General features: G+C 49.1%; 54 protein-coding genes and 1 pseudogene. 22 read left to right on the forward strand and 33 right to left on the reverse strand.

The features are described from left to right. Positions 1–50: 50 nt before the first annotated feature. From F0L74_RS01160 to F0L74_RS01170, 3 genes are all read right to left on the reverse strand, one after another. Positions 51–1067 (reverse strand): DUF3078 domain-containing protein, encoded by a 1017-nt coding sequence (locus tag F0L74_RS01160; RefSeq protein WP_246197590.1) that lies wholly within the window; start codon positions 1065–1067, stop codon positions 51–53. 88 nt (positions 1068–1155) lie between these two features. Further along, positions 1156–1584 carry a large conductance mechanosensitive channel protein MscL gene (mscL, locus tag F0L74_RS01165; protein ID WP_149836010.1) on the reverse strand — a complete coding sequence of 143 codons (429 nt, stop codon included), beginning with the start codon at positions 1582–1584 and terminating at the stop codon, positions 1156–1158. Positions 1585–1659: 75 nt separating this feature from the next. Continuing rightward, on the reverse strand, positions 1660–2409 hold the full coding sequence (locus tag F0L74_RS01170) for a PPK2 family polyphosphate kinase (protein ID WP_149836011.1): 750 nt from the start codon (positions 2407–2409) through the stop codon (positions 1660–1662). 124 nt (positions 2410–2533) lie between these two features. Here F0L74_RS01170 and F0L74_RS01175 point away from each other — a divergent pair, with 124 nt between their 5' ends. Then, complete coding sequence (locus F0L74_RS01175) at positions 2534–3397, forward strand: DMT family transporter (protein WP_149836012.1); 864 nt, start codon at positions 2534–2536, stop codon at positions 3395–3397. Positions 3398–3462: 65 nt separating this feature from the next. On the opposite strand, the gene frr is transcribed toward F0L74_RS01175, so the two are convergent. Together frr and F0L74_RS01185 are read right to left on the reverse strand one after the other, a co-directional pair. After that, complete coding sequence (gene frr, locus F0L74_RS01180) at positions 3463–4026, reverse strand: ribosome recycling factor (protein ID WP_149836013.1); 564 nt, start codon at positions 4024–4026, stop codon at positions 3463–3465. 129 nt (positions 4027–4155) lie between these two features. Continuing rightward, the gene (locus F0L74_RS01185; RefSeq protein WP_246197591.1) at positions 4156–5244 is read right to left on the reverse strand and encodes an MraY family glycosyltransferase; all 1089 of its coding nucleotides are present in this window, start codon (positions 5242–5244) and stop codon (positions 4156–4158) included. 241 nt (positions 5245–5485) lie between these two features. Here F0L74_RS01185 and F0L74_RS01190 point away from each other — a divergent pair, with 241 nt between their 5' ends. Then, a complete protein-coding gene (locus F0L74_RS01190) occupies positions 5486–6328 on the forward strand; it encodes a transketolase (protein ID WP_149836015.1) in 843 nt (280 codons plus the stop codon). 218 nt (positions 6329–6546) lie between these two features. Here the strand turns inward: F0L74_RS01190 and F0L74_RS01195 are convergent, their stop codons facing one another. Further along, positions 6547–7770: an FtsX-like permease family protein gene (locus F0L74_RS01195; protein WP_149836016.1), complete on the reverse strand. Its 1224-nt coding sequence runs from the start codon at positions 7768–7770 to the stop codon at positions 6547–6549. Positions 7771–7794: 24 nt separating this feature from the next. Then, complete coding sequence (gene rbfA / locus F0L74_RS01200; protein ID WP_149836017.1) at positions 7795–8169, reverse strand: 30S ribosome-binding factor RbfA; 375 nt, start codon at positions 8167–8169, stop codon at positions 7795–7797. Positions 8170–8293: 124 nt separating this feature from the next. Here rbfA and F0L74_RS01205 point away from each other — a divergent pair, with 124 nt between their 5' ends. Both F0L74_RS01205 and F0L74_RS01210 read left to right on the forward strand, forming a co-directional pair. After that, positions 8294–10120, forward strand: coding sequence for an ABC transporter ATP-binding protein (locus tag F0L74_RS01205; RefSeq protein WP_149836018.1), 1827 nt, complete (start codon positions 8294–8296; stop codon positions 10118–10120). 152 nt (positions 10121–10272) lie between these two features. Next, positions 10273–11829 carry a glycosyltransferase gene (locus tag F0L74_RS01210; RefSeq protein ID WP_149836019.1) on the forward strand — a complete coding sequence of 519 codons (1557 nt, stop codon included), beginning with the start codon at positions 10273–10275 and terminating at the stop codon, positions 11827–11829. Positions 11830–11922: 93 nt separating this feature from the next. On the opposite strand, the gene F0L74_RS33805 is transcribed toward F0L74_RS01210, so the two are convergent. Beyond that, positions 11923–12534, reverse strand: a complete 612-nt coding sequence (locus F0L74_RS33805) for a TraR/DksA family transcriptional regulator (RefSeq protein ID WP_246197592.1) — start codon at positions 12532–12534, stop codon at positions 11923–11925. A 64-nt stretch (positions 12535–12598) separates the two neighbouring features. Between F0L74_RS33805 and F0L74_RS33810 the strand changes: the two genes are divergently transcribed. After that, positions 12599–13003 (forward strand): hypothetical protein, encoded by a 405-nt coding sequence (locus F0L74_RS33810; RefSeq protein WP_246197593.1) that lies wholly within the window; start codon positions 12599–12601, stop codon positions 13001–13003. Here F0L74_RS33810 and ileS read toward each other — a convergent pair. Then, complete coding sequence (ileS, locus tag F0L74_RS01220; RefSeq protein ID WP_149836021.1) at positions 12987–16307, reverse strand: isoleucine--tRNA ligase; 3321 nt, start codon at positions 16305–16307, stop codon at positions 12987–12989. The genes F0L74_RS33810 and ileS overlap by 17 nt on opposite strands. A 264-nt stretch (positions 16308–16571) precedes the next feature. Here ileS and F0L74_RS01225 point away from each other — a divergent pair, with 264 nt between their 5' ends. Beyond that, the gene (locus F0L74_RS01225; RefSeq protein ID WP_149836022.1) at positions 16572–17036 is read left to right on the forward strand and encodes a PepSY-like domain-containing protein; all 465 of its coding nucleotides are present in this window, start codon (positions 16572–16574) and stop codon (positions 17034–17036) included. A gap of 946 nt (positions 17037–17982) precedes the next feature. Here F0L74_RS01225 and F0L74_RS01230 read toward each other — a convergent pair. After that, positions 17983–18909, reverse strand: a complete 927-nt coding sequence (locus F0L74_RS01230) for a helix-turn-helix domain-containing protein (RefSeq protein WP_149836023.1) — start codon at positions 18907–18909, stop codon at positions 17983–17985. A gap of 182 nt (positions 18910–19091) precedes the next feature. On the opposite strand from F0L74_RS01230, the gene F0L74_RS01235 reads away from it, so the two are divergent. From F0L74_RS01235 to F0L74_RS01245, 3 genes are all read left to right on the forward strand, one after another. Next, a complete protein-coding gene (locus F0L74_RS01235; RefSeq protein ID WP_149836024.1) occupies positions 19092–20774 on the forward strand; it encodes an AsmA family protein in 1683 nt (560 codons plus the stop codon). A 259-nt stretch (positions 20775–21033) separates the two neighbouring features. Next, positions 21034–23016 (forward strand): DNA topoisomerase (ATP-hydrolyzing) subunit B, encoded by a 1983-nt coding sequence (gene gyrB / locus F0L74_RS01240; RefSeq protein WP_149836025.1) that lies wholly within the window; start codon positions 21034–21036, stop codon positions 23014–23016. A 370-nt stretch (positions 23017–23386) separates the two neighbouring features. Further along, on the forward strand, positions 23387–23851 hold the full coding sequence (locus F0L74_RS01245; protein WP_149836026.1) for a hypothetical protein: 465 nt from the start codon (positions 23387–23389) through the stop codon (positions 23849–23851). An 87-nt stretch (positions 23852–23938) separates the two neighbouring features. Here the strand turns inward: F0L74_RS01245 and F0L74_RS01250 are convergent, their stop codons facing one another. The 3 genes from F0L74_RS01250 to mfd all read right to left on the reverse strand — a co-directional run bounded on the left by F0L74_RS01250 (position 23939) and on the right by mfd (position 28473). Next, positions 23939–24142 carry a hypothetical protein gene (locus F0L74_RS01250; RefSeq protein WP_149836027.1) on the reverse strand — a complete coding sequence of 68 codons (204 nt, stop codon included), beginning with the start codon at positions 24140–24142 and terminating at the stop codon, positions 23939–23941. A 79-nt stretch (positions 24143–24221) separates the two neighbouring features. After that, complete coding sequence (locus tag F0L74_RS01255) at positions 24222–24941, reverse strand: SIMPL domain-containing protein (RefSeq protein ID WP_149836028.1); 720 nt, start codon at positions 24939–24941, stop codon at positions 24222–24224. Positions 24942–25098: 157 nt separating this feature from the next. After that, complete coding sequence (gene mfd / locus F0L74_RS01260; RefSeq protein WP_149836029.1) at positions 25099–28473, reverse strand: transcription-repair coupling factor; 3375 nt, start codon at positions 28471–28473, stop codon at positions 25099–25101. 287 nt (positions 28474–28760) lie between these two features. Between mfd and F0L74_RS01265 the strand changes: the two genes are divergently transcribed. Then, the gene (locus tag F0L74_RS01265; protein WP_149836030.1) at positions 28761–29489 is read left to right on the forward strand and encodes a ferredoxin--NADP reductase; all 729 of its coding nucleotides are present in this window, start codon (positions 28761–28763) and stop codon (positions 29487–29489) included. A 72-nt stretch (positions 29490–29561) separates the two neighbouring features. On the opposite strand, the gene F0L74_RS01270 is transcribed toward F0L74_RS01265, so the two are convergent. From F0L74_RS01270 to F0L74_RS01280, 3 genes are all read right to left on the reverse strand, one after another. Next, complete coding sequence (locus tag F0L74_RS01270) at positions 29562–30989, reverse strand: glycine--tRNA ligase (RefSeq protein WP_149837200.1); 1428 nt, start codon at positions 30987–30989, stop codon at positions 29562–29564. 330 nt (positions 30990–31319) lie between these two features. Continuing rightward, positions 31320–32240, reverse strand: a complete 921-nt coding sequence (locus tag F0L74_RS01275) for a YihY/virulence factor BrkB family protein (RefSeq protein WP_149836031.1) — start codon at positions 32238–32240, stop codon at positions 31320–31322. A gap of 141 nt (positions 32241–32381) precedes the next feature. Next, on the reverse strand, positions 32382–32708 hold the full coding sequence (locus F0L74_RS01280) for a nucleotide pyrophosphohydrolase (RefSeq protein WP_149836032.1): 327 nt from the start codon (positions 32706–32708) through the stop codon (positions 32382–32384). 75 nt (positions 32709–32783) lie between these two features. Here F0L74_RS01280 and F0L74_RS01285 point away from each other — a divergent pair, with 75 nt between their 5' ends. Then, a complete protein-coding gene (locus F0L74_RS01285; protein ID WP_149836033.1) occupies positions 32784–33269 on the forward strand; it encodes a hypothetical protein in 486 nt (161 codons plus the stop codon). Between the two features lie 25 nt (positions 33270–33294). On the opposite strand, the gene dtd is transcribed toward F0L74_RS01285, so the two are convergent. Continuing rightward, positions 33295–33747, reverse strand: coding sequence for a D-aminoacyl-tRNA deacylase (gene dtd, locus F0L74_RS01290; protein WP_149836034.1), 453 nt, complete (start codon positions 33745–33747; stop codon positions 33295–33297). A gap of 58 nt (positions 33748–33805) precedes the next feature. On the opposite strand from dtd, the pseudogene arfB reads away from it, so the two are divergent. Further along, positions 33806–34186 (forward strand): annotated as a pseudogene (gene arfB, locus F0L74_RS01295) (alternative ribosome rescue aminoacyl-tRNA hydrolase ArfB); the annotation flags it as partial. Between the two features lie 168 nt (positions 34187–34354). Next, positions 34355–35908, forward strand: a complete 1554-nt coding sequence (locus tag F0L74_RS01300; protein WP_149836036.1) for an MATE family efflux transporter — start codon at positions 34355–34357, stop codon at positions 35906–35908. Between the two features lie 171 nt (positions 35909–36079). Here the strand turns inward: F0L74_RS01300 and F0L74_RS01305 are convergent, their stop codons facing one another. Further along, positions 36080–36721 carry an MBL fold metallo-hydrolase gene (locus F0L74_RS01305; protein ID WP_149836037.1) on the reverse strand — a complete coding sequence of 214 codons (642 nt, stop codon included), beginning with the start codon at positions 36719–36721 and terminating at the stop codon, positions 36080–36082. Positions 36722–36778: 57 nt separating this feature from the next. On the opposite strand from F0L74_RS01305, the gene F0L74_RS01310 reads away from it, so the two are divergent. Beyond that, a complete protein-coding gene (locus tag F0L74_RS01310) occupies positions 36779–40150 on the forward strand; it encodes a TolB-like translocation protein (protein ID WP_149836038.1) in 3372 nt (1123 codons plus the stop codon). Between the two features lie 88 nt (positions 40151–40238). On the opposite strand, the gene F0L74_RS01315 is transcribed toward F0L74_RS01310, so the two are convergent. From F0L74_RS01315 to F0L74_RS01345, 7 genes are all read right to left on the reverse strand, one after another. Continuing rightward, positions 40239–40889 (reverse strand): DUF1361 domain-containing protein, encoded by a 651-nt coding sequence (locus F0L74_RS01315; protein WP_149836039.1) that lies wholly within the window; start codon positions 40887–40889, stop codon positions 40239–40241. Between the two features lie 56 nt (positions 40890–40945). Next, positions 40946–41320, reverse strand: coding sequence for a diacylglycerol kinase family protein (locus F0L74_RS01320; protein ID WP_149836040.1), 375 nt, complete (start codon positions 41318–41320; stop codon positions 40946–40948). Beyond that, positions 41317–41550: a hypothetical protein gene (locus F0L74_RS01325; protein ID WP_149836041.1), complete on the reverse strand. Its 234-nt coding sequence runs from the start codon at positions 41548–41550 to the stop codon at positions 41317–41319. Before F0L74_RS01325 ends, F0L74_RS01320 begins: the two co-directional genes overlap by 4 nt. A gap of 5 nt (positions 41551–41555) precedes the next feature. Next, on the reverse strand, positions 41556–42896 hold the full coding sequence (gene creD, locus F0L74_RS01330) for a cell envelope integrity protein CreD (protein WP_246197594.1): 1341 nt from the start codon (positions 42894–42896) through the stop codon (positions 41556–41558). A 51-nt stretch (positions 42897–42947) separates the two neighbouring features. Next, on the reverse strand, positions 42948–43244 hold the full coding sequence (locus F0L74_RS01335; protein WP_149836043.1) for a winged helix-turn-helix domain-containing protein: 297 nt from the start codon (positions 43242–43244) through the stop codon (positions 42948–42950). Positions 43245–43274: 30 nt separating this feature from the next. Beyond that, the gene (locus F0L74_RS01340; protein WP_149836044.1) at positions 43275–43916 is read right to left on the reverse strand and encodes a hypothetical protein; all 642 of its coding nucleotides are present in this window, start codon (positions 43914–43916) and stop codon (positions 43275–43277) included. Positions 43917–44327: 411 nt separating this feature from the next. Beyond that, the gene (locus F0L74_RS01345; protein WP_246197596.1) at positions 44328–45521 is read right to left on the reverse strand and encodes an aspartate aminotransferase family protein; all 1194 of its coding nucleotides are present in this window, start codon (positions 45519–45521) and stop codon (positions 44328–44330) included. Positions 45522–45626: 105 nt separating this feature from the next. Between F0L74_RS01345 and F0L74_RS01350 the strand changes: the two genes are divergently transcribed. From F0L74_RS01350 to F0L74_RS33185, 3 genes are all read left to right on the forward strand, one after another. After that, entirely contained in the window at positions 45627–46139 is a 513-nt protein-coding gene (locus F0L74_RS01350; RefSeq protein WP_149836045.1) for a gamma carbonic anhydrase family protein, read from the forward strand. Between the two features lie 36 nt (positions 46140–46175). Continuing rightward, complete coding sequence (locus tag F0L74_RS33180) at positions 46176–46325, forward strand: hypothetical protein (protein ID WP_188315817.1); 150 nt, start codon at positions 46176–46178, stop codon at positions 46323–46325. A gap of 65 nt (positions 46326–46390) precedes the next feature. Beyond that, positions 46391–46543: a hypothetical protein gene (locus tag F0L74_RS33185; protein ID WP_188315818.1), complete on the forward strand. Its 153-nt coding sequence runs from the start codon at positions 46391–46393 to the stop codon at positions 46541–46543. Here F0L74_RS33185 and rsgA read toward each other — a convergent pair. The 5 genes from rsgA to F0L74_RS01375 form a co-directional block, all read right to left on the reverse strand. After that, the gene (gene rsgA / locus F0L74_RS01355; RefSeq protein ID WP_149836046.1) at positions 46540–47469 is read right to left on the reverse strand and encodes a ribosome small subunit-dependent GTPase A; all 930 of its coding nucleotides are present in this window, start codon (positions 47467–47469) and stop codon (positions 46540–46542) included. The two genes, F0L74_RS33185 and rsgA, sit on opposite strands and share 4 nt — an antisense overlap. Before the next feature lie 171 nt (positions 47470–47640). Then, positions 47641–48651 (reverse strand): vWA domain-containing protein, encoded by a 1011-nt coding sequence (locus tag F0L74_RS01360; RefSeq protein ID WP_149836047.1) that lies wholly within the window; start codon positions 48649–48651, stop codon positions 47641–47643. Between the two features lie 118 nt (positions 48652–48769). Then, positions 48770–49795 (reverse strand): flagellar basal body-associated FliL family protein, encoded by a 1026-nt coding sequence (locus F0L74_RS01365; protein WP_149836048.1) that lies wholly within the window; start codon positions 49793–49795, stop codon positions 48770–48772. A 26-nt stretch (positions 49796–49821) separates the two neighbouring features. Then, positions 49822–50688 carry a DUF58 domain-containing protein gene (locus F0L74_RS01370; RefSeq protein WP_149836049.1) on the reverse strand — a complete coding sequence of 289 codons (867 nt, stop codon included), beginning with the start codon at positions 50686–50688 and terminating at the stop codon, positions 49822–49824. A 107-nt stretch (positions 50689–50795) separates the two neighbouring features. Further along, the gene (locus tag F0L74_RS01375) at positions 50796–51797 is read right to left on the reverse strand and encodes an AAA family ATPase (protein ID WP_149836050.1); all 1002 of its coding nucleotides are present in this window, start codon (positions 51795–51797) and stop codon (positions 50796–50798) included. Between the two features lie 325 nt (positions 51798–52122). Here F0L74_RS01375 and F0L74_RS01380 point away from each other — a divergent pair, with 325 nt between their 5' ends. From F0L74_RS01380 to F0L74_RS01400, 5 genes are all read left to right on the forward strand, one after another. Beyond that, positions 52123–52458 (forward strand): hypothetical protein, encoded by a 336-nt coding sequence (locus tag F0L74_RS01380; protein WP_149836051.1) that lies wholly within the window; start codon positions 52123–52125, stop codon positions 52456–52458. A gap of 12 nt (positions 52459–52470) precedes the next feature. After that, positions 52471–53004, forward strand: coding sequence for a GNAT family N-acetyltransferase (locus tag F0L74_RS01385; protein ID WP_149836052.1), 534 nt, complete (start codon positions 52471–52473; stop codon positions 53002–53004). Between the two features lie 18 nt (positions 53005–53022). Next, the gene (locus F0L74_RS01390; RefSeq protein ID WP_149836053.1) at positions 53023–53682 is read left to right on the forward strand and encodes a peptidylprolyl isomerase; all 660 of its coding nucleotides are present in this window, start codon (positions 53023–53025) and stop codon (positions 53680–53682) included. Between the two features lie 82 nt (positions 53683–53764). Beyond that, positions 53765–54145, forward strand: a complete 381-nt coding sequence (gcvH, locus tag F0L74_RS01395) for a glycine cleavage system protein GcvH (protein WP_149836054.1) — start codon at positions 53765–53767, stop codon at positions 54143–54145. Positions 54146–54326: 181 nt separating this feature from the next. Next, positions 54327–54683, forward strand: a complete 357-nt coding sequence (locus F0L74_RS01400; RefSeq protein WP_188315819.1) for a VanZ family protein — start codon at positions 54327–54329, stop codon at positions 54681–54683. Between the two features lie 104 nt (positions 54684–54787). Here F0L74_RS01400 and F0L74_RS01405 read toward each other — a convergent pair whose 3' ends face one another. The 3 genes from F0L74_RS01405 to prfA all read right to left on the reverse strand — a co-directional run bounded on the left by F0L74_RS01405 (position 54788) and on the right by prfA (position 57636). After that, positions 54788–55465 carry a YiaD family glycine zipper/OmpA-like lipoprotein gene (locus F0L74_RS01405; protein WP_149836056.1) on the reverse strand — a complete coding sequence of 226 codons (678 nt, stop codon included), beginning with the start codon at positions 55463–55465 and terminating at the stop codon, positions 54788–54790. Between the two features lie 287 nt (positions 55466–55752). Continuing rightward, on the reverse strand, positions 55753–56346 hold the full coding sequence (locus F0L74_RS01410; protein ID WP_149836057.1) for a hypothetical protein: 594 nt from the start codon (positions 56344–56346) through the stop codon (positions 55753–55755). 225 nt (positions 56347–56571) lie between these two features. Next, on the reverse strand, positions 56572–57636 hold the full coding sequence (prfA, locus tag F0L74_RS01415; protein WP_149836058.1) for a peptide chain release factor 1: 1065 nt from the start codon (positions 57634–57636) through the stop codon (positions 56572–56574). Positions 57637–57671: the final 35 nt, after the last annotated feature.

Raw genomic sequence — 57671 nt, forward strand, 5'->3', positions numbered from 1 at the left:
CATTTATGCCTGTAGTACAAACGGTCATTATCAAAAATAGTAAAAATCCCTTAGAACCGGGCGGAGAAACCCACCCCTATCACCTGTTTGACCTGTAATCGCGGGCCTTTGACGCCGGTTTTCTCGTTTACAAACTCCCGCACGTCATCATCATAGATCAGGTCCACGTTCAGGTTGGCGGAGATGTATTTGTTCACTTTAAGCATCAGGGCATTTGTCCAGAAGATATCTATGTTCTGGGGATTATGCCGGTAGTCCGTAAACAGGTCCAGGCGGCCCTTATAGGTAACATTCTTCATGATCTCTTTTGCCCAGTTAACGGATATATAGGCGCCTACCTGTGTAAGCACGTGTTTACCGGTATCCACTCCATAAGCTCCGCGCGAGGCCAGCGTATCATCCATTACCACCACAAAACGGGCAGAAACGGGGGTCAGGAACACGGACAGCTCATCGTTGGGCTTATAGTCAAAACCGGGCGCAAACAGTATGTAGGCCGGGGAGAAGAAGCGGGAGGTAAGCCGTGGCGGCACACTATCATACAAATAACCATTGGTGAACTGGGTGCGCATATTCAGCAAGGCGCTGGCGAACCATTTGTTGCCAATATCATAGCCGTATTTACTGGTCAGGTCGATACGGTCATCACTTTTACGGCCACCCAGACTGGTGGTGTTCACATAACCATAGGCCAGGTCAATACCATTATCCCAGCTGTGCCGGCCCTGCCGGTAGGCGATATAACCAGTAAAGGAAGATGCAATAGAGAATGAGAATTTATCACCACCCGCAGCCCAATTGCTTAAGCTACCCTGGTTCACATTCACATTAAAAAGGCCGCCTTTGCGCCAACGCGCTTTCAGCGTATCATCCTGGGCCATCTTGAGCTTCTTTTCCATATCCTCACGCTCTTGTCTCCAATCCTGTGCCTGTAAAGTATATGCGCCCAGTAAGCAGCAAAAAAACAGTAGTACAATTCTTTTCATCCCTAAATAAATAATGCTGGCCGGCAGCTTGCCATGTAGTTGAGTACGTATAACAGCTACCTGCCTGAATAGTTGTTTCATGGTAAAATAATTTTCACACGTAAAGCAATAGGTTTCCTTTTATCTCTAAGCCTGCCAAGAGATTCACAATATATTATACTGATGGAGCTTATTTTGATTTGATCGCATCCCGGATTTCCATCAGGAGTTTTTCCTGTGCAGGTGGTTCCGGTGGGGCTGCCGGGGCTTCTTCTTTCTTGCGCATAATGCGGTTCATGAATTTCACCAGCAGGAAAACACAGAATGCGATGATCAGAAAATCGATCACATTCTGGATAAAGGCGCCATAGGCAAACACGGCTATGCCTTTGGCCTTGGCGTCTGCCAGTGAAGCGGGGTCTCCTTTACTTCTGTCCAGCACCAAAAAGGCATCGTTGAAGCTGGCGCCCTTCATGAATAAACCGATGACCGGCATGATAATGTTGTCTACCAATGATGTTACGATCTTGCCAAAAGCAGCGCCAATGATCACACCTACTGCCAGATCCATTACATTGCCTTTCATGGCAAATTCCTTGAATTCTTTTAAGAACGACATAAGGAAAGGTTTTATGGTTACGACTTACAAAGCGCGAAAATAATAATTCCGGGGAAACCCTTTCAGATAAGTATATTATTTATCCTTTATCTCAGGGTATTTCATTTTCAGGTCTTTTAGTGTATCCCTTACCGTTTTAGCGATAATGTGCTCTTTATACCAGTTATGATCAGCCGGCACAATATGCCAGGGAACGTAATCGCAGTGCTCGAATACATCTTCATAGGCCTTACGGTATTCTTTCCATAGCTTCGCCTCTTTTATATCATTTGCATTGTACTTCCACATCTTCCTGGGGTCCTGTGTGCGCTCTTCCAGCCGTTTCGTCTGCTCATCTTCCGACACATGCAGGTAGAATTTAAGTATATGGGTATCGTTGTGTTCCGTTAAAAGCTTTTCAAAATCATTGATGGCGTCCATCCGTTTGTATACAGTCTTTTCATCGATCCATTTATGCACCCGTTGTACCAGCACATCTTCATAATGAGAGCGGTTAAATACCTGTATCATGCCTTTACGCGGGGTATGCTGATGGATACGCCATAAAAAATCATGGTCCAGTTCCTCTTCAGTAGGCGCTTTAAAAGGCTGCACCTTTACGCCCAGGGGATTCATCTGGCCCAGCACGTTACGTACAACACCATCCTTACCACTGGCGTCCATGCCCTGTAATACTACCAGCAGAGACCATTTATGCTGTGCATACAACAGGTTCTGCAATTCATCCAGCTCTTCCAGCAGCCGCTTCGTTTCTGCCTTTGTGGTGTCTTTATCCAGCTTTTTGGGTGCATTGGTGTCAATATCTGATAGTTTGATCTTTGCCATGTCAGCGAGGTGATTTGCTTTGATTAAAATTAACAAATAACCCGTATAACTGTTGCATAGGTTTCTAAAACACTTGCCGGAGTGGCAGCTTATACGGAACTTTACCTACGCAAAACACACCGTCTTGGATAAACGTATTACGCACTGGAGCATCTTTTTACTACTATCACTTACCTGGGGCAGCTCATTTATACTCATGAAAATAGGGATGGAAGGCCTGGCCTCTTACCAGGTGGCCAGCCTCAGGCTGGTAGCCGCCGGACTGTCCCTGCTACCGTTTTTTTTCAAATACATACGGCAAACGCCACGTGGCAAGCTGCCTTTCATTATCCTGTCCGGTATACTGGGCAATGGTATACCAGCCTATTTATTCTGCCTGGCAGAAACCCGTATAGACAGCGCGCTGGCTGGTATACTGAACGCGCTTACCCCTTTTATGGCGCTGCTGGCGGGTTTTGTTATCTTTAAAAGCCCGTTTGAGAAGCGGCAGCTTACCGGTGTAAGCGTAGGTTTGCTGGGAGTAATAGGCCTGTTTGCCGGCAACGGCATGGATACCAGCTACTGGTATTATGGCTTTTTTGTGCTGCTGGCCACCGTTTGCTATGGGGTCAATATCAGCCTGGTGCATCATTTTCTGAAGGGCTTCAGCTCTCTACAGCTTAGCTCCATTGCCCTTTTCTTTTGTGCCGTATTTGCCTTTCCCGTATTATGGTACAGCCATTTCTTCCCATTATTTGCCGGACCACAGGCGCCATGGACCTCCCTGGCAGCCGGCGCTACTTTAGGGGTACTGGGCAGCGGTATTGCCACGGTATTGTTCTATATACTCATACAACATGCGGGAGCGGTATTTGCTTCCATGGTCACCTATGCGCTACCAGTGGTGGCCATAGGCTGGGGCTTACTGGCCGGCGAAGATATCAATTGGGTACAGCTGGTATGTTTGGGCGTGATATTAATGGGGGTATACCTGGTAAATAAGAAATAAAAAAACAGGTGTGCAAATAACAATATCGGTTATTTGCACACCTGCATATCCATTAACCTGGCACATTAGATGGCCATGATCTCTTTTTCTTTAGTAGCGCAATGTTTATCTATCAGCGCAATATACTTGTCAGTAAGACCCTGAATGGAGGCTTCTGCATCCTTTGCGACATCTTCGCTCAATCCGTCTTTCTGTAATTTCTTGATACTTTCGATAGCGTCCCTACGGATATTGCGGATGGCTACTTTGCCATGTTCTCCCTCACCGGCGGCGCGTTTTACAAATTCCCTACGGCGTTCTTCTGTTAAAGGAGGCAGGAACAGGCGGATCATCTGTCCGTCATTCTGGGGGTTGATCCCGATATTTGCAGCGATGATGGCCCTTTCAATAGGCTGGATCATATTTTTCTCCCAGGGCTGGATGGTGAGGGTACGGGCATCCGCCACGCTCACATTAGCCACCTGGGCCAGCGGGGTGCTGGAACCATAATAATCTACAGTGATACCGTCCAGTATCTGGGGATTGGCTTTACCGGCCCTGATCTTCGTCAGCTCTACTTCCAGGTGCTTAATGGCCTTTTCCATCGAATCCGAAGCATCCTCCATAATTAGCGTGAGATCGTCTTGCATAACAAAAAATAGTTAAGTGCCTGCAAACCTACAGGATTTCTTTTAATCGTCAAAGAAACTAACACCGCTACCAATACAAAAGCCGCTCCATATGAGTTGAAGCGGCTTTGCTGTTCTATAATAAAGATCTTATTTGTCCTGTAACATACCTTCCGGGTTTACCCGCAGTATTTTGGGCTTGGGAACCGGTGTATCCTCTGCCGGCTGTGTAATGGTCTGTAACACAGGTTTGGGCCTGAGTATATTCTTCTGATTCTTTGCCATATACAGCGCAAAGGTTAAGACAGCAGCGGATCCCATCACCAACAGCATCAGGTAATTAGTACCCATACCCTGCAGAGCAAAAGCGCCGGCTATATAAATGGTATTAGTAGCCACCGCTACCAGGGTGGTTTGCTTATGGTTCAGTTTAAGCTCCAGCAGGTAGTGGTGAATGTGGTTACGGTCTGCTGAAAATGGAGAGCGGCCCTTGAGCATGCGGATAGAGAATACCCGCAGCGTATCGAACAGGGGTACTATCAGGATGGCAAAGGCTACTGCAGGCACCGCATTTACGGGCATCCTGGCAGCCGGGTTACCACCTACTTCTATAAACTTCACGATCAGGATGGCGTTAATAAGCCCCACCAGGAGGGACCCCGTATCACCCATAAAAATACGGGCAGGGGATATATTATAGATAAGGAACGCTGCCAGGCCGCTTGCCAGGGCAAAGCCCAACACCGCATACAGGGTTTCGCCTGCATACAGGAAATAAGTGCCTAACACACAGGAAACCAGCATGCCTATGCTACCGGCCAGCCCGTCTACCCCATCAATAAGATTAAATGCATTAATAATAACCAGGAAGGTGAAGTAAGTGAGTAAGAGCCCAAAATGAGGGGGAATGGCATTTATACCCAGGAACCCATACATGCTGCTTATCTGGATATTACCCAGGTATATAACAGCAAAAGAGGCCATCAGCTGGCCTACGAGTTTCTTTAACGGGGACAGACCTATGATATCATCTTTCAGTCCCACCATAAAGATGACGAAGAAAGCCGCTATCATATACTGAAGCGGCGAGTTTCCCAGTGTTGGTGCGCATACTGCGGCAGCCATCACAAAACCCGCAAAGAAGCCAATACCCCCTAATGTAGGAATATTTGCCTTATGCGCTTTTCTTTCATCCGGTTCGTCGTACAAATGCTTCAATTCCGCAACTCTGATCAACACTGGAATTGCAAAGTAGGTTACAACAAAACTCAGGACGCTTGCAATTAATACATTCTCCATCAGTAGGGGGTTATAATACAAGATTAGACAAAGATATTAAATTCAATTAAATGAATATCAATAAAAATTAAAAACCAAAAAACTTTGCTTACCCGGCACGAATTTCGTAAAAGTTTGTGGCACTCTCTCTGAATCTTGGTAAATATCTCTTAGTTTTGCGACTTGTAAAATTGCAACTATCATGCCACAGCTGAATGAAATCGCTACACAGATCAGACGGGATATCGTACGCATGGTACATGCCGTACAAAGCGGCCACCCTGGCGGCTCCCTGGGTTGTACGGATTATTTTACTGCGCTCTTTTTCAAAGTGATGCAGCATAATCCGCAACCTTTTGACATGGACGCCCGTAACGAGGACGTATTTGTGCTGTCCAATGGGCACATTTCCCCCGTATACTACAGTGCGCTGGCCAGATCAGGCTACTTCCCCACTTCCGAACTGAGCACGTTCCGGAGGATCAATTCCCGCCTGCAGGGACACCCCACCACCCATGAACACCTGCCAGGTATCAGGATCGCTACCGGATCCCTTGGTCAGGGTATGAGTGTTGCGATTGGCGCGGCATTGACCAAAAAGCTGAATAACGACAAACATCTGGTATTCTCCCTTCATGGAGATGGTGAGCTGGAAGAAGGACAGGTATGGGAAGCCGTGATGTTTGCCCCCCATCATAAAGTAGATAACCTTATCATCACGGTTGACTGGAACGGTCAGCAGATAGACGGTCCTACTGAACAGATAGGTGGCCTGGGCGACCTGCCGGCTAAGTTCACCGCATTTGGCTGGAAAGTGCTGATACTGGAAAACGGTAACGACCTGGATGCAGTAGTAGCCATGCTGGAAAAGGCGAAGAGCCTTACTGGACAGGGCCAACCTATTGCAATACTGATGAGGACCGTTATGGGTAAAGGCGTTGACTTTATGGAAGGTCATCATGAATGGCATGGTATTGCCCCTAATGATGAACAGCTTGCCAAAGCGCTGGAGCAATTGCCAGCAACTTCTTTAGGAGACTTCTAATCAATTACAAATTACTAATTACGAATTACGGGTGTGACCTTGGTGGTTATCATCCGTAATTCGTATTTTTTTATAGGGAAGGTCGTAGTTGGTTGTTGTGATTATTTCAGGGGCAGGGACCGGTTTAGTTGGCTGATTAGCTGCATGATGATCCCTTTTAAACAGCGCTTAGCAATGCGTTCTATAGTTGACAATCCGTATTGATAATTGGTAATTACTTAGGTGGCCTTTAACTCTACCCCTTCTGCGGCCGCTTTTTTAGCAGGATACCAGCTAGCCGCCAGGCCGATCACTATAATAGTGATGCTCACGAGGCCAAAATCCCCCGGGTGCATGCTTACCGGGTAGGCATCCACGAGGAAGGAAGCCCCCTCCAGCTTAATGATGCCAAAGCGCTGCTGTATAAAACAAACCAATGCGCCCAATCCAAACCCAAATGCGGCGCCTATCCCTGCGATGATCAACCCTTCTGCCAGGAAGATGCGCATGATCAGCTGCTGCCGGGCGCCCATGGCTTTGAGGATGGTAATATCTTTCCGTTTTTCTATCACCAGCATAGACAGGGAGCCGATCATATTGAAAGCGGCAATGACCAGGATAAAACTGAGGATAACATATACCGCCCATTTTTCTGTATGCATAATAGCGTATAACGCCTGGTTCTGCTCATAACGGGTCTGGATCCTGAACCGGTTGCCCAGCAGATCCTGCAGGCGGCCTTTTAGCGCGTTGGCGTCTGTACCGGCGGTGCTGGATATTTCCAGGGCCGAGATCTCGTCCGGCGAAAACTCCAGCAGCTTGCGCATGAAGTCTATATGGGTGATGACGTATTTACTGTTAAACTCCTGCTGTATGGCAAAAGCCCCGGTGGGGACCAGGTATCCATTATTCAGGGCCTCATTGGGCACCATAAAGCTACCGGCGGTGCGGCGGGGTACGTAGACATCCACCGGCGCAGAGCTATGCTCAATGTCTATGCCCAGGGCAGCCTCCAGCTCAATGCCCAGCACTGCCCGGTAAGCGTCTTCATTACCGGTATCGAAACGGCCTGTGACCACTTTATCCTTTACGCTGGTAACCTCATTATACTGGCTGTCCACGCCTTTGAGCACGGCAATGGTCTTATCTTCCCCATAGCTTAATACGGCTCTTTCCTCTATGATCCGGGATATATGCGCTACTCCTGGCACGGCTTTGATCTGTTGCAGCTGGGCCGGAGTAAGCAGGATGGTTTTGCCTGTAACGGGGCTCACTTTTACGCTGGGGTAAAAAGAGGAGTACAGGGATCTCACTAGGCCTTCAAACCCGTTGAATACGCTAAGGATAACGATCAGCGCACCGGCCCCTACGGCAATGGCGACCACGCTGACCCATGCGATGATATTGATCGCGTTGGTTGATTTCTTAGCCCTGAAGTAACGGGAAGCAAATTGCCAGATCATTGAATGGATTTACACTTTAGCGCCTTATTGGTTTTCTTTACCGGCATCGTCTTCCCGGATCTTTTTGAACAGCTCTTCCATCCGGAACACATAATCCAGGGTATCATCCAGGAAGAAGGAAAGCTCAGGAATGCGGCGCAGCTGTTTGGCCACCCTGGTTCCCAAGTCTTTTCTGATCTCCCAGCCCCTTTCTTTTATTTGCTCCAGCATGGCGGCGGGGTCTTTTATCTGGAACATACTCAGGTATACGCGGGCTTCCAGCAGATCAGGCGTCATACGTACGGCGGAAATGGATATAATACCGCCGTCGGTTACATTATAACCCATACGCTGAAAGATATCGCTCAGCTCTTTCTGTACCAGCTGCCCTACTTGTTTTTGCCTCTTAGTTTCCTGCATTGATGTAGTGTTTGTTGATGACGGGGCGCCCCACTTGTCTAATTTATAGTAACTTGCGCCCTGTTCCAATATAGCAAAGATACATGAAACCTCCGGGGTTCCATGGGGAGATAAAAACTGACAAATGAAAACGTTTCTACGGTTGCTGCAATTGTCCCGGCCCTATCACCATTATGTGCCGGAATATATAACATATATACTGCTTTATACGATCTTCAGCCTGTTCAGCTTCACCCTGGTGATGCCGTTGATGGACGCGCTATTTGTAACCGGCCATCAAAAGGTAGTCACCCATTTACCCGGCTTTTCCCTTTCTGTGGAGTATTTTAAGGATGTTTTCTACTATTACCTCACTTACTATGTTAATACCACTGGCAAGTTTGGTATGCTGGTATATGTGTGTATGGTGATACTGGCCACCGTGCTGCTCAAAAACCTGTTTGGCTGGATGAGCCAGAAAGTGCTGACCCGCATGCGTGTAAATATGGTGATGCGGATGCGCGAGAAACTGTACCATCAGTTCAGCGATCAGTCCCTGCGTTTCTTTCATCATGAGCAAAAAGGCGATCTGCTCTCCACTATCAGTGGCGATGTAGTAGAAGTAGAGAACTCTGTGGTCACTTCATTACAGACCATCTTCCGGGATCCTTTGCAGGTAATTGCCACGTTTATCACTTTATTCATCCTTTCCCATCAGCTTACGCTGTTTACCTTGCTGGTATTTCCTATATCTGGTTATCTTATCTCCACCATCACACAACGGCTTAAGAAAAAAGCAGTGGTAAGCCAGAGTTTACTGGGCAGGATCCTGAATATTGCAGAGGAAACATTGTCAGGTATACGGATCATTAAAGCATTTAACGGGGAGGGCTTTATGCGCAGGAAATTTGAGAAAGAGAACAGCGGTTTTGCGCATACGGTTAAATCCATTCAGAACCAGCGGGAGCTGGCCTCTCCGTTATCAGAGACCATGGGCGTACTGGTGATCATTATCATCATGATCTATGCCGGTAACCTTATATTGATGGGGCGGAGCGAGTTAAACGCTTCTGCTTTCATCGCATACATCGCTTTGTATTTTCAGATCATTGCGCCGGCTAAGAATATTGCCAATGCCTTTGCCATCATGCCGCGCGGTCTGGCTGCCGGCGAGCGGGTGCTGCGTATACTGGATGTACCTGTGACCATACAGGATAAACCAGATGCTAAAGCCCTGCCAGCCTTTGAAAAGGAGATCACTTACCAGGATGTTGTTTTCAGGTATGAGCAACAGGACGTGCTGAAAAACATCAACCTCACGATCCAGAAAGGTAAAATGGTAGCGCTGGTTGGTAAGAGCGGCGCCGGCAAATCCACCATGGCGGACCTGTTGCCCCGTTTCTATGATGTTACATCCGGCAGGATCACTATTGACGGACAAGATATCCGCGACCTGCGTATGTATGATGTACGCGCATTAATGGGCATGGTATCGCAGGAAGCCATCCTGTTCAATGATACGGTGTTCAATAATATTGCTTTTGGCCAGCCTAATGCAGACAAAGAGGCAGTGATACAGGCCGCTAAAATTGCCAATGCGCATGAATTTATTGTACAGCTGGAAAATGGTTATGATACCAGCATTGGTGACAGAGGCATGAAACTAAGTGGCGGCCAGCGCCAGCGCCTGACCATTGCACGCGCTATCTTTAAGAATCCTCCCATATTGATATTGGATGAGGCGACCTCCGCCCTTGATACAGAATCCGAAAAACTCGTGCAGGACGCATTGGATAAACTAATGGAAAACCGTACTACTGTTGTAATAGCACACCGTCTTTCCACCATACAGCATGCGCATGAAATAGTAGTGCTGGACAAAGGCGAGATCAAAGAAAGAGGTACACATGACGAATTAATAGCATTGAAGGGCATCTATAAACGCCTGGTAGAAATGCAGGAATTTAAGTAACTTACTGTAACGCGCGGATACAGCCCCATCACCTGAGCCCCTGAACGAATGCCAACTTCGGTACCATTTTTGAGCATCAAAAGGGCATGCTGTGCCAACTTTTGTAAGAGCGAGGTACCTATTTTTTCACCATTAACAACAAGCGTTCGCCTATGATTTCAATTGTCATTCCGGTTTTGAACGAGGGAGCCACTATACGGCAGGTCATCAGAACGGTTAAGAAAACCAGTCGCAAAACAGAGATCATCGTAGTAGATGATAACAGTACTGATACTACGGTAGAAGAAGCCATGAAAGAAGGCGTACGTGTCATTACCAGCAGCCAGCGCGGCAAAGGGATATCCATGCGCGAGGGCATGATGGCGGCAAAATATGATATTGTAGTGTATGTGGATGGGGACATTCTCACCTATCCGGACAATATTGTGGAATTACTCACCGATCCTATTGTAAACGATCAGGCAGATTTTGTAAAATCCTATTTCACCAGGCAGGCGGGCCGTGTTACACAGCTCGTGGCCAAGCCTTTGTTAAGTATACTATTCCCGGAGCTGGCGCATTTTCAGCAGCCGTTAAGCGGTATGATAGCCGGACGTAAATCACTGCTTTCCCGTGTACAGTTCGAGAACGACTATGGCGTGGATATAGGCCTGCTGATAGATATGCATGTGCTGGGCGCACGTATAACGGAAGCGAATATAGGAAGAATAGAAAATGCGATGCAAACATGGGAGCAACTGAGTAAGATGTCGCGCGAGGTATCCCGGACCATCCTGCACAAGGCAGAGCACATGAATTTGCCACAGGAGAACCTGGAAACGCTGGGTAATATCAACATCATACGGGAACAAATGGAGTACTCCATATTGGAGTCCATTGACAAGCTGCACAAGATGGTGATCTTTAACCTGGATGAGGTAGTGTTTACAGAGAACTACCTGCACCTGGCAGCCGCCGCTTTTGATGTAGACCTGTCACTACAGCAGATCATGGAGCACCATACAGACCCGGTGACCATCCTGGAGCACACTGCCACCTTATTCCGTGACAGGAACCTGGCAGAATTGCTGGAAGTAGCAGATGCTATTCCCATTGTGCCGGATATTAAAGCAGTAGTACGGGAACTAAAGAAAAGGGGATATGCATGCGGTATTATTACGGATGGGTTTGAATGTGTGGCGCGGCATATAAAAAACAAACTGGGGATGGACTTTGTATTTGCCAACCGCCTGCATCTTTATGACAGTGTGGCTACCGGCGAGATAACTATCCCGGAGTATTTCCTGCAGCAGGATGATGATGGCCTGGACGCCTTGCCCCGCTATAACAAGAACAATATTCTGCAGTACATAGCGCATAAATATCATGTTACGCCGCAGAATGTGATCTATGTAGGCAGCGGTTCGGACGGTTCCAACCTGTTAAAGGAAGCCGGTATAGGGGTAGCATTTGATTCCCGGGTGCCCTTTATAGAAAAAGTAGCCGATAAGATCATTCCCGGTCCGTACATGGCGCCGCTGCTGAGTATAGCACAGGCCAGTCCGGAAAAGTTCCGCATAAAGCTGCCGCCCATCAGCAAAAAGCAGGCGCGGCGCATCGGCATAGGCAGTCTGGTGGCGTTGGCCAGCGCGGGCCTGGTATACCTGGCCGCCCGGCAGATCAGGAAGAACGGGCAGGAGCGTGAAAAAAGCCTGGCGCTGAATTGCTAAGCGTAATATTGCACCGTTTATAACGATAATAACAAAGGGGAAGTGTCTTGACAACACTTCCCCTTTTTCTATATATGATTATAATATTATATATTATTTGCTCTTGGCAAGTTTGGCCTCAATGCTCAAAGTGGCATGGGGCACCGCCCTTAGGCGGGCTTTATCTATGAGCTTACCGGTAACGCGGCAGATACCGTATGTCTTGTTTTCGATACGTACCAATGCTTTTTCCAGGTGATCGATGAACTGGATCTGGCGGCTGGCCATCTGGTTCAGCTGCTCCCTTTCCTGGGAACCGCTACCATCTTCCATGCTCATGTATTTGTTCTCCGTATCATCTGTACCGGCTTCGTCCTTACGGGTGATCAGACCCTGGAGGTATACCAGCTCTTTCTTGGCAACTTCCAGTTTCTTCATGATCAGCTCTCTGAACTCCTGCAGGTCGCTATCGCTGTAACGATAAACGGGCCCTGTGGGCGCGTCTGGCTGGTCCAGTACTGATTTAGTAAACTCCGGTTGGTAGGATACTACAGTAGTAGCCGATTTGGCATTGCCTTTACCGGTTGCTTTTTCAGGTTTCTCGGCTTTAGCGGGCGCCGGAGCTTTTTCAGCCTTTTCTACTTTTTCAACCTTCACGGTCTTTTCGGCTTTATCCGCTACTTTTTTACCGGATTCCTTTTCCTTATCTGATTTCTTTACTGGCATTATAACTTCTTTTTCTTCTGGCTTTGAAATCAATGGTTTCGATGCTTTCTCAGCGGGAACGCTTTTGGTTACCACTTTCTGCTTTTCAGCAGGAACTTTCTTCGCCGGCGCCTTTACAGGGGCGGCTACTTTTTTGACAATCTGTTTGGCCGGGGGTGCGGCAGTTGTTTTTGCTACGGTTGTTTTGGTTACTGTTGCTTTTTTAGAAGTGGCCGCTTTAGGAACTGTTGCTTTTTTGACCACGGCTTTTGTGACAGCCGGTTTTGCTACCTTAGGCGCTGCCTTTTTTGCAGTTGCTTTTTTAGGAGCCGGCGCTGCCTTTTTCGCAGCGGCTGGCCTGACAGCAGCTTTCTTGGCGGAAGTAGCCTTTTTAGCCACCGCCGCAACTTTTTTAGCCGGAGCTGCCCTTTGGGTCTTTTTGCTAGCAACCTTCTTCTTTGTTGCCATGGGGATTAGCTTTTTTTGTTAACTAATACATTGAATTTAAGGTCATTAACCTCTATTTCAGTACCATCTTGTAATTGCGGCACTAATTCCAAGCTATCTGCCAAAATTTCCGTGCAAATATAGTCATTATAGTGAATAATAGCCGACTTCAACGTTTCCGCCGCTGCCACTTTTACCATAATCCTGTCCGTCAATTCAAAACCACTATCCTTCCGGATCTTTTGTATGCGGTTCACCAGCTCACGGGCATGACCTTCGTCCTGCAATTGAGGTGTAATGGTGATATCCAGGGCTACAGTAAGTGCGCCTTTGTTTGCAACAGTCCATCCTGGGATATCTTCGGAAATGATCTCAACGTCTGACAGTTGTAGCTGTAATTGTTCGTTGTCTATCAGCAGGTTATAGTGTCCCTCACGCTCCAGTGCGGATATATCTGCGTCCGTGAAAGCTGTAATGGCCGCCGCCACCGCTTTCATTTTTGCTCCCATCTTACTACCCAGCGCTTTAAAATTTGGCTTAATCTTTTTCTTGATGAAGCCTTCCGTTTCGGTAAGATAGTCAATACCTTTGACATTCACTTCACTTTTTATCAAGTGTTCCACTTTTTCCAACTGTTCCCTCATATGGGGGTTCAGTACGGGTATAAGCACTTTCTGCAGTGGTTGTCTTACCTTGATATTCACCTTCTTACGCAAGGATAATACCAATGATGAAATATCCTGCGCCAATTGCATCCGTTCCTCCAGTTCGCCATCTACAGCTGCCTCTACCACTGCCGGGAAATCCGTATGGTGAACGGACAGGGCTGTAGATCTTTTCCCCACCTGGTTCAGATTGCCAAATAACCAGTCTGCAAAGAACGGAGATACCGGCGCCATCAGCTGAGATATCTTTTCCAGGCATTCGTACAGGGTCTGATAAGCGGAGATCTTGTCATGTGCATAGTCCCCTTTCCAGAAACGGCGGCGGCATAAACGCACATACCAGTTGCTCAGGTGCTCATCCACAAATTCCTGTATAGCACGGCCCGCCTGAGTGGGCTCATAATCATCAAAATACGCTGTTACTTCTTTTACCAGGGTGTTCAGCAGTGAAATGATCCAACGGTCTATTTCAGGACGCTGTTCCAGCGGTATATATGCCTCCTTGAACGAGAAATTGTCCAGGTTGGCATACATGGCGAAGAAGTTATAGGTATTATATAAAGTGGAGAACAGCTTACGCTGTACTTCACGGATACCATCTATATCAAACTTCATGCTATCCCATGGGGAGGCATTGGTGATAAGATACCAACGGGTGGCATCTGCGCCCAGGTCTTCGATCGTTTTAAACGGATCTACTACGTTGCCCAGGCGTTTACTCATCTTTACGCCGTTCTTATCCAACACCAATCCATTGGATACCACTGTTTTATAGGCTACGCTATCAAACAGCAGCGCTCCCAGCACATGCAGGGTATAGAACCAGCCACGGGTCTGATCCACCCCTTCGCAGATGAAATCTGCCGGGAAGTTCTTATTGAAAATGTCCTGATTCTCAAAGGGATAGTGCCATTGCGCGTACGGCATGGCGCCGCTGTCAAACCAAACGTCCACCAGGTCCGGTTCACGGCGCATGGGTTTACCACTGTCGCTTACCAATATTATATCGTCTACATAAGGTTTATGCAGATCCAGGATGCCTTCGTGCAGGTAGTGTTTGTTAACATCGCCGCCCAGCACTTCATTGGCTTTACGGATGGCGGTATTCAGCTCTTCTATACTACCTATACATTTCTCCTCCGTACCGTCCTCTGTGCGCCATATAGGCAGGGGAGTTCCCCAGAAGCGGCTACGGCTCAGGTTCCAGTCCACCATATTCTCCAGCCAGTTGCCGAAGCGGCCGGTGCCGGTAAAGGCCGGTTTCCAGTTAATGGTATTGTTCAGCTCTACCATCCGGTCTTTCAGGGCGGTGGTCCTGATAAACCAGGCATCCAGCGGATAATAGAGTACCGGTTTATCTGTACGCCAGCAATGGGGGTAGCTGTGCTCGTATTTTTCTACTTTGAACGCCCGGTTTTCCTTCTTCAGTTTTACGGCAATGTCGACATCTACATCTTTATAATCCGGTTGGTCTTTGTAATTTTTCACATATCGTCCAGCGAACTCACCCACAGTGTCCAGAAATTTCCCCTGCTTGTCCACGAGGGTTAAAATACCGATACCGTATTTCTTACCTACGCGGTTATCGTCTGCGCCAAAGGCCGGAGCGGTATGTACGATACCGGTACCATCTTCTGTGGTAACGAAGTCGCCGATCAGCACGCGGAAGGGATCGCCTTCTTCTGGCTGTATGTAGGGTAATAACTGTTCGTAGCGGATATTTTCCAGCTGGCTGCCGCGGAAAACAGACAGGATCTGCCAGGGAATGATCTTGTCACCTTCTTTATAGGCGGCAAAATCGCCGTCTTCCCCTTCTTTCTTGAAATGACGTTCTACCAGGTCTTTGGCCAGGATCACGTTCACCGGCAGGTGGGTATATGGGTTGAAGGAACGTACCAGGGCGTATTCTATATTAGCGCCCACGGTAAGGCCCAGGTTGGAAGGCAGGGTCCAGGGGGTGGTGGTCCAGGCCAGGAAGAATACCTGATCTGTGCCGGCTGCCTCGAACAGAAAGCGGGAGCGATCAGACTCCAGGGCCTTGAACATGGCTACCACGGTGGTATCCCTGACATCCTTATAGGTGCCCGGCTGGTTGAGCTCAGCAGAGCTTAAACCGGTGCCGGCAGCGGGAGAGTAAGGTTGTATGCTTACGCTTTTATAGAGGTAACCTTTATTATATAATTGTTGCAGGCACCACCAGAGGCTTTCTATATAGTCATTCTGGAAGGTGACATAAGGATCCTGCAGATCAACCCAATAGCCCATCTTGCGGGTAAGCTCGTCCCATTTGTCCTTATATTTCAGTACTTCCCGGCGACAGGTATCGTTATATTCCTCGATGGATATTTTCTTGCCAATATCTTCTTTGGTAATTCCCAGGCTTTTTTCTACGCCCAGCTCTACCGGCAGGCCGTGGGTATCCCAACCGCCTTTGCGTTTTACCTGGTAACCGCGCATGGTCTTGTAGCGGCATACCAGATCCTTCAGCGTACGGGAAATCACGTGGTGAATACCGGGCATACCGTTGGCGCTGGGTGGGCCTTCGTAGAATACAAAGGGCGTAGCGCCTTCCCGCAGGTCCACACTTTTCTCAAATGCCTGATGAGCTTCCCATCTTTGCAGTATGTCCTTTCCTATCTGTGGTAAATTCAGCTGAGTATATTCCTGATATTGACTGGTCATAAAACAATTTCCGCCTTTTGGCGTTAATAAGACGAATTGATATTTAATTAAAATGGTGCAAAGTTACAAAATAGGGCGGCACCAAAATTGAAAATTGGGTTAAAAAGAGTCAAAAAGTATGGATTTGTGTGTTTCTTTTTAATTTTTTTACTATTTTTACGTTCGGAATCAATACTTTTGCAATTCTGGCACTCTTTTAGCTTTAGCCTGGAAGAAAAATCTAAGTACTAAAAACTTAACCCAACGGACAAACCATATCTTGATATGAAAAAGTTGATGTTATTTTTTTGCACTGCATTGTTCACTTCCGGCATAACATTTGCACAACACAAATCGGTTAAAAAGAGCAAGTCTACTACTGCGAAAGCCTTGGTAGCACCGGTTCCTGTTAAGGATGCTTTTGAACAGAATTACGCAGGCATAACCGACGCTAAATGGAGTAAACGCGGAGCAGGCAACTGGGTCGCAAATTTCTCTAAAGAAGATGTAAAGACAGCAGTAGAGTATTCACCGGAAGGTAGCTGGGTAGCCACCAGGAGCGAATACACTGCAGATCAGCTACCGGAAACAGTAGCGAGTGCTTTAAAAACCAAATACCCAGGCGCTACGGTGAAGGACGCATCGAAGATAGAAAGGAAAGACGTAGCTGCTTATTACAAGGTGAATATTCAGGACAATGGTACAGACAAGGCGGTGTTGATCAACGAGGCCGGTACCATTACAGAATAGGACCTTTCTCAAATTCGTATTTCATAGGTATAGGGATAAATAGGACAGACCCTGCTCTTTTGGGCGGGGTTTTCTTTTTGTGGTAAGTGACGGGTTGGAGAGAGAAGGAAAGGCGCCTGGAGATTGAGTTAGGAGATTAAGAGAGCGTTGGGAAAGAAGGAAAGTCCACCGTAATAATCAGATCTGGTTAAATCATTGATACACAAAAGCCCCCCGTTGTACGGGGGGCTTTTGTTATGATGGCGGGAAACTCGCCGGCAATTTTGCACTTAAGGTCAATGGTGTTTGATGTGCAGGAATATTTTATGGCTTTACTCACTTTGCCTGGCAAGCCTCCCTCCAATGGTCAAATCTGATAAGGAAGCTTATAAAATCGGGATAGATATCTGCCGATCGTGATACAAAGAAACGGCAATTATCCAAAGCCAGGTTACGCAATCGGGAAAACAAATGATCGAAAAGGGAAATTGAATGAGGGGGCGGGGGTGTAAATGTAATATGTTGATTGCTAGAATGCTATCGTATCTGAATAGGCTATGCCGGCAGTGTTCCTCTGTGGGGCTGCGCCCGCCGCGGGTTGTTCGTTTGGCAAATTGACTGGAGGAGCCGCGCCGGCCAAGGCCCCACCGAGGAACCTGCCGGCAACGCAGGTTGCACGTCAGGAGATAGGGGGAGCATGTTAAGGCTGTCAGCGTGCTAAAACATTAAACATCAAAAGGGAAAAAAGTGCAGACCTGGAGAGGTGATATTTTTAAGCTGATCAGGCACCAATAAGAGCTGCCTCACTATCGGAGATGTGAATCATTAGGCAAGATTGATCAGCAGGGCTTTAGGCCGTGTGTTTCTTAAAGGCCGCAGCGCAGGTACGGGAAATATTACCATTCGGATGGGATGGCTATAGCTGATACAGATCAACAGGTATAATATCTTATCAGGCGTAAATACCTTATCGCAGGAGTAATTCGCAGGGCTTGAGGCCGGTATGCTTCTTAAATGCGGTAGAGAAGTGGGAGATACAGGAATATCCCATCAGGATGGCTACATCTGATACGGACATACCTTTTTCGTACAGGAGGCTTTTGGCCTTTTCCATACGTTCCTTCTGGAAATAATCGTAGATAGTGGTGCCGAACATGGCTTTGAAGCCTTTTTTGAGGTAGCATTCGTTCATGGCTACCCGGCGGGCCAGGTCACGGATGGTAATGGGGGCGTCGAGCTGCTCGAGCAGGATGCTGCGCGCTTTTTCGATTTTTTCACGGTCTTCCAGGTGGGTGAGGAAACGGCAGCCGTAGCGCTCATCCGGATCATTCTGCATAAACTGGTCTGAGCTGAACAGCAACAGTTCCAATGCTTTACTCTGGAGGAAGATATTTTTCAGCATCCCGTCATAGTTATGATGCACCATTTGCTCCAGCACCGTCTTAGACTTGGTGCAGGGCTGTATGGTTTTCATAAACGGTTTGCGGGATTGCATTTCAAATAAAGTAGAGGTAGTGGAGCCTTTCTGGAGTGATTGTATGAAAGCGGGCTGGAAACGCACGGTGATCATATCAACAGAAGGCACTTTATCGTTACAGTTATTGTTCTTGTGACCTTTTACGCAAAGCTGGTCTGTACAGGACGGATTCTCACAATACCGGTTACCGGCTACGCAGTAGCGCAGCTCTATAGCGGCAGATTGCCCCCTTTTAGCCGGCTGATATACGACCATGGCTACATCCTCTACGGGCAAGGGCCGCTCAAAAGTGAAGCGCTGCAGGGAAAAATCCAGGCAGTCAGGAACGCTCACGGCGTCTTCCTCTGCCAGTTGCAGCTGGTCACTCATGGCAGGTTGCGGAATGGCCATTGATAATATATCCTGTAATTCTTTCAATTATATCGCTTATAACTGTAATTAAAAACCTCACAAATTTAGGGATTCACGTTTACTTAACAAATATGTGTTGCAACAATGACATTGAGATGATAGTTGTAGAGGAAAATACACAGCGCAGTCCACAATGTGGCTAATCCACAAAAAAACCGATTGGTATGGATTTCGTGATACAGAGGGTTATGCGAAAACCATCTTCCATACAGAAAGTTATAAAGATAGCGCTCATTGTCATAGGGTCGTTTGTGTTAGTAGTGGTAGGTACGGGGCTGTATCTGAGCCATCGCTGGAGTAATACGCTGCGCTCCCAGCTGAAGGACTATGTGAAGGAGATGTCAGACAGCCTGTATGAGCTTCATTATGAGCGGGTACAGCTGAATATCCTGAGCGGCAGCCTAACCCTGGATAGTGTTAGCCTGGTAACAGATACGGTGGTATACCACCGTTTACAACAGCAGCAAAGGGCCCCTTCCCTGCTGTATGCGTTTAGTGCGGACCGGGTATCCTTACAGTATTTCAAGGCCTGGCGGTATTTCCTAAAAAAAGAGCTGAGCGCCGGCGCCCTGGTGCTGGAAAGTCCCAGTGTAGTGCTGGAACGGGATTCCCGGAATATAGATACCAGCAGGCACCGGCCAGCATATGAAAACCTGGCCACCAGGATCAAATCCCTGTCTATCGGCACCCTTACCCTGGATAGCACTAATCTTAAGTATACCCTTATTAAAAAAGACAGCGGGCTGGTAATAACCCAATTACACCGCCTAAGCATACATGTAAAGGATTTGCTTATTGACTCTATGGCCATGGTAGATCCTACGCGGTTCCTGTATGCCCGTAATTATGAGCTATATCTTAAGGATTACCGTCACCGTACTAAGGATAGCCTGTATTGGATGATGGTGCGCGATGTAAGCTATAGCGCAGCGGAAAGCACCCTGCGTATAGGACAATTTAGCGTGGAGCCGCGCTACAAGCCCGCGGAATTTGACCGGAAGGTGCAGTTCCAGCGCGACCGGTATGACATCAAACTAAATGATATAGTAGCCAAAGGGCTGGAGCCTTATGCCCTGTTGCAGGAGCAGCAGCTGTGGGCTAAACATATTAATATCGCCAATGGCGTTTTTGATATATACCATAACCGCAGCCTGCCTTCCTCGCCAGGTACCCGGTTGGGGCAGTTCCCGCATCAGTTGCTGTATAAAATGTCGTTACCTGTGTATGTGGATACCCTGGTGGGGAATAAAGTGGACCTTTCGTATAAGGAGGTGAATCCCAAATCGCAGCAGGCGGGTACACTGTTGTTTAAACAGGTGCATGGGGTATTCCGGAATATTACCAATATAGACTCGATGATCAAGAAGGACCGGCATCTTATTGCCGATATGGATGCGGTATTTATGAGAAGCGGTAAGCTGCGGGCGCGTTTTGATTTTCATCTGGGTGATCCCCAGGGCGGGTTTGCCATTTCCGGGCAGCTAAAAAACATGGACGGACGTGAGTTAACGCCTATTACCCGCCCATTGGCGCTGGTGGAGATCAAATCTGCCAATATACAGGACGTATCCTTTACCATGCAGGGTAATGAGCGGGCGGCCAGTGCGGAGGTGAAGTTCATTTATGATCATTTGCGGGTAAGTATCCTGAAAAAGGATGATGAGACCCATGAATTAAAGAAGAAAGGGCTCTTAAGCCTGTTTGCCAATGCTATTGCCATTAAAGACAGTAATCCAACGGATAACGGCAAACTGCATATTGCCCATGTAAACTATCCGCGTGATCCTAAAAAATCTTTCTTTAACCTGGTTTGGAAAACGTTATTTACCGGGGTGAAGGAAACCGCCATATCCGGTAGTGTACCTTTGTAAGCTGATATGTTAAATTTACACCGCCGTCCGGCCTATATATGATGAATATATGAATGTATAAAAGGCATCATTAAGCCAAAAGGCCGGTGTTGGCTGTGGGGGCCTATTTTCGCGTAAACAGGCATCCCTTGAATAAGGCACAAAAACCGGGCATCTATCCCCTTTAAAAAGACCCCGTTTTTTATGGAAATAAGCCCCATTTTCCGTATATTTGCACAATTCACGAGACATTTACTCAACTAGCATTTTACATCAAGATATGAGCGAAGAATTAGCGCAAGTAACTGCCGCCCCCAGTAATGGGTATGATGCGGACAGTATTCAGGTATTGGAAGGCCTGGAAGCGGTACGCAAGCGGCCGGCCATGTATATAGGCGATATTGGTGTTAAAGGATTGCACCACCTGGTGTATGAGGTAGTAGACAACTCTATAGATGAAGCGCTGGCAGGCTTCTGTAAGAATATTGACGTAGTTATCTGTGAAGATAATTCCATACGCGTAACGGATGATGGCCGTGGTATCCCTACCGGCATGAACACCAAAGAAGGCCGCTCCGCCCTGGAAGTGGTAATGACCGTACTGCACGCGGGTGGTAAATTCGACAAAAATACATACAAGGTTTCCGGCGGTTTGCACGGTGTGGGCGTAAGTTGCGTAAACGCCTTAAGCTCTGTGCTGCACGTAACGGTGCACCGCGAAGGAAAGATATTTGAGCAGGAGTACCACCGTGGCATACCTCAATATACTGTACGGGAAATAGGCGACTCCGGTAATACCGGTACGATCACGCATTTTAAACCGGACAACGAGATATTTAAAGACACGACCTATAACCGCGAAATACTCGCAGGCCGTTTACGTGAGCTGGCTTATCTGAACCGTAAGATCAAGATCACGCTGACGGATGAACGTGAAAAGGATGATGCAGGTAATGTTGTGAGCGAGACCTTTTACAGTGAAGGCGGTATCGTTGAATTTGTACAGATGCTGGACCGCAATGGCCGCCGTAACTCCCTGATGCCGGCTCCCATCTTTATAGAAGCGCATGATCCGGATTCTAACGTAGCAGTAGAAGTAGCGCTGCAGTACAATGACTCCTTTAATGAGAACATCTTCTCTTACGTAAATAATATCAACACCATAGAAGGTGGTACACACGTAGCGGGTTTCCGCCGGGCTATTACCCGTGTGTTCAAAAGCTATGGCGATAAGAACAAACTGTTTGAGAAATCCAAGATAGAGGTAACCGGTGATGACTTCCGCGAGGGCCTGAGCTCTATTGTGAGCGTAAAGGTACCGGAGCCGCAGTTTGAAGGCCAGACCAAGACCAAGCTGGGTAACTCTGATGTGATGGGCGTGGTGGACAGCGCAGTGGCTGACGTACTGAATGCCTACCTGGAAGAACATCCCCGTGAGGCCAAGACCGTTATTAATAAGGTGGTGCTGGCAGCACAGGCCCGTGAGGCGGCGCGCAAGGCCCGCCAGCTGGTACAGCGCAAAAGCGTGCTTACCGGCAGCGGTTTACCTGGTAAGCTGGCAGATTGCTCTGAAAATGATCCCGGAAAATGCGAGTTATACCTGGTGGAAGGTGACTCCGCGGGTGGTACTGCCAAGCAGGGCCGGAACCGCGCTTTCCAGGCTATTCTGCCGTTAAGGGGTAAGATCCTGAACGTAGAAAAAGCTATGGAGCACAAGATCTACGAGAACGAGGAGATCAAGAACATCTTTACCGCACTGGGGGTAACCATTGGTACGGAAGAAGATGATAAGGCACTGAACCTGACCAAACTGCGGTATCATAAACTGATCATCATGACGGATGCCGACGTGGACGGCAGCCACATTGCGACATTGATACTGACCTTTGTATTCCGTTATATGAAAGCCCTGGTAGAGCAGGGGTATGTGTATATTGCACAACCGCCGCTGTACCTGGTAAAGAAGGGCAAGGAACAGGAATACGCCTGGACGGAAGAGCAGCGTAAAGCAGCTATTTCCCGCATAGCCGGTGAAGGCAAAGAAGAAAGTGTAGTAATACAGCGTTATAAAGGTTTGGGTGAGATGAATGCCGAGCAGTTATGGGAAACTACCCTGAACCCGGAAAACCGTACCTTAAAACAAGTGACCATTGAAAGTGCTGCGGAAGCAGACCGCGTGTTCAGCATGCTGATGGGCGATGAAGTACCTCCGCGCAGGGAGTTCATCGAGTCCCATGCGAAGTATGCCAAGATCGATGCATAGTTACGCAGCAGACTAAACGCTATTATATTCTAATAAACCCCGGAGATATCTCCGGGGTTTATTTATTTACAGGAGTAACTATCCAGCAGCAAATCCCCTTTTTACTATACGATCTGTATATGAGCTCCATCACTTAATTATAACAGCTATAAATAATTATCTGTACCTGTTCTTTCCTGCAATCTGAGGTGTGGAAAAACGTGTTCTCTACTGATGCCAATATTCCACACACCAGTTTGCTGATAATCAAAAAAGTAGGGAGGGTTGCCTTATTTTATCAAAAAAACTTATAGATAATTTATATAATTTATCAATAATCTTCCTATCTTGCAGCCATATTTATACCTATACCAACGATAAACCTATACCTATGAAATTTATCCGAGTGGCGGCTATGTTGATAGTTGCTGCGATGGCGTACAGCGCATGTGACAAAGATGATGCAGCTCCGGAAACTGAGTTTCAGTTTACTTTTGATGGTAAACAATATTCTTCTCACTCTACCACTGCTTTTATCACTGATACCATTATTGCAGGTCAGAAATCCATGGTGATTGATGGGGTTACCTCTAACATCCATGACCATTTGCAGTTGATCATTATGTCTCCGGATGATTCATTACTGGTAGGTACCTATAGTGGGGCAACAGTATCCCTGATGCCGGTGTCTGATACGACTATGCAGGGCTCTATAGGTCAAAATTCAATTGAAGTTCAAATTTCCAGCATTAATAGTACACGTGCCGAAGGAACATTCCACGGCACATTAAAACAAAATGGTGAAGTCGAAAAGCCATTAACGGACGGGACTTTTAAAGTCAACATTATTAATTAGATCATCGTTTTTTTTGAAATCTTTTTCCATCGGCATGCCCCGCCTTTCCAGGCGGGGCTTTTTTAATATTTATACGGAGACCTATTTTTATTTAACGGGAGTAGCGGGTTGCGGCCATCTGTGACCGCGGCTGGGGAAGGTGTTATTTTCCTTCATATTCATGGATGCGGTATGTTTTTTTCTCCATAACCATCCCATTACGCCGGCGCCTACTGCAAGGGCCAATCCTATACCTTTAAGCATAACAGCAGATTCTACTGCACGTTTACCTATTTTTATCTGACTACGCATAACATATAGTTTTGGTGACAACCCTTAAAATGCCAAAAGTGTGCCATACCACCAGGTACAGCACACTCATTTTAGCAGTTTATTTTATACCAAACACGGCCCTAACTTCTGCCCGCACCTTAATGGTCTTAAAATCAATGTCTGATACAGCGGCTTTATCTTCTGCCTGCATCCGTGCATTGGCCATATACATGGTGTTAACCGGGCGTACATCGCTGTAGTTATCTGTATTGATTTCCTGTACTTCCAGTACGCCGGCAATACTTTCATCAATAGCGCCCAGCAGGTAGTTAGCTTTTGTTTTGGCTGCCTGTAAGGCTTTTATCTTGGCTTCTTTACGATAGTCTTCCATTTTGCTGTGGGTGTAGGAAGCTATATTCACGTTGGAGATCCCTTCTTCATCCACACCTGCGAGAATGATGTTGACCATATCCAGGCGTTTGAGTTTTAAGGTGTATTTCTTTTGCGCCAGGAAATCGGGATCATTCTTTTTCTTGCGCCACCAGTAGTCAGGGTTGTTGCCGAACACGTTTCCGATGGTCAGGTTCTCTTTGTGGATACCTGCATCTGCTACGGCTGTTTGCAGCTGCTTTTCCAGTGTGCTGATATCTATTTTGTTGGTCTTGGTCTTGTAATATTCTTTTAAGGTGATATCCAGGTAGATTTCATCCGGTGTGATCTCTATCTCTGCAGAACCATTCACCTCTATCTTCTTTACGGGAGGTCTATTGTCTGTTTGCTGAGCCCATGCGCTTAATGTAATGGCAAATCCGGCTAATAATAACATTACCTTTTTCATATGCTTTGTATTTGTTTTAATATTTACGTTTCCGTTTTACAGTAGCATGATGCGTGCTTTGGGCAGTATTCCATAAATGGCATAAAAAATTGTTTTCCCGCGCGGTATGAGGATGCTACAGGCAGTTGAAACGTATAAGGCGGGAATATGTTACAGGCTATTGCCGGGCGTCTTCCATGGCTTTGAGGAAGTGGTACAGGTCTGTCATGGAGCGGATACGCTCTACTACCAGCATAAAGTTCTTGCCTACCTGTTTCAGGCGGGCATTGTTTACGCGCGTTTGTACGTAAGTGAGTATATGGTTGAATGTAGGTGATTCGAAATAGGGAGAATCCGGGTTATTGATGAAGTAACAGCGAAGCGTTTCTTCCTTCAACATCATCTTCTCAAAGCCCAGGGCAATGGCCATCCAGCGGCAGCGGATCATCGTGAGCAGATCTTCTACCGGTTGCGGGATGGGGCCAAAACGGTCCTGCAGGCCGGCGGTGAACTCCTTCAGTTTGTCTTCGAGGGTGATGTTATCCAGCTCCTGGTAGAGGTTTAAACGTTCCTGAATGCTTTCTACATAACTATCTGGTATGAGTATTTCCAGGTCTGTATCGATGGTACAGTCGCTGACGAAATCTTTCTTTTGTTCCAGCTGTTCCTTGAAGAGGTCGCGGAACTCGTTTTGTTTGAGCTCGCGGATGGCCTCATCGAGGATCTTCTGGTACATATCGAAGCCTATTTCTGCCACGAAGCCGCTTTGTTCTGCACCCAGCAGGTTACCCGCGCCGCGTATATCCAGATCGCGCATGGAGATCTGGAAGCCGCTGCCCAGCTCACTATGCTGCTCCAGGGTTTGGAGGCGTTTACGGCTATCTGCCGGCAGGGTACTTACCGGGGGCGCCAGCAGGTAACAGAAGGCCTTTTTGTTACTACGGCCCACCCGTCCGCGGAGCTGATGCAGATCACTGAGGCCGAAGTGATGCGCATTATTGATGATGATAGTATTCGCATTAGGAATATCTACCCCACTTTCTACGATGTTGGTACATACCAACACATCAAACTTACGGTCGATGAAGTTGAGGACCACTTCTTCCAGCTGATGGCCTTCGAGCTGTCCGTGGGCGGTAGCAATGCTCAGATCCGGGCAGAGGCCCTGTATGAGGCCGGCCATTTCCTGCAGGCCATTCACCCGGTTGTGGATGAAGTAGACCTGTCCGCCGCGCTCTGTTTCGAAGTAGATGGCATCGCGGATGAGGTCATGATCAAAGACGTGTACTTCTGTTTCTATAGACTGGCGGTTAGGCGGCGGGGTGTTGATGATAGAGAGATCGCGGGCGCCCATGAGCGAGAACTGCAGGGTACGCGGGATAGGCGTAGCGGTGAGGGTGAGCGTGTCTACATTCACCTTGATCTGCTTTAGCTTTTCCTTGGCGGATACGCCAAACTTCTGCTCTTCATCCACTATGAGCACACCCAGGTCTTTGAACTTTACTTCTTTACCCAGGAGGGCATGCGTGCCTACGATGATATCTATCTTACCCTCCGCCAGGCGCTGTAAGGTTTCTTTCTTTTCTTTGGATGACTTAAAACGGTTCAGGTAATCCACCGTACAGGGGAAATCCTTTAAGCGCTCAGAGAAGGTCTTATAGTGCTGGAACGCCAGAATGGTAGTGGGTACCAGTATGGCGGCCTGTTTGCCATCCACCAGGCTTTTAAAGGCAGCACGTACGGCTACTTCTGTTTTACCAAAGCCTACATCGCCACAAACGAGGCGGTCCATAGGTGAGGGTGATTCCATATCCCGCTTCACATCTGCCGTAGCCTTGCTTTGGTCCGGGGTATCGTCATAGATGAAAGAGGCCTCCAGCTCTGTTTGCAGGTAGGTATCCGGCGAGTGGGCAAAACCCTGCTGCGCCTTACGTGCCGCATACAGTAAGATGAGGTCTTTGGCGATATCCTTTACCTGTGTTTTAGCCTTTTCCTTGAGCTTATCCCAGGCATCGCTGCCCAGTTTATTCACTTTGGGCTCTACTCCTTCTTTGCCGGAGTATTTGCTGATCTTATGGAGGGAGTTGATGTTTACATACAACAGGTCGTTGTTCTTGTAAATGATGCGGATGGCTTCCTGCATCTTACCGCCTACCTCTATCTTCTGCAGGCCGCTGTACATGCCTACGCCGTGATCGATATGCGTTACAAAATCCCCGGACTGCAGCTCCCGGAGGGTTTTCATGGTGATCGCCTTATTCTTGTTATAGGCCTGCTTTACCTTGTATTTGTGGTAACGCTGGAAGATCTGGTGATCTGTATAACAAACGATCTTAAGGCTATGATCTATGAAGCCCTGGCCGATAGCCACGGGAATGGGATAGAATACGAATTGCGCTTTCAGGTCTTCGAAGATGCTGCGCAGCCTTTCCAGCTGGCGGGCATTATCCGCAAAGATGAAGAGGGCGTATTTACGGCTATCGTGCTGGGAGAGATCCCGCAGCAGCATTTCGAATTGCCTGTTAAATACGGGTTGTTCCTGTGTGGAGAAGGAGATGTCTGTAACCTGACGGCCAGTTTCTTCCCACCAATGGCTTTTGCCGAAGGTGATGCAGTGGCGTTGCATGAGCTGATCCATCAGGATGGAGGCCTTTACGAAGTCGTCTTCGGAGAGGGTCATTTCCTCATCGTCATCCACCTTCACTTTCTGGCCTGTCTGGAGCCAGTCATCGAGGCGTTGCTCCAGCTGTTCGATAACGCCCTGTACATAGGCAGGGTCTTTCATCCACACGATGGTATTGGCGGGCAGGAACTCTGTTAACGCGGTTTTCTGATGGTCCGTAGCATGGGTATCCATGTTGGCGATCAGGGTTACCTGGTTCAGTTTGCGCTCGCTGAGCTGTGTTTCCGGATCAAAGAGGCGGATGGAGTCGATATCTTCTCCGAACAGCTCTATGCGGTATGGTTTATCGTTGCCAAAGGAATAGATATCCAGGATGCCGCCGCGTACGGCGTATTGCCCGGGTTCGTATACAAAGTCCGTGTAGTGGAAGCCCCAGCTTACCAGTTTCTCCAGCAGGTCATCGACCTTGAGCACATCCGCTACCCGCAGCTGCACCATGTTGGTGTTGAAAGCGGTGGAGCCGGCTACTTTTTCCCAGAGGGCTTCCGGGTAGGTGACGAGGATCTTTTTGCGGATGGAGCCGCCGGAGAATTTCATGAGGGCTTCTGTACGCAGCATGCTATGGCTGCTGTTGAGCTCCTGGAACTGGCCGGTTTTCTTAAAAGAGTCCGGGAAATAGAAGATATCCAGGGCCTGGCTGAGTTGTTCCAGATCGTTATGGAAATAGGCTGCCTCTTCTTTATCGTTTAGAATAAAGAGATGGTTTGCTTGTTCCATATGTTGCCAGGTACCGACGGCGATAAAATTAACGGCGCTGCCTGTGAGACCGGAGAGCTGGAAGTATTGGGGAGCGGGTAAATGCAATCCCTTGACCAGTTCCTGCAGGCGGGCGTCCCGTTGGTACAACTGTAAAACACCCTGTAGATTCATGAAGGGTGCAAAATTAGGGAAAAATGGGCAGATTGATGTGCTAATATGCGGATGTGCTAATGTGCTAATGGGAATGCGGCAGATCGGAGGAGGGAGAATGGCCCGAGGGGTATTGTAGGCAGGGGGCATTTGGTGGTAGGGTGTAAGGTTGCGATGCAGTTGCAGTAACGTTGCTAAGCAGTTGCCATGCAAGTGAGGTATATGGCGACGGGGAGTGCGATGTTGTAGAAGGCCTTTTGGAGGACTGCCAACTTTTTTTGTTAAATTACAGTAAACACCCCTACATTATGTTGGAGCAATGGCACACCGGTCAGGTTACCAGGATCATCAACGAGACCTATAACACCCGCCGCTTCTGGATACAGATACCAGATATGGATCGCTTCGATTTTAAGCCAGGACAATTTGTGACGCTGGATCTTCCTATCCATGAGAAAAAGAACAAACGATGGCGCAGCTATTCTATCGCCTCACACCCTAATGGCAGCAATGAAATAGAGCTGGTGATCGTACTGCTGGAGGGCGGAGCGGGCACTACCTACCTCTTTAACGAGGTGAAGGAGGGCAGTGAGCTACTGTTGCGGGGGCCCCTGGGCCTGTTTGTGCTGCCGGAAACGCTGGACAGGGACCTGTTCTTTGTGTGCACGGGCACGGGGATAGCGCCATTCCGCTCCATGGCCTACTATATTCACGAGCATCAGATCCCCCATAAAAACATTTACCTTATCTATGGCAGCAGATATATCAAAGACCTGCTGTACCCCACAGAAATGCAGCAGCTGCAGGCTATGCTGCCGGACTTCTACTATATTCCCACCTTATCCCGGGAGGACGCCAACGGCTGGGATGGCCGTAAAGGGTATGTACATACGATCTACGAAGAGATGCTGTCCGCAGAAAAACGCCCGGCGCATTTTTTCCTGTGCGGATGGAAGGCGATGATCGATGAGGCCAAACAGCGGATCCTGTGCATGGGGTATGACAGGAAAGATATTCACCTGGAATTGTACGGTTAAAAGTGCATGCTGCACAAAAAAATAGCAGTCATAGGACATATGACTGCTAAAATGTATTTATCAATATAAAATTTACAGGATAGCGGCTAAGACCTTTTCCCTTACCTGGGACAAGGGTATACGTTCCTGCTCCATGTTATCGCGGTAGCGGATGGTAACGGTATTGTCTTCTTTGGTCTGATGATCGATCGTTACGCAGAAGGGCGTACCGATGGCATCCTGACGACGGTAGCGTTTGCCGATGGTGTCCTTTTCTTCATAATAGCAATAGAAAGAGGACTTGCACTGGTCCATGAGCTCGCGGGCAATTTCCGGTAAACCATCTCTTTTGGTAAGCGGGAAGATCGCCAGTTTGATGGGGGCCAGCTTAGCGGGGAATTTCAGTACCACGCGGCTGTCCTGTTTTTCCGGGGTGCTCAGGTCCTGCTCTTCGTAGGCGTTGCATACGGTGAGGAGGAACATGCGGTCCAGGCCTATGGAGGTTTCTATTACGTAGGGGGTGTAGTTCTGGTTGATCTCCGGGTCGAAGTACTGCATTTTCTTTTTGCTGAACTCCTGGTGACGGCCCAGATCATGGTCTGTACGGCTGTGGATACCTTCTACCTCTTTGAAGCCGATGGGGAAATCGTATTCGATATCCACGGCGGCATCTGCATAGAAAGCCAGCTTTTCGTGGTCCTTGAAGCGGTATTTTGCAGCGTCTGTACCCAGGCTCAGGTGCCATTTCATGCGTTCCTGTTTCCAGTAGGCGTACCATTCTTCCTGGCTGCCGGGTCGGATGAAGAACTGCATTTCCATTTGCTCGAACTCGCGCATACGGAAAATGAACTGGCGGGCCACGATCTCGTTGCGGAATGCCTTACCTATCTGGGCGATACCGAAGGGGATCTTCATACGGCCGGTTTTCTGCACGTTCAGGAAGTTCACGAAGATACCCTGGGCTGTTTCCGGGCGCAGGTAGATCTCGCTGGCTTCGTCTGTAACGCTGCCCAGCTGGGTGGAAAACATCAAGTTAAACTGGCGAACATCGGTCCAGTTAACGGTACCGCTGACGGTACATTTTATCTTATTGTCTTCTATGAGCTTCTTTAAGCCGGCCAAGTCATCCGCTGCCAGCAGGGCGTTCATTTGCTGGAGCAGGGCATCACTTTCTGCCTCGGGCAGGGTTTCTGCGTGGGCCTCGATCAGGTGATCTACGCGGTAGCGTTTTTTGCTGTCCTTATTGTCGATCATAGGATCGCTGAAGCCGTCTACGTGGCCGGAGGCTTTCCAGGTGGTGGGATGCATAAAAATGGCGGCGTCGATGCCCACGATGTTCTCGTGCATCTGGGTCATACTTTTCCACCAATAGTCGCGTATATTCTTCTTCAGCTCTGCGCCGTACTGACCGTAATCGTATACTGCGCTAAGCCCGTCATATATTTCACTGGATGGGAAAACGAAACCGTATTCTTTACAATGCGAAATGATCGCCTGGAATTTATTGTGATCTGTAGACATAGTGGCGCAAAGATAATAGCTAATGAAATATTGTGCTAATGTCACTGCGGTGGTATTAGCCTTATTGTGGTGAAATAGCGTTTTGTCTGTGGAAAAGGGATCAAATTATTTTATGTTTAATACGTTATAGGTTGAGTGTAATACCATCAGACGGGAATAACGGTGAAATCACGGTTTTATTTCCGTGAAATACAGTACCGCGGGGCTTTTACGCCCGCCTTAGGAGGAGAAAATGGCTGAAAAGCGCTGTAACACAGGAAAGACACGGGTGGCACAGGAGTGTGACACGTGTAGCACACGGGTGGCATACGGGAAATATACGGGGCGGGTTTATGCTTCCTCTTCGACCTCGACCTGTTTTACCCATACGGCGTAGTCGTTGGGGTAGATCCTTTCACCAAAGTGTTGTACGTGCACCCGGGTAAATTCTGCGCCAAAATAGAGGATGGCGGCGGAATAATATACCCATAGGAGGATGATCACAATAGAACCGGCGGCCCCATAGGTGGAGCCCACTTTGCTGGCGCCCAGGTACAGACCGATGCCGAATTTGCCCAGCATAAACAGGATGGCGGTGGCGATGGCGCCTACAATCACATCTTTCCAGCGGATACGGGCATCCGGCAGGACCTTAAATATAACGGCGAAGAGGGTGGTGATGACGAGGAAGGTGATCAACAGGTTGACCAGGTAAATGACGAATACGGCTACTCCCGGGAAGAGCTGGGCCAGACGCTGGTTAAAAAGCTCTATGATACCGTTCACCACCAGGGATACCAGCAGGATAAAGCCCATGCTGACTACCAGGGAAAAGGATTGCAGCCGGTTCATGAGCATGCGCAGGAAGCCTTTTCCTTTTCTGGGTTTGGATTTCAGGCGCCAGATGGTATTTATGGAGTCCTGGATCTCTGCGAATACGCCGGTAGCACCTAATATCAGGGTGATAAAGCCTACAATGGTGGCCCAGCTCATATCCTGCGAGAGGGTAGCGTTGCGGATCATTTGCTGTACCTGGATGGCGGCCTCACTGCCTACCAGTCCCTTGATCTGGGAGTACAGGGTGCCTTCGATGGCTTCCCGGCCCAGGAACAGGTCGCAGAAAAAAATGATCACGATGAGCATGGGGGCTACGGAGAAGATGGTATAATAAGCCAGGGAAGCGCTCAGTTTCAGCACCTTATCATCGATAAAATCGCTGACTGTTTGCTTCAGGATCTGCCAGTAGGTCTTTATTTTGGTTGTTAATCGCATGGGCTCAATGCTTTAGTTACAGATCACAAATGATGGTCCAAATGCTGGCAGCGATGAAATGCCGTCTTATGGAGGGCGCTTATCTGAGGACTGGGAGATGGGCGCGGTTGCTACAGATCGCGCGTAATTGCCACACCGGCGTTATCTGAGTTTTTCGTTCTGCTGGTGGCGGTCAGCATCGCGGATGTTCTTTTTCTCGAAGTTCTTTTCCAGGGCCACTGTCATGTCTATGCCGGTTTGGTTGGCGATGCAGAGCAGGACCCACATTACATCGGCCAGCTCATCTGCCAGGTCTTTCTTTTTATCGGATTCTTTGGCTGACTGGTCACCGTACTGGCGGGCCATGATGCGGGCCACTTCGCCCACCTCTTCTGTAAGGATGGCCATATTGGTGAGCTCACTGAAATAGCGTACGCCCGTGGTGTTGATCCATTGATCTATTTTTTGCTGCGCTTCCTGAATGGTCATAACGATGGCTTTTTGCAGGGCTAAGATAAAGGATTAGTTGTTATATTCGCCCGGAACTCAACCTATTACAACTACATGAAAGCACCTTTTCTTTTACTGGCTGCCGCTGCACTGGCGGCGGTGAGCTGTCAGCAACCGGCTGGCAATACCGGCGGTACTACAGACAGCACGGCAACGGCGGATACCGTAACAGCCAGTCAGCAGATCCAATCCGGCCCGCAATGTTTTACCCAGATCGTGGGCAGGGATACGGCCTATCTGCAACTGCTTACCATTAACAGTGACAGCGTAAGCGGTAAGCTGGAATATCATCATTATGAAAAAGACTCCAATAAGGGAGAGATCAAAGGCACTTTGCGTAATAACATACTGGCGTTGCAGTATCAATTTATGAGCGAAGGCACTACCAGTACGGTACCGGCTGTGTTTAAGATGGATGGGGAGCAGGTGTATGCGGGGCTGCCGGGTAGTTTTGATAAAGAGGGCGTGCCTGTGTTTGACCAGGATCCTGCACTTATAAAGTTTGATACGATACCGTTTTTAAAGACGACCTGTCCGTAAGTTTATTGGGGTACGCAGGCGGGCGCTATTCCTTGTCCTGCGTATCTATCCAGATGGTGACCGGGCCATCATTCAGCAATGCGACCTTCATATCCGCCCCAAAAATGCCGGTCTGCACCGGTTTTCCCAGATCAGTACCCAGCCGGGCGATCATTTTCTCATACATAGGGATAGCGATATCCGGTTTGCTGGCACGTATATACGAAGGGCGGTTGCCTTTTTTTGTAGCGGCGTGCAGGGTAAACTGGCTAACGAGCAGGATATCGCCGCCGGTTTCCCGGAGGGAGAGGTTCATGACGCCCGCATCATCATTAAAAATGCGCAGGTTCACGATCTTGTTACTGAGCCAGCTGAGATCTTCCTGGGTATCTGCATCCTCTATCCCCACCAATACCAGCAGTCCGGCGCCTATCTGGCCGGTGATATTTCCATCTACCGTTACTGATGCCTGTGTTACCCTTTGTATAACTGCCCGCATATTTTAGCACTTTTTGTGCGGAAGTTAATAAATTGCACAGATGCAACCGGATATTTCAGCGGAAATAAGCTTCCGCACGGCCCGTAGTGGCGGTAAAGGCGGACAGAATGTAAACAAGGTGGAGACCATGGTGGAAGGGTATTTTGATATTGAGGGCTCCGCGCTGTTAACGCCGGAGCAGAAAGCGCTTTTGCAGCAAAAACTGGCGAACCGTATTACGGCGGAAGGGCTGCTGCAGGTACGCTCGCAGGAGGCCCGCACGCAGCTGGGTAATAAACGGATAGTGGTGAAGAAGATGCTGGAGATGGTGCATAAAGCGCTTATCAAGCCTAAAAAGCGGGTAGCGACGAAGCCATCGAAGGCGGCGAAGGAGAAGCGGATCCAGTTTAAGAAGCGGTTATCTGAGAAGAAGCAGCAGCGGCGGGGAGGAATGGAGTGAATGTGCGGATGTGCTAATGTGCGGATGTGCTAATGGGAATGCAGCGGAGATGTGTGGGGAGGTGAGCTGGGGATGAATTTGGGGATGTGGGGGCAGATATATGGCCGTTCATGCGAAAGTTGTGACAAGCAGGGATTTATCGTTTAATTTTGATCAAAATTCAGGGCATTGAGCATAAAAGCACTGGCAGGACAGACGATTTATTATGGATTGAGTAATATAGCTAGCAAGTTGCTCAGCTATTTCCTGACGCCTTTTTACCTGGGGATACTGGCGCCTGCCGCTATTGGGGAAATGAACAACGTGTATGCCTACATTCCTTTTTTAAATATTGTGCTCACTTATGGCATGGAAACGGCGTTTTTCCGGTTTGCCAAAAAAGAGAACCAGCAGCATATCCTCAGCAGCGCGACCATTTCGCTGCTGGTCAGCACGATCAGCATTTCTATCCTGTTATTGTTCTTACGGGGGCCGGTGATCCATTCGTATGCCGGCGAGCTGGCGGGCATCAGCGACCATCCCTCCTTTTACACGTATATAGTGATGATCATGGCGTTTGACGCCTTGACGGCCATCCCATTCGCGCAGCTAAGGCTGGAAGGCCGGCCCATGCGGTATGCCGCCATCCGTATAGCCGGTATTGCCATTAATGTAGGGCTGAATGTATTTTTCCTGTATGTGTGCCCTAAACTGTATGCAGCCGGTCATCACTGGGTACCTGATATACAGGTAAGCACGGCACTGCAGGCCGATAATAGCGGCGCGCTGGGTTATGTATACCTGAGCAATGTTATCGGCAGCGGCGCTACCCTGCTCCTGTTCCTGCCGCAGATACTGCGTATTGAATGGAAATTTAACGCCGGGTTATGGAAACAGATGGTCCAGTATGCCCTGCCGCTGATCATTGTAGGGATGGCAGGTATGGTAAACGAGACCTTTGACCGGGCCTGGTTCCTGCCGCGGTTCCTGCCGGGCAGCGATATGGAGGGCAAAAAGGTGATCATCGGGTTATACAGCGCCAATTATAAACTGGCTATCCTTATTACCATGTTCATACAGGCTTTCCGGTTAGGGGCGGAGCCTTATTTCTTTAAACAGGCGGAGGGCGAGAACCCGCAGCGGACCTATGCCCGCATTATGAAGCTGTTTGTGGTGCTGTTGTGTTTTATGTTCCTGTTTGTGAGCCTGTACCTGAACGTATGGAAGATCTTTCTGCGGAAACCGTTCTATTACCAGGGTATGCGCATAGTGCCGGTACTGTTGCTGGCGAATATGTTCCTGGGCATCTATTATAACCTTACGATCTGGTTCAAACTGACGGACCGTACCCGTACGGGCGCGGTGATCACCATTATTACGGCGGTGCTGGCCTTTTTGCTGAACTGGTGGTGGATACCGGTAATGGGCTATTATGGCGCGGCGCTGGCGACCATGGTATGCTATTTCATCCAAATGGCCATTTGTTATGTGTGGGGGCAAAAGCATTACCCGGTGCCTTATCACCTGCCCAGGATCATTACCTATATAAGCCTGGCGGTAGCCACCTGGTATATATTCCACTTATTGAACACCCACCTGCTTTCTCCGGGGGATGTGTATGCACTGAAGGCATCGAACCTGCTGGTGGCGACGCTGCTATTTGCCGCTTATGGCTGGTTTATCCTTAAAATGGAGAAAAAGGAGTTCCGGCGCCTGCCGGTAGTAGGCAAGTTCATCAAGTAATCCATTAACAAATTGCCATCAGGAGGCCTGTTCACGAAAATATTCGTGCAGGGAATAGTCATGCAGGGCAGGCAACCACGCCGTTGAGGAACCCGTACTTATAACTAATATTACTGTTTAGCTACTATTACCGCTTAACTGCTATTACCGTTTTGTTATTATTACTGTTGCCTATTCCTGCAGGAATGGGTTATGCTGCTTTTCAAAACCAATGGTGGTGGGTTGTCCGTGGCCGGAATAGACCTTTACATCATCCGGGAGGGTAAAGAGTTGCTGGCGGATGCTGTTGAGGAGGGTTTGATGATTACCGCCCGGGAGGTCTGTACGGCCTATGCTCTGGTAAAACAGCACATCGCCGGCTATTACGAATTGCTGTGCCGCGCAATAGAAGGAAACGCTGCCCGGGGAGTGACCTGGGGTAAACAGCACTACCAGCTCCTCCTCCCCAAAAAGGATCTTTTCTCCTTCTTCCATGTAACGCACGGGTTCCGGGGAGGGCTCAAAAGGTACGTTATACATAGCGCCTGCCTGGGGGGAACGGTCCAGCACCACTTGCTCCAGGCGGTGTATTTCCAGGCCTACGTTATAGGTTTTAGCGACCAGGCGATTGCCAAAAATATGATCCAGGTGACAATGCGTATTCAATAAGCGGGTAACATTCAGGCCCTCTTTTTCGATATACTGCAGTAATTCTGTTCTTTCTTCCTGAAAATAACAGCCCGGGTCTATAATTATGCAATCCTTTTTTTCGTTTATAAGCAGATACGTGTTTTCCTGGAATGGATTAAAGGCGAAATATTGGATTTCCATCATTGTTACCCGATTTTTGCTAATTTTAATTCAGATCACAATATTATCAATACTTTCCGTATGAATCGATTTACTACCAGGTTATTCTTTACCGGTACCCTCTTACTAGCCACGTTTTTATCCCAGGCCCAAACCAATGCGGTTGAATTCGGACAAAACCGTGTTCAACATAAGAATTTCAAGTGGCGGTATTATCAAACCCGGCATTTCAATACCTATTTCGCCCAGAACGGGTTGGAATTGGGCAAATATGTTGCCCAGGTAGCGGAAAAGGAACTGCCCTCCCTGGAGCAGTTCATGGAGTTTCAGTTTCGCCAGCGCCTGAATATTGTGGTTTATAACAGCTTTGGCGAGATGAAGCAATCCAACATCGGGATAGGGGTAGACTGGCAAAATACGGGGGGTGTAACGAAACTGGTGGGGAATAAGATGCTTGTGTACTTTGACGGCGACCATGACCACCTGCGCACCCTGATACGGCAGGGTATAGCCCGGGTGATGCTGGAGACCCAGTTATTTGGCGAGGATATAGGTGAATTTGCCGGTAACTCTGTATTGATAGATTTTCCCAAGTGGTTTACGGACGGTTTTATTGCTTATGCCGCAGAGAACTGGAATGCGGAAGAGGACGAGCAGCTGAAATCGATCATATTATCCGGAAAGTATACCAAATTCAACTCGCTGGCCTATGATCATCCTACACTGGCCGGCCATGCTTTCTGGTATTATGTGGAAAGTAAGTATGGTAAAGATGCGGTTCCTTATCTGCAATATATCACCCGTATTAACCGGGGGCTTAAGAAAGGGTTTGAGCAGGTGCTGAACCAGACGCCTAAAAAGGCCCTGCAAGATTTCATGACGTATAACATCAAGAGATACCAACAGGATAACCGCCGCCGCCGCCAGGTGACCCGCGGCCGGACTGTTGTAGCCCGTGAAACGAAGAAGTCAGACTTTTTCCGTTTCCAGGCTAACCCGCGTAACAATACCTATGCGGTGGTGGAATACAAGAAAGGCCTGTACCGCGTGCAGATACAGCTGGGTGACATGAAACCCAAGATACTGCTGCGCAGCGGCGTAAAACAGCTGGCCAACCAGCTGGACCCCAACTATCCGTTGCTGGCCTGGAACCAGAAAGGCAACCGTCTGGCCATCATCTATGAGCATGAAGGCAAGACCAAGCTGATGGTGTATGATCTGCTGACCAAGACCACCATCCGCCAGGATCTGAACCAGTTTGACCGGGTGGTGGATATGAAATATTTCTTTGAGTTTGATAACCAGCTGTTGCTATCTGCTATCAAAAACGGACATACGGATATCTTTACTTACAGTATCAGTAATTTTAAGGTAGAGCAGATCACGAATGATGTGTGGGACGATCTGGACCCGTCTTTTGTAGCCTTCCCGGGTAAAAGCGGTATCATCTACTCCAGCAACCGGCCCAGCCCTACTGCCCGCACTGCGGATACGGTGCTGCCCAGCGGTCATTATAATGTGTTCCTGATCGATAACTGGAACAAGACCTCTGAAAAACAGATCTCCAAACTGACAGACCTGAAGTATGGCGACGCCCGTTTGCCCATGCAGTACAATACCACCCACTTTACTTTTGTGACCGACGAGAACGGTATACGTAACCGCTATGCCGGCTTCTTTAAGACAGAGCGGGCGGGTGTGGACAGCCTGTTCTTTGTAGGCGCTGAGATACTGCATAACCCTGACAAAACGGAGCTGGACTCTACCCTGGCAGAATATGGCGCCAGCGCGCCGGACTCTGTGGCCGCTATTACCATCACCAATGACTCTTCCTATGTGTTCCCGGTGACCAACTACCAGTATGGCATCAAGGAATCGCGCATAGCAGGCGATCAGGGTACGGTATCTGAAGTAATTGCTGTAAACGACTATAAACGCCTTTATAAGCTGAAGGTAGATACGGTTGCGCTGCGCAGGCGTAATGTAAATGCAAGGCCTACCAGCTTCCGCCAGTACCAGATGCATCTGGACAGCCTTCGGCTGGGACTGCCCACCTATCACCAGCAGGTAAAAGATACGGCCAAGAAACCGGACTTTTTCCAGAGCGAGTTTGGCAATGACCCGGCAGATACTGCTGTGGGCGCGGTGAAAGAAGGCATTCCGCCGGTACAGCTGTTACCACAGGCCGACGCCGTACTTAAGAAAGCACGGCTGCTGCCTTATAAGCTTAAGTTCTCTTCTGACTACCTGATAGCCCAGATCGATAACTCTGTGCTGGTGAACAAATATCAGCCCTTTACCGGTCAGCCGGTAGAGCCCATCCGCCTGACGGACCCGGTGAACGGCCTGATCCGCATAGGCATCAGTGATCTGATGGAGGATTATAAGTTCAGCGGCGGTTTCCGTTTCCCCTCCTCCCTGGATGGTACGGAATACTTTGCTTCTTTTGCTTACCTGAAGAAACGTTTTGACTATAAGTTCACCTATTATCGGAAAGTAGATAAGTCTTTACTGAGCGACGGCTCAGTTGACTATCCTGTAAAACTGAAGACCAACCTGTACCAACTGGATGTACGTTATCCGTTTGACCAGGTACGGAGCATCCGTATGCAGGTAGGCTTCCGTAATGACCGTATGGTGATCCTGGGCAGCGATGAGCCCAGCCTGAAAGTGCAGGACTTTACAGAGAACTATGCTTTAGGCCGCCTGGAGTATGTGTACGACAATACTATTAACCCGGCCATCAATATATGGGAGGGTACCCGGTATAAGATCTATGGTGAAGCGAATGCCCAGCTATCCGGCGATCTGAATGGGGTGTTTAACCCCACGGCAGCCGGTAAGGGTAAATTCACCTTTAACTCCGGCGTAGATATACGCCACTATGAGAAGATCTACCGCAACTTTATATGGGCCACCCGCTTTTCTGCCGATCTTTCCTGGGGCACGCGCAAGCTGCTGTATTACCTGGGTGGCGTAGACAGCTGGCTGAACCCGAAGATCAATACCAATACACCGGTGGACCTTACCCAGAACTATGCTTACCAGACGCTGGCAGTACCGCTGCGTGGCTATAAGCAGAATGCCCGTAATGGTAACAACGTGATGGTGTTTAACTCTGAATTACGTTTACCGGTATTTGCCACTTTTATAGACAAACCGATCAACTCTGCGTTCCTGCGGAACTTCCAGTTAACGCAGTTCATAGACCTGGGCACTGCCTGGACCCGCAAGCTGAACTTTAAGGACGCCAACTACACTTATTACCAGGGTGGCGATGGCGTAACGGTGAAGATCAAGGAAGGCTTCCTAGGTCCCTTTGTAGGCGGTTATGGTTTTGGCGCCCGTACTACCATAGCAGGTTATTTCCTGCGGGTAGACGCCGGCTGGCCGGCCATCGCGTTCTTCCGCGGCAAGCCGATCTGGTATTTTGGTATGGGAGTAGATTTTTAAGCCAACTATTAGCATAAAAGGAAAGGCGATATCAGTTTGATATCGCCTTTTTTATTTGGGTCTCTTCATGGGAATAGGTAGTCAGGTATTATTGCCTGGTTCCAAATTTTGCGGTGTAAATGATGTGCATGAACAATCCCATACAGATGGTGAAGCCCCATACATGGGTATGTTGCCAGGGGAATATGATCATGGCGCCGGTTTGCCGCAAGAGGGGCAGCGGTGATACGATCAGGTCCCAGGTGTTCCAGCGGAGGTAACGGCCTATATACACGCCCCAGCCAGAAAGCAACATGATGGTGGCGATGAAGGGTTGCGCCAGCACTTTGGGATAGCGGATGACCACCATACGCTGCATCTGGCGGATGGAGATAAAGCCAAACAGGAGGCCATTCCATGCAAAAGAGAGGATCAGGATCAGATCAAACCACATAGGCACGCGGCCAGCGCCTTCCGGTAAATGGTACAGGTCTGTAATAATATAAGGAGCATTGGGCAGGAATACCAGCCAGGCCAGGAAAACGGGGAGCCATACCTGCAGTTTCCAGCGGTGCTGGCCATAGTGCTGCATGATCAATGTGATATGGCACGGTATCCAGGCCAGGAACAGGTTCCACAGCAGGTATACATGCTGGAAGGTACCCGTATGAATGAAACGGAAGAGTAATAACGAGAGACTGAATGCCACGGACAACACTAAGGCATTACGCCTGTTACCAACGATGGTAGCTAATTGCATACTTTCTTTATTATGGTTTACTATCGGTTTAAATTTTATTGACCCCGTTTACGATGCTAGTTAACGAACATGGGCAGAAATACTACCGCACCGGTGATAGCGGCCACTATAGCCGCTATGAGCACGGCCCCGGAGGCCACATCCTTGATCCATTTTACCCGGGGGTGGTAATCCGGGGAGAGGTGGTCCATTATCTTCTCCACGACCGTATTGAACATTTCCGCTACCCATACCATACCTGTTACAATACAGATATCTATCCACTGCGTGGGGCTTAAGCGGCAGTAGATACCCAGCGCCACTACCACTACGGTAGCTGCGGCATGGATGCGGGCATGCGGCTCTGAAGATAAAAAAGCTGCGATACCGTCAAATGAGTATTTAAAGCTCAGCAGCCGGCGGCGCAGGTAACTTGTTTTTGGAGGGATCATGATTCATTGTTTTTTTGAGCGGTCTTTTCCGCTATCCACTTCCACCAGAAAGCGACACAAGTAAAATAACCAAAAAAGTGGATCAACGCATCAGGGAGGGACCTGGTGCTGCGGTCTATCGTCCAGCAGCACCAGCCCACCAGCACCAGGGCAAAGATCGTGAGCAGGCTGCCCGGGATGCTGGTGGGGATGTAGATCCATCCTTGTTTTTTAAACCAATGCTGTTTCATGCACCTCAGTTTCGAACCGGCCTGACATTGCCGCCCAGCTCATCCCATTTGATCTTACGGCTAAAGTACATGACGATAGCCAGGATGATGAACAAGCCCAGGCTGCCCATCAGCAGTGCCTGATCTTCTGATTGAATGATCACATAAATGAACAGGTAGAGGGTAAATAGGGTACCGCCTACCGCCATGGTAGTGCCCAGCTTCTTAAATACGCTGGCTGCATAGGCGGTTACCAGGCCCAGGGTAAGGGCTGCTGCGATCAGGTAAGCCACATTAAAACTAAGCTGCTCTGCCAAAGCTATGAGCAGCGTGTAGAAAATGCACAAGGCCACACCGATCAATATATACTGTAATGGATGAACGGAATGATGATATAACAGCTCTATAAAGTAGAACAGGAGAAAGGTAAGGCCGATGATGAGGATAGCGTACTTCACGGCGCGGGTGGATTTAAGGTATCCATCCACGGGGAGGAAGAGTTTTACGCCAAAATCCGCGGTATGTATATCGTATTTATTCTCTGTGGTCCAGCTTTGGGGGAAGCTGCGGTTAGTATGGAGCACCTGCCAGTTGGCGTTGAAGCCATTATCGCTGATGGTGCGTTTGCCGGGCAGGAAGGCCCCGTCGAAGCTGGGATTGGCCCAGGGAGCGTTCAGGTCTACCTGGGTATACTGCCCTACCGGGGTAAAGTATACCTGGCCGGAGCCTTTGAGCTCCAGGTTGATAGAGAAGCTGCCGCCGGCGGTGGTATCACCTTCCGCCGCTGACAGGGGTATTTTGGCCACGATGGCGCTCTGGAGCACATCGCCGGGCGGGGTACCGGGGTTAAAAACGTGGGGCTGGCCGTTCCAGATTACCTGTACCTGGTTACCGATGCCGCGCATATCGCTGATGCCAACGGCCAGATAGGCCTCTTTCCATAACACGCTGGCAGCGGGGATGTTGAGCAAAGCAGGATCCGGCGTGGCGAAGGAGCCGGAGAGCTGCAGGCGGGAGTTATACAGGGCCACTTCATAGATGCCGCGCTTGCGTATTTCCGGAGTCAGCGCACCGTTGACGTTGAGCTTATCCGGCAGGAAAAAGGCCGTTTGGGTGATCAGCTCTCCTTTTGCATTGGCGCGCTGGTAAGGCACTACCAGTATGGGACCGGTCACTGTTTGCGCGTTGGCCCATTTGGCGCTCACTTCATTGGTGGCATCGTCCTGCATGCGCTGCCTTTCATTGATCAAACCCATGATCATGGCGGTTGGGATGAGCAGTACCAGTACCAGGATGCCTATGATGACTGCTTTGATAGCGTAGGCGTGGCGTTGCAGAAAAGAAGGATGTTCGTTATAATTTTCCATTACCATAAGTTTAAAGTACTTTGTATTTCAAAGTGTATAGACAAAAAAATATCAGCGTGTTGATTTGATCATATTTTCCAGGGCGGTGAGATGGCCTTTGAAGGCTTTTTCGCCGGACTTGGTGATAGAATAGGTGGTATTGGTCTTGCGGCCCACAAAACCTTTGTGCACCTTGATATAGCCGTTTTCCTCCAGGGTGTTGAGGTGAGAGGCAAGGTTGCCATCTGTAAGCTCCAGCATCTGTTTAAGATCGTTGAAGCTTATTTCCCCATTTACCATGAGTATGCTCATGACACCTAGGCGGATGCGGCTATCGAATAATTTATTGAGATTACCTATTGGATTCATCTGATCGCCATTTCCATAAAAAAATATGCGTTATTGCTCTTTGGCAGGCCTTTCATACTTCCACCACATTACGAGGCCATATACGATATGGAGGACGCCAAATCCCAGGGTCCAAAAGTAAAGCCCTCTGCGCAAAAAGAAAATATTTAATATGCCCAGGGCTATTTCTGCCAGGCCCAGATAACGTATATCGCTCAGGGTATATTTACTTGCGTTTACCAGGGCGAGGCCGTAGAACACCAGGCAGGAAGGCGCTATAAGGGTAACAAAGTTGTTGAACATGAGACCCAGTATGAAACATCCGCCGGCGACCAGGGGGATACCGAAGTTGACGAGTACTTTGCGGGAGGTAGCATCCCAGATGGGAACGTTGTTGCGGCGCGCCCTGCGGCGGGTGAAATAATACCCACCGGCAACGGCTACTGCGAGTACGATAGCGCCCAATGTGATGAGGTTATAGCGTAACGCGGCGTAGTCCGCATCGCTGTAACTGCCACGGGTATCCCAGGCGATGTAGTAGTCGCTCATCTGGGTAAAGGCCACTGCGGCGCCGGCGAGGCCGGTAAGGCCGGCCCATACGCCGCTAAGCCCACTGAGGGAGATGAAGCGGCTGCTTCGTTCCATGATACGTTTGATGTCGCTCAGCGTTTCAAGATGCTGCTGTTCGTTCATATGAAAAGCACTTTGAGATTCAAAGTTACGGAAAGATTTGAGGAATCAAAATAAAATGTGGGGGATTGGAGGCGGGCGGAGGGGAAGGGATATGCTATGCCAGGCCGGAGGGGGAGATGAGGGATTGAAGCGGATGGGCGGAGGGAAGATGAGGGCGTGCGAAAAGCCGCGCGAGGAGGTGAAGGGATAGGCTATGCCGGCAGTGTTTCTCTGTGGGGCTGCGCCCGCCGCGGGTGGTTCGTTTGGCAAGTGGCTGCAGGAGCCGCGCCGGCCAAGGCCCCACCGAGAAACCTGCCGGCAACGCGGTATGCACGTCAGGCGGGAGGGGGAGGCTGGGTATTGGGAGCGTGACGAGAGCAGTATCCTTTTACTTCATCTCTTTACCTTATCTCTTTACCTTATCTCTTTACTTTATCTCTTTACTTTATTCAACGCCTCTATTATCAACCCGCAGGCCTCTTTGATCTCTTTTTCCGTGATGATCAATGGCGGGGCTATACGCAGGCTTTCTGCGGAGAAGAGGAACCAGTCTGTGAGGAGGCCCCTGCTGATGCAGTAGTCTATTACCTGTTTGTTTACGGGGAAGCTTTCCAGCTCTACGGCCATCATGAGGCCCAGGGAACGGATCTCTTTGATGGCGGGGTGCTGCAGGCAATTGCGGAAGAGCTGCTCCTTTGCCTTTACGGCGGGGATCAGTTGTTCGTCTAACAAGGCCTGCATACCGGCCAGACCGGCTGCGCAGCTTACGGGATGGCCGCCAAAGGTGGTGATATGACCCAGTACGGGGTTGTTGGTGAGGCACCACATGATCTCCTTGTCGGCGATAAAGGCGCCTAAGGGCATACCGCCGCCCAGGGCTTTGCCTAACAGGAGGATGTCCGGTACTATGCCGAACTGCTCAAAGGCCCAGAGGGTGCCGTTACGTCCCAGGCCACATTGGATCTCGTCCAGGACGAGGAGTGTACCGGTTTGGGTACATTTCCCGCGCAGGGCCTGGAGCCAGGCTTGTTGTGGTACGCGCACGCCGGCCTCTCCCTGTACGGTTTCTGCTATTACGCAGGCAGTATGGGTGGTGATATAGTCCAGCGAGGAGAAGTCGTTATAGTCGAGGTGCTGGATATCCGGGAGCAAGGGGCGGTAAGCGTTGCGCCACTCCTCCTGCCCTATGAGGCTGAGCGCGCCCTGGGTAGAGCCGTGATAGTCGTTTTTGAACGCGATGATGCCCGTTCTGCCGGTATAACGTTTAGCCAGTTTCATGGCGCCCTCTACGGCTTCTGCGCCAGAATTGGTAAAGTATACGCTATTCAAAGTGGCGGGCAGGTGTTGGGTGAGCAGGCTGGCAAAAGCGACCTGCGGCGATTGTACCAGCTCTCCATATACCAGCAGGTGCATGTATGACTGCGCCTGTTCCTGTATGGCCTTTACTACTTTTGGATGGCAATGGCCGATGTTGCATACGCTGATGCCTGCGATGAGGTCCATCATCCGTTTGCCATCTGCATCCCACATATACATACCCTGGGCTTTGGTTATTTCCAGGGCTAAAGGTGCATCAGAAGTTTGCGCTACATGACGTAAAAAAAGCTGCCGGTTGTTCATATGCATGCGAAGGTAGTAATTGTTAACTTTGCCCCGCAGCATTTAGCAGGGTTGGTGGTATGCTGCTATACTATCAACGGCTAAAAGCTAATAACTAAAATCTATTTTAACATGCCCGTTATTTTACCCGTTAAAGGCGTACACCCGGAACTTGGACAAGACTGTTTTATTGCGCCCAATGCTACTATTGTTGGAGATGTGATCATGGGGGACGGCTGCAGCGTGTGGTTCAACGCGGTAGTGCGGGGCGATGTGAACAGCATCCGTATGGGTAATAAAGTGAACGTGCAGGATGGGGCGGTGATCCATTGTACCTATGAGAAGACCAAGACCATCATTGGCGATAATGTATCCATTGGCCATAATGCCATTGTGCATGGCTGTACGGTGGATGATAATGTGCTGATAGGCATGGGGGCTATTGTGATGGATAATGCCCATATAGGCAGCAACAGCATTATTGCCGCCGGGGCGGTAGTGCTGGAAGGCACCAAAGTGGAGCCGGGGACCATTTATGCCGGGGTACCCGCCAAAAAGGTAAAAGACATCAGTATGGAGCTGATCAGCGGGGAAATTAACCGCATTGCTAACAATTACCTCATGTACGCCGGCTGGTTCAAATGAGAATAAATTGTTATATTGCAGCAAATTATCCTCCCTATGAAAAAACTACTACTCCTTTTATGGCTTATGGCCATGATCTCCAGTTGTGCTACCCAATACGGCTGCCCTGGTAATAATTTCTACAGTAAGGGCAATAGAAGTGATAATCGTAAGGCCGTTCGTCAGATGGATAGCCGGGTGTTCTAGCAGTTCATTTGGCCGATCCTTTAGTTCATTTCAATATTGCGTCCGTTCATTGCCCTGCTATTCCTATGCGTAACTTTATTACTCTGGTGCTGATAGCCGCCTGTATCCTTGTTTTCAGCGCGTGCCGCACACAAAAGACCGGTTGCCCTTCTCCCCGCAAGAACTGGGGTGCTGAGAAAGTGCTGGACGAGCTGAATAAACCTAAGAAAAGGGATTAATATTTTTCGTCTTCCATCGATTCCAGGATGGCTACATAGCTGACATAACGCTCTATGTGGATCTCCCCTTCCTCTACGGCCTCCTTTACGGCGCAGCCGGGCTCATTTACATGCAGACAGTTATTGAACTGGCATTCTGTGATATAGGCCTGCATTTCCAGGAAATAATGTGAGAGCTCTGTTTTGGGAATGTCTATTATGCCTAATTCCCTGATACCCGGAGTATCTATTAATTGGCCCCCATCCGGCAGATCGAACATTTCTGCAAAAGTGGTGGTATGCATGCCTTTACCGCTCCAGCCACTTACCTCTTTGGTACGCAGCTGCAGGCTGGGCAGCAAGCGGTTGATCAGGGAAGATTTGCCCACGCCGGAATGGCCGGACATCAGGGTAACCTTATTATGCAGGAGGTCCTGTATGGTGGTGATCCCTTCCTCCTTAGCGGCAGAGACCAGTAATACCTGGTAGCCGATGCGGGTGTAGAGCTCCTCTACCTCGCGGAAACGGAGGAGGTCTTTTTCTTTTAATACATCTTTTTTATTGAATACCAGGATGGCCGGGATGTGATAGGCCGCTGCGGTGACCAGGAAACGGTCTATAAAGCCCAGGGAGGTGCGCGGCTCCTTAATGGTGCAGATCAGCATGGCCTGGTCTAGGTTGGCGGCTACAATATGCTTATGCACCCGTTTGTGGGGGGAACTGCGGACGATATAGTTGCGCCGCTCCCCGATCTGTGTGATCATTGCGGTGCTTCCTTCCGCCTCTTCCGGCACGATCTCTACCATATCGCCTACGGCGATAGGATTGGTGGAGGTGATATCTTCATCCAGCTTAAAAATACCTTTTATGCGGGATTGGTATTGTCCCCCATCTGGCGTTTTTACCAGGTACCAGCTGCCGGTAGATTTGTATACGGTTCCTTTCAATAGTGACTATTTGTTATTGAGGACGCAAAGATACAATAAACCGGGACGAGTTTGCCGGGGGGATGAGGGTACCGGGCCGGGCGGGGATGTAGGAGGGTTGGATCAGTGGCTAGCGCCGGATGCGGTTGCCCGCATTCTTCACTAGCCACTAAAAACTAATCACTGGTATGTTTAAGGCAGGCTCCGGAAAGCGGTGTAGCGCAGTACGGCTTCCAGCAGGATGCAGGCCAGGGCCAGCATAGCCAGGGGGAAGAAATGTTCTGCGTAACGCTTGTAGGAGGTGATCTCTACCTTGGTCTTTTCGAGTTTGTCTATTTCGCCGTAGACATTTTTGAGGCCGGCCGTGTTGGTGGCCCGGAAGTATTTGCCGCCGGTTTCTGCGGAGATCTTTTTCATCAGCGGCTCATCGATCTGCACGTCCTGCATCTGCATCTGTATGCTGCCATCCGGCATGGTCATGGGGAAAGGCGCCTTACCAATGGTGCCGATGCCGATGGTGTAGACCCTTATCTTGAATGCTTTGGCTATTTCCAGCGCGGTGAGCGGATCTATCAGACCGGTGTTGTTCACGCCATCTGTGAGCAGGATGATGACCTTACTTTTGGCCTTGCTGCTGCGTAAACGGTCTACGGCGGTGGCCAGGCCCATACCGATGGCGGTACCATCCTGCAGCATGCCGCTTTTTACCTGCATGATCTGGTTATCGAGCACGGCGTGATCCGTGGTGATGGGACATTGGGTAAAGCTTTCACCGGAGAAGATCACCAGGCCGATACGGTCGCTGATACGTTTGGCCACGAAATCTACGGCTACGGTCTTGGCGGCCTCCAGGCGGTTGGGCTGCAGGTCTTCTGCCAGCATACTGCCGGAGATGTCTATACTTAATACGATATCTATGCCTTCGCTGTCAATATTTTCAGAGGTATTGCTGGTCTGCGGGCGGGCCAGCGCTGTTACCAGGGCGGCATAAGCCAGGATGCGCAGCACCAGTAGTATAGGCCGCAGGCGGGCCTTCCAGGATACGGGCAACCCTTTGAGCCCCTGTATGGAAGAGACTTGCAATGCGCCCTGCTGTTTGCGGCCCTGTTTAAAGTACCAGTAGATCATCACCGGTATCAGTAACAGTAACCAGAAGCACCAGGGATAGGCGAATGTTATATTTTTCCAGATCGACAAATCCATTCAATTACGAATTACTATTTACTAATTACGAATGCCTGCGGCTATTAACGATACTTACCGTTGAAGCACCTGCGAGGCCGTGGGATGAGCGTAAGGGCCCTGCCACCGGCGGCGTTCATTATTGCTTTGTATGATTACCGCTTCCATTCGCGGGCGCCGGCAAGCCTTGTCCTTCTGCCGGCCTGGCGGCTGGTTTGGTCCATTCCACGATCTCCATCGCTTTGTGCATGCTGTCAACATGTTCCTCTGGCGATGGCTGCAGTTTGGCAAACTTGGCCAAATCTGCCAGGGAGAGCAGGGAACGCAGCTTATCGCGCTGCTGGTTCAGGATAGTGACCGGTTTTATATTCTGCAGCAGCTCTGCCGTGGTTTGTTCCAGGGCGGCTATGCCAAACTGTTCCTCGAAATAGGTACGCAGAATGTCTGTCAGGCGGCTGTAGTATTCCTTTACATTACCCTGCTGCCAAACTTTTTCTGTATCCAGCTCTTTGAGCAGGCGGATGGTACGATCGTATACCGGCTCCAGCGATACAGGTTCCGGCGCGGGCTCCTTCTTTTTGCGTTTGCGGAGCAGGAACCACCACAGTGCAAATAACACGATCACCAGGCCGGCGCCGGCGGCCATATAGGGCCAGTAATCCAGCCAGGCCCAATCAACGGTCCTTACGCTTTTGATAGGTTTAAATGCTTTGGTGGTATCTACGGTAACCGTGCCCACATCTATGCCGATAGGCTGGGTGAACATGGAGTCGTAAGAGCCATCGGTCCTAGTGGAATATACTTCAAACTTAAGCGGCGGTATTTCCCAGTGACCGGAGTCGAAGCTGGTGAGGGTAAGCGTTTGCTTAAAGTGTTTTTCGCCGTTGGTCTGGCCCAGGGTATCCAATCCGGTCCGGTCCACTACTTCCCAATGGGCAAAAGAATCCGGCAGATTAGGGAATACCACCTTGAGGGAGGCGCCCGGCATGCTGTTGAGGTCCAGATCTGCGGTCAGTTCCAGCTTAAGCTGCTCTCCTATCCGTATCCTGTCGGTATCTGTGCGGGCCTTTACCTCAAATGGGCTTTGGGCCAGCAAGCGGAAAGGACACAGCACATACCCCAGCAACACACATAAAATAATCAGTTTAACAGTTGTTCTTCGCATGATGGTTTTTGCTCCGCTTTAAAAACTTATGCCCTGTTCAGGAAAAATGTTTGCAATGCTTTCACATAATCCTCGTCGGTACGTACGCTTACCAGCTCCGCGCCGCTTTTCAGGAAAGCGTTGCGGCAGTACTGCACATGTTGCAGGAACTGCTGGGTATAGAACTGCTGTACGCGTTTATCGGCCGAATCTACCCATTGGCGGGCGCCAGATTCCGCATCTGCCATCTGGATGAGGCCTACGGGCGGCAGTTCTTTATCACGCTGGTCGTATACATGAACGCCCACCATATCATGCTTCCGGGAAGCGATGGTGAGGGCATCCTTGTAGTCACCGGCCAGGAAATCGCTTAACAGGAATACGATACTCCGCTTTTTAGCGGCATTGTTAAAGAAGCGGAGGGTTTCCCGGATATTGGTGCCCTTCTTTTTAGGCTTAAAGGACAGCAGTTCCCGGATAATGAACAGGATATGTGATTTCCCTTTTTTGGGAGGGATATATTTTTCTACCCCATCGCTGAAGAAGATCACCCCTACCTTATCATTATTATTGATGGCGGAAAAGGCTATTACGGCGCATAGCTCCGTGATAAGGTTACGTTTGTTCTGATGTACGGTGCCAAATACGGAGCTTTCGCTTACATCCACCAGCAGCATAACGGTGAGCTCCCTTTCCTCTTCAAAGATCTTTACAAAGGGATGGTTAAGACGCGCGGTCACGTTCCAGTCGATGGAGCGTACATCATCGCCGAACTGGTATTCCCTTACTTCGCTGAAAGACATACCCCTGCCTTTAAAGGCGCTGTGGTACTCTCCGGAGAAGATGTGGTTGGAGAGCCCTTTGGTCTTTATCTCTATGCGTCTTACCTTTTTGAGTATTTCAGCAGTATCCACGGGAGCAGTAAAAAGTTAAAAGTTAAAAATTAAAACCTGGAGCGGGTCTGTTGCGGACCTTGATCATGTTATTTCTGCACCTGATGTAAGTCTGTTTCAGACGTTGATCATGGCACTTCTACGGCATTCAGGATCTCGCTCAGGATGTTCTCGCTGGTAACGTTCTCTGCTTCTGCCTCGTAGGTAAGGCCTACGCGGTGACGCATTACGTCGAAGCATATACTGCGCACATCTTCTGGTATTACGTAGCCCCTGCGTTTCATGAAAGCATAGGACTTGGCTGCCCAGGCCAGGCTGATGCTGGCGCGGGGAGAGCCGCCGTAAGAGATGAGCGGTTTAAGTTTCTGCAGCTTATAATCTTCCGGATGACGGGTAGCGAATACGATATCGAGGATATAGCGTTCGATCTTTTCATCCATATATACCTGGCGCACGAGTTTGCGGGCTTCTACGATATCTGCCGGGTTGATCACCGGGTTGATGGCAGTCATGCCGTCCGGGTTCAGGTTCTGCCGTATGATGTGTCTTTCTTCTTCCTTGGTGGGATAGCCGATCACTACTTTGAGCATGAAACGGTCTACCTGGGCTTCCGGCAGGGTGTAGGTACCTTCCTGCTCTATTGGGTTCTGGGTGGCCAGTACCAGGAAGGGCTCTTCCAGCTTAAAGGTGGTATCGCCGATGGTTACCTGTTTTTCCTGCATGGCTTCCAGCAAGGCGCTCTGTACTTTGGCCGGGGCGCGGTTGATCTCATCCGCCAGGATAAAGTTGGCAAAGATGGGGCCCCTGCGCACTACGAATTCGTTCTTTTGCTGATTATATATCATGGTACCTACCACATCCGCGGGGAGCAGGTCAGGCGTAAACTGGATACGGCTGAACTTTGCATTGATGGCGGAGGACAGGGATTTAATAGACAAGGTTTTAGCAAGGCCGGGCACCCCTTCGAGCAGTACGTGCCCCTGGGCCAGCAGGCCGATGAGCAGGCGTTCTACCATGTAACGCTGGCCTACGATCACTTTTCCCAGTTCGATATTCAACAGGTCTACGAAGGCGCTGGCCTGATGGATCTTTTCGTTCAATTGACGGATATCTTGCGATGTATTCTCCATGCTATAAAATATATTTATTTTTCAGGATTGCTAAAATAATCATTCTCTGCACAAAACGTTGTCCCAGCGGCCGTACAGGCCCGTTAAAATGCTGTTAAACCTAGAGTAGTGGCTATTCTGGGCTAATCATAGGTTTTTCAGGCGGCTATTCCGGTACGCTATATGGCATTACCTGCATAATACGCATTTTTGTAAATTTAATGCGTAATAAGTTTAAACAGGCGGCTCCAAGTTAATAAAGCCCCGGCATATTTATATCATCTTTTTTTATAACGTACCTTTGCGCCTGACAAGTAATTACCTAACAACCAGATATATACCTTTTATGAGCGATTTTGAGCAGCGATGGAACCGCGTTATTACGATGCTGACAGAGCGTTTTGGTAAAAAGCCCAATATGGAGGCGATCCTTTTCCTGATAGGCGTACAGGAGCTGGGGCCCCTGAAAAAGAAATATACAAAGGAACAGAAACAGGACCTGATGCACATAGCTACCTGTACCCTGCTGAGCCAGAGCGGCTACTATGAGCTGGATGGCTATGATAAGGACGGATGGCCGCATTTTAAAGAAGCGCAGCCGGTTCCTAAGATGGAACTGGGAGAGCAGGAAAGATTTCTGCAGGAGCATATCATTGCGTATTTTGATCTGGAGGAAGAATAAATACCTCTTGCCATGACCGCTATCGATATTCGCCCTGTGGAACCAGGCATGCTGGATACGCTGGTATTACTGGAGCAACAGACCTATACGGAAACTTTTGCGCATAATTACCGCCCGGAAGACCTGGCTATTTTCCTGCAAGAAAAGAAAAGCCCTGCGGTGCTGCTAAGCGAGTTACAGCAGCCCGGCGCGCTATATTACATCATCTACCATCAAGCCGTTGCGGCGGGTTTTATTAAGTTAAATTTAAATAAACAGCCGGATGATGCGGTACATACGGTACTGCCTACGCCGGTGATGGAACTGGAAAAGATATATGTGCTGCAGGCCTTTCAGGGGCATAAATTGGGCAAGGCGCTGATACAGCAGGCGTATGCGGTGGCCCGGGAGCATGGGATAAAGAGTATATGGCTGGGCGTATGGGAGCATAATACCCGGGCCTTGCGGTTTTACCAGCAGGAAGGGTTTACACATTTCAGCGAGCATACGTTTAAGGTGGGGAGCCAGGATGACACGGACTGGCTGATGAGGAAGGAGTTATTTTAGCATAAAGATCACGACACTATGAAAAGACTATTATTCCTGTTATTACTACTATCCACCGTTACCGGGGCCATGGCCAAACACCGGAAAGTGAAGGTGAGCACGCCTTACGGTACTATGATCATTTTGCTGTATGATCAGACGCCACTGCACCGGAAGAATTTTGTGAAGCTGGTAAAACAGCATTTCTATGACAGCCTGCTGTTTCACAGGGTGATCAATAAATTCATGATACAGGGCGGAGACCCGGAATCGAAGCACGCACAGCCGGGCGCTATGCTGGGCAATGGTGAGAATGGGTATACCGTACCTGCGGAGTTCCAGCTGGACCTTTATCATCGTAAGGGCGTACTGGCCGCAGCGCGGGATGATAATCCGGCAAGGGCCTCTTCCGGGTGCCAGTTCTATATTGTGCAGGGCAAAGTATGGACGGATGCGGAGCTGGATAAACTGGAGCAAACCCGCCTGGGCGGCCGCAAGATACCGGTGGACCAACGCGAGATCTATAAGACCATCGGCGGTACGCCACAGCTGGATCAAAGCTATACAGTGTTTGGCCAGGTGATAAAGGGGCTGGATGTAATAGACAAGATAGCGGCTGTTAAAACTGATGGGAATGACCGGCCCTTGCAGGATGTGCCGATGAAGATGAAGCTGATCAGAAAATGGGGCGTGTTTTAATCTTTTGATAATATTCCCCCAAAGCGGGGCCATTGGAGAATTTTGTAATTTCCTTACATTTACCGCCAAAATCAAACTAACTATGAATTTTCCAACAAATCTGCGCTACACTAAGGACCATGAGTGGATACTGTTAGAAGGCAATATTGCTACTGTTGGTATCACGGAATTTGCCCAACGCGAATTAGGCGATATCGTGTTTATTGATATCCCGACCGTAGGTAAGACGCTGGAGGCAGACGATGCATTTGGTACTGTAGAAGCTGTGAAGACCGTATCTGACCTGTTCATGCCTGTAGCCGGTACGATCAACGAATTGAACGAAGAGCTGGAAGGCGAACCTGAGCTGGTGAACACGGATCCTTACGGCGATGGCTGGATGATGAAAATGACCGTTAAGAACCCGGCTGATGTGGAAGCCCTGCTGGACGCAGCTGCGTACGCTAAACTGGTAGCAGAATAATTAGTAATGAATTTTAATATGCTGATGTGCCAATATGCGGGGTGTACTGCAAAAGGGAAGACCTTTTAACTGGTATGGCAGCATATTTGCACATCAGTTTTGTTTTTAGAGACATCTGCCAACAACTGAGTTTTATATTGATATGAGGGCTTTGCGATATTATATACCAGCATTTTTATGGTTGATCTTAATTCTTATACTGTGCACCCTGCCAGGTAAGGATATTCCGCACAACGGCTGGATGGACCGGATCCATATGGATAAAGTGGTACATTTTGGGCTGTTTGGCGGTATTGTATTTTTCCTGAGCCTGGGATATTATTGGCAGAAGAAATACATTTCCCCCCTTACATTGTTTGTGTTTGTATTATCTGCCGCCCTGTATGGGCTGGCGATTGAATTTATACAGAAGTACTTTGCCATAGACCGCAGCTTTGATATGAATGATGTAGCTGCTGATACGCTGGGCGCGATTGCCGGTGTTTGGGTGTTCCGGCTGGTACGGCGGTTGTTTATGAACCGCTCTGTAAGCGCGTAATTCTTCTCTTAATGAGCACTCCTGCAAAGATCTTCTATGTATGATAAAAAAAATTCCCCCCGGGAAACCGGAGGGAATGTGTATGAGAAATAAGTGAATATTACTTACTGCAGTTTATTAGCCTTAGCATCTGACTTCATCTTCTCATTTGCGAAGATGGCAAATTCCACACGGCGGTTCTTAGCTCTGTTCTCTTCTGTATCATTAGGCACTTTAGGTTGGCTTTCACCGTACCAGAAAGGCTGTACACGGTTAGCGGCAATACCCTGTGCGCGCAGGAAAGCGGCTACAGCGTTAGCGCGTCTTTCGGACAGACCCATGTTATATTCATCGGTACCTTTATCATCCGTATGACCTTCTACGCGTACGTAGGTGTCAGGATATTTGTTCAGTACCTCTGCCAGTTGCTTAATGTTATCCTGGGCAGTGGCAGCCAGATCGGACTTATCGAAACCGAACAGCACGCCTGATGCGAAGGTTACGTTGATACCTTCACCTACGCGCTCTACGGTGGCGTTGGGTACTTCATTCTTGATCTCCTGGGCTTGTTTATCCATTTTCTTACCGATCAGTACACCGGCAGTACCGCCCACAGCAGCGCCGATGATAGCGCCGAGGGCCGTGTTACCGGCAACTTTACCAATTACAGCGCCGGTAGCAGCACCGCCGCCTACGCCAATTACAGCGCCTTTCTTGGTATTGTCCATGCCTTGCCAGGTTTTACAACCAAACAGTAAAGTAGCAGATAATGCTATGGCTACAAATGCATTCAAGTGTTTCATCGTATACTTTTTAGATTTTCCAATAACCTTCGTTCCTGCGGATTTGCCGGCTGCTTTAGCAAGCAGCGTCCGGATTGCAAGGTTTCATTTGATAGTTTAACTTATAAGAACCGGCCTTTAGCCGGCCAATTTATTAGCTGGCAAGGTAAGACAAATACTTTGCCAAAATGTGGGAGGGCCTAATAATTTACTGACCATTAGCCTGGTATGGACAGCAAAAATTGTACACATATCACATATGTGGATAAATAGGACTATGTAATAGTGGTCGTCTTTTAAACAGACGCTTATCCTAACAGGTTCTTCAGCATGCCGCCTAAACCACCGTCTGCAGATTGCTGCTGCTGTTGTTGTTGCTGACGGGCGCCATTTGTGAGCGCACCCATGATATCCTGGAGGTCTACATCGCCATCACCGTCTTTATCCAGTCCGCCGGAAAAACGGCCCAGTATACCGGAGAGGTTGAGGCCTTGCGCCTGGCCGCCGGTCAGTGAGTTAAGGATACCCTGCAGGTTGAAGCTGTTGTCACCGGGATCGTTGCTTTTCTTTACCAGTGAGCCTAGTACGGTGGGGATCAGGCTGCTGGCGATCTGGCCGGCGCTGCCTGCATCCAGGTTAAACTTTTGCAGCAGCGTATCCATAAAATTGCCGGAGATCCTGCTTACCACGGGGTTCTGCGGATCCTGTGCATTTGCGCCACCACCCAGGAGGCTTAATACCTGATTGGCATTACCGCTGGCCAGCTCGTGTTGCAGGCCGGATGCGATGGACTCTGTAGCGGCATGGATCACGGCGTCGTTCTGCTCGTTGGGCACAGCGGGATTGTCTACAACTGTGCCTTGTGCTTGTTCTTTAACAAGACTGAGTAATTGATCTATCATGGGAGAAATTTGTATGCGGTAATCAGATCAGTAAATAAAACATCCACCGGGCTTAAATTGTTCAAGCCTGCGCAGGCGGCAGGCTTTTCTACACGCGGGGCCCGAGGGATAAGACGCCCGCTTCCTTACATTTCACTTGTATAACAATCGCTTATGCGTTACCGCTGTTGATTGCGGCATCGCAAGATATAAAGTAGCGGCGTAAAAGCCGCTGTTATCTTTATGTTATGCACCCTGTTTGAATTTTTCCGCATTCTCTGCAAACTGGAGGGCTTCGATCATTTCCTGTACTTCGCCATTCATGAAAGCGTCGAGGTTGTACATAGTCATACCGATACGATGGTCTGTTACGCGGCCCTGGGGATAGTTATAGGTGCGTATTTTGGCAGAGCGGTCACCGGTGGATACGAGGCTTTTACGCTGGGAGGCGATGGCCTCTTCGTGCTTGCGCACGGCTGCTTCGTATATACGGGTACGTAACATCTTCATGGCGATATCACGGTTAGAGTGCTGGCTACGGCCTTCCTGACATTCCACCACGGTGCCGGTGGGGATGTGCGTTAAACGCACGGCGGATTCCGTTTTGTTTACGTGCTGGCCACCCGCGCCGGAGGAGCGGAAAGTATCCATTTTGATATCGGCGTCGCGGATCTCTACGTCCACCTCATCTGCCTCCGGCAGTACGGCAACGGTAGCCGCGGAGGTATGCACCCTGCCGGATGCTTCTGTGGCCGGCACGCGTTGTACGCGGTGTACGCCGGACTCAAATTTGAGGGTACCATATACATCATCGCCGCTCACTTCTACCACGGCTTCTTTATAACCGCCTACAGCGCCGGGGGTTTCGCTGAGGAGGTTGGTGCTCCAGCCTTTATTTTCGCAAAAGCGGAGGTACATACGCAGGAGATCGCCGGCAAAAAGGCTGGCCTCATCACCGCCGGTACCGCCGCGGATCTCCAGGATGGCGTTCCTTTCATCCTGCGGGTCTTTGGGAACCAGCAGGTTGCGGATGGTGGCTTCCTGCTCTTCCTTCTGCAGTTGCAGGGGCTCTGATTCTTCTTTGGCCAGTTCGCGCATCTCATCGTCCCCGCTTTCCAGCACCTCTTTATTGAAGGCGATGGCTTCCAGGAGTTTACGGTAGGCTTCATAGGCCTTTACCACTTTCTCCAGCTGGCGGTACTCCTTGCTCAGCTTCATGAACTGTTTGTTATCGCTTACTATCTCCGGGTTGGTCAGCGCCAATGACACTTGCTCAAACCGGCCTTTTATAGCTTCTAGTTTATCTATCATAGTTATCTTTATCGTGTCCCGTTGCGGAACGGGAT

The sequence above is a fragment of the Chitinophaga agrisoli genome, from assembly GCF_008386695.1.
GTDB lineage: Bacteria > Bacteroidota > Bacteroidia > Chitinophagales > Chitinophagaceae > Chitinophaga > Chitinophaga agrisoli.

Excerpts from the sequence above, each read along its gene's own strand:
- F0L74_RS01160 (WP_246197590.1), bottom strand. The coding sequence starts at position 1,067 with ATGAAACAACTATTCAGGCAGGTAGCTGTTATACGTACTCAACTACAT.
- mscL (WP_149836010.1), bottom strand. The coding sequence starts at position 1,584 with ATGTCGTTCTTAAAAGAATTCAAGGAATTTGCCATGAAAGGCAATGTA.
- F0L74_RS01170 (WP_149836011.1), bottom strand. The coding sequence starts at position 2,409 with ATGGCAAAGATCAAACTATCAGATATTGACACCAATGCACCCAAAAAG.
- frr (WP_149836013.1), bottom strand. The coding sequence starts at position 4,026 with ATGCAAGACGATCTCACGCTAATTATGGAGGATGCTTCGGATTCGATG.
- F0L74_RS01190 (WP_149836015.1), top strand. The coding sequence starts at position 5,486 with ATGCCACAGCTGAATGAAATCGCTACACAGATCAGACGGGATATCGTA.
- F0L74_RS01195 (WP_149836016.1), bottom strand. The coding sequence starts at position 7,770 with ATGATCTGGCAATTTGCTTCCCGTTACTTCAGGGCTAAGAAATCAACC.
- rbfA (WP_149836017.1), bottom strand. The coding sequence starts at position 8,169 with ATGCAGGAAACTAAGAGGCAAAAACAAGTAGGGCAGCTGGTACAGAAA.
- F0L74_RS01205 (WP_149836018.1), top strand. The coding sequence starts at position 8,294 with ATGAAAACGTTTCTACGGTTGCTGCAATTGTCCCGGCCCTATCACCAT.
- F0L74_RS01210 (WP_149836019.1), top strand. The coding sequence starts at position 10,273 with ATGATTTCAATTGTCATTCCGGTTTTGAACGAGGGAGCCACTATACGG.
- F0L74_RS33805 (WP_246197592.1), bottom strand. The coding sequence starts at position 12,534 with ATGCCAGTAAAGAAATCAGATAAGGAAAAGGAATCCGGTAAAAAAGTA.
- ileS (WP_149836021.1), bottom strand. The coding sequence starts at position 16,307 with ATGACCAGTCAATATCAGGAATATACTCAGCTGAATTTACCACAGATA.
- F0L74_RS01225 (WP_149836022.1), top strand. The coding sequence starts at position 16,572 with ATGAAAAAGTTGATGTTATTTTTTTGCACTGCATTGTTCACTTCCGGC.
- F0L74_RS01235 (WP_149836024.1), top strand. The coding sequence starts at position 19,092 with ATGCGAAAACCATCTTCCATACAGAAAGTTATAAAGATAGCGCTCATT.
- gyrB (WP_149836025.1), top strand. The coding sequence starts at position 21,034 with ATGAGCGAAGAATTAGCGCAAGTAACTGCCGCCCCCAGTAATGGGTAT.
- F0L74_RS01245 (WP_149836026.1), top strand. The coding sequence starts at position 23,387 with ATGAAATTTATCCGAGTGGCGGCTATGTTGATAGTTGCTGCGATGGCG.
- F0L74_RS01250 (WP_149836027.1), bottom strand. The coding sequence starts at position 24,142 with ATGCGTAGTCAGATAAAAATAGGTAAACGTGCAGTAGAATCTGCTGTT.
- F0L74_RS01255 (WP_149836028.1), bottom strand. The coding sequence starts at position 24,941 with ATGAAAAAGGTAATGTTATTATTAGCCGGATTTGCCATTACATTAAGC.
- mfd (WP_149836029.1), bottom strand. The coding sequence starts at position 28,473 with ATGAATCTACAGGGTGTTTTACAGTTGTACCAACGGGACGCCCGCCTG.
- F0L74_RS01265 (WP_149836030.1), top strand. The coding sequence starts at position 28,761 with ATGTTGGAGCAATGGCACACCGGTCAGGTTACCAGGATCATCAACGAG.
- F0L74_RS01270 (WP_149837200.1), bottom strand. The coding sequence starts at position 30,989 with ATGTCTACAGATCACAATAAATTCCAGGCGATCATTTCGCATTGTAAA.
- F0L74_RS01275 (WP_149836031.1), bottom strand. The coding sequence starts at position 32,240 with ATGCGATTAACAACCAAAATAAAGACCTACTGGCAGATCCTGAAGCAA.
- F0L74_RS01280 (WP_149836032.1), bottom strand. The coding sequence starts at position 32,708 with ATGACCATTCAGGAAGCGCAGCAAAAAATAGATCAATGGATCAACACC.
- F0L74_RS01285 (WP_149836033.1), top strand. The coding sequence starts at position 32,784 with ATGAAAGCACCTTTTCTTTTACTGGCTGCCGCTGCACTGGCGGCGGTG.
- dtd (WP_149836034.1), bottom strand. The coding sequence starts at position 33,747 with ATGCGGGCAGTTATACAAAGGGTAACACAGGCATCAGTAACGGTAGAT.
- F0L74_RS01305 (WP_149836037.1), bottom strand. The coding sequence starts at position 36,721 with ATGATGGAAATCCAATATTTCGCCTTTAATCCATTCCAGGAAAACACG.
- F0L74_RS01310 (WP_149836038.1), top strand. The coding sequence starts at position 36,779 with ATGAATCGATTTACTACCAGGTTATTCTTTACCGGTACCCTCTTACTA.
- F0L74_RS01315 (WP_149836039.1), bottom strand. The coding sequence starts at position 40,889 with ATGCAATTAGCTACCATCGTTGGTAACAGGCGTAATGCCTTAGTGTTG.
- F0L74_RS01320 (WP_149836040.1), bottom strand. The coding sequence starts at position 41,320 with ATGATCCCTCCAAAAACAAGTTACCTGCGCCGCCGGCTGCTGAGCTTT.
- F0L74_RS01325 (WP_149836041.1), bottom strand. The coding sequence starts at position 41,550 with ATGAAACAGCATTGGTTTAAAAAACAAGGATGGATCTACATCCCCACC.
- creD (WP_246197594.1), bottom strand. The coding sequence starts at position 42,896 with ATGGAAAATTATAACGAACATCCTTCTTTTCTGCAACGCCACGCCTAC.
- F0L74_RS01335 (WP_149836043.1), bottom strand. The coding sequence starts at position 43,244 with ATGAATCCAATAGGTAATCTCAATAAATTATTCGATAGCCGCATCCGC.
- F0L74_RS01340 (WP_149836044.1), bottom strand. The coding sequence starts at position 43,916 with ATGAACGAACAGCAGCATCTTGAAACGCTGAGCGACATCAAACGTATC.
- F0L74_RS01345 (WP_246197596.1), bottom strand. The coding sequence starts at position 45,521 with ATGCATATGAACAACCGGCAGCTTTTTTTACGTCATGTAGCGCAAACT.
- F0L74_RS01350 (WP_149836045.1), top strand. The coding sequence starts at position 45,627 with ATGCCCGTTATTTTACCCGTTAAAGGCGTACACCCGGAACTTGGACAA.
- F0L74_RS33180 (WP_188315817.1), top strand. The coding sequence starts at position 46,176 with ATGAAAAAACTACTACTCCTTTTATGGCTTATGGCCATGATCTCCAGT.
- F0L74_RS33185 (WP_188315818.1), top strand. The coding sequence starts at position 46,391 with ATGCGTAACTTTATTACTCTGGTGCTGATAGCCGCCTGTATCCTTGTT.
- F0L74_RS01360 (WP_149836047.1), bottom strand. The coding sequence starts at position 48,651 with ATGGATTTGTCGATCTGGAAAAATATAACATTCGCCTATCCCTGGTGC.
- F0L74_RS01365 (WP_149836048.1), bottom strand. The coding sequence starts at position 49,795 with ATGCGAAGAACAACTGTTAAACTGATTATTTTATGTGTGTTGCTGGGG.
- F0L74_RS01375 (WP_149836050.1), bottom strand. The coding sequence starts at position 51,797 with ATGGAGAATACATCGCAAGATATCCGTCAATTGAACGAAAAGATCCAT.
- F0L74_RS01380 (WP_149836051.1), top strand. The coding sequence starts at position 52,123 with ATGAGCGATTTTGAGCAGCGATGGAACCGCGTTATTACGATGCTGACA.
- F0L74_RS01385 (WP_149836052.1), top strand. The coding sequence starts at position 52,471 with ATGACCGCTATCGATATTCGCCCTGTGGAACCAGGCATGCTGGATACG.
- F0L74_RS01390 (WP_149836053.1), top strand. The coding sequence starts at position 53,023 with ATGAAAAGACTATTATTCCTGTTATTACTACTATCCACCGTTACCGGG.
- gcvH (WP_149836054.1), top strand. The coding sequence starts at position 53,765 with ATGAATTTTCCAACAAATCTGCGCTACACTAAGGACCATGAGTGGATA.
- F0L74_RS01405 (WP_149836056.1), bottom strand. The coding sequence starts at position 55,465 with ATGAAACACTTGAATGCATTTGTAGCCATAGCATTATCTGCTACTTTA.
- F0L74_RS01410 (WP_149836057.1), bottom strand. The coding sequence starts at position 56,346 with ATGATAGATCAATTACTCAGTCTTGTTAAAGAACAAGCACAAGGCACA.
- prfA (WP_149836058.1), bottom strand. The coding sequence starts at position 57,636 with ATGATAGATAAACTAGAAGCTATAAAAGGCCGGTTTGAGCAAGTGTCA.